This window comes from Winogradskyella poriferorum (genome assembly GCF_036553625.1).
Lineage (GTDB): Bacteria > Bacteroidota > Bacteroidia > Flavobacteriales > Flavobacteriaceae > Winogradskyella > Winogradskyella poriferorum.
Window position 1 is genome coordinate 634,385 of sequence record NZ_JAZHOU010000002.1, and the last position, 57,671, is coordinate 692,055.

Here is a 57,671-nt window from a genome sequence, read left to right on the forward strand (position 1 = left end):
CTGGGTTACCTGAGTGCATTTCAACAAATAAACAGAACTATACTTAATCCAACCTTCTTTATAGTATTCTTTGGTCCATTCTTCTTAAGCATCATCAATATATATGTCTTTAGGAATGCACCATCAGATATAAAGGGATTACTAATCGCAGCAGCAGTAATATATACAGTTGGAGTAGTGGTAGTCACCATTTTTGGAAATGTACCCTTAAACGAACTGGTAGATAAAACAAATTTAAATACAGCAAGCGCTGAAGATTTAAAAACCTTAAGAGCAACCTTTGAAACCAAATGGAATCAATTTCACACTATTAGAACAGTAACATCAATAATTGCGTTTGTATTGCTCATTATTAGTACCATGCAAATTGCAAAAAACAATTTATAAATCATCAATCAAAAGACGAACAGTAATTAAAACAAAAATTAAAACACAACAATCATGGAAAACAAACAAAACATCTTAGTCATTGGCGGAACTGGTAAAACAGGCCGCAAAATCGTAAACAAACTAAACGCCTTAGGACACAACGTAAGGATAGGATCAAGATCAGCAACTCCAGCTTTTGGTTGGGATAATTCAGATACTTGGGAAGACACTATGCAAAACATAGACAAGGTCTATATCACTTTTCAACCAGACTTAGCTGTACCTGGAGCATTAGAAGCTATTGAGACCTTAGTCAAAAAAGCGAAAAAATGTAACGTAAAAAAGCTCGTTCTTTTATCTGGTAAAGGCGAAAGAGAGGCGGAACTTTGTGAGCAGGTTGTTATACACTCAGGATTAGATTATACCATTGTAAGAGCCAGTTGGTTTAATCAGAATTTTAGCGAAAGCTTTTTAATAGATCCAATTCTCGAAGGTTTTGTAGCCTTACCACAAGCCGAAGCTAAAATCCCTTTTGTAGACACCAACGATATCGCAGACGTTGCAGTAGAAGCACTATTGCACGATAAGCACAACGGAACAATATATCAGCTTACTGGTGCAAGAACACTAACATTCAAAGAAGCAGTTGAAGAAATTGCTCAGGCAACCCAAAGAGACATTGCATTTACACCAATTGCCATATCAGCATACACGCACATGCTAAAACAGCATGGAGTACCAGCAGACTTTGTATGGTTAATAGAATATCTGTTTACTGAAGTTTTAGGTAATCCAAATAATTCCGAAATCACAAACGATATCGAATTGGTACTGGGTAGAAAACCAACAGATTTTTCAGATTTCGTAAAAGAAACCGCCAAAACAGGAGTATGGAATTCTAAAGTTGAAACCGTGAAATAACAAACAGAAAAACCAATCAATCATAATCAGCTTGTTGCTGCTGCTACTTGGATTTAATCTTGTGGCAGCTCAACAAGCTATATCTATTTTACATAATAAAAAGTTGCTTAAAACTGTTTAAATAAGACATAAGAAAATATACAAAGCAAGTCTCTGAGAATCGCGTAGAAAAAAATTCATCACACAAATATCCAAATACCTCAAAATTATAATAGCACTAAAAAGTTGTTTTTTTGTGTGCTGGAATGATTTATCGGATGATTAGTTTTAACACAAATCGTAACGATAATATAAATACTTACAAAGTTCGTTTGGTTATTTTAGTTTAAAAACCACAATTTGCTTGTACATAATCATTGACGTTATAGAACACTGCGTGTCTCTATAACTATGATTATGTCAAATATCGCTAACAAGCGCTATTACGCAAATTGTTATATATGTTCTATAATTTACATTATGTAAAATAGTATTTTTACAACGACACTCTATTCTTTGTAATACTTCTCGATACAATTGCTCATGCTTCGCAATCACTCGAAGTGACGAAATATTATTTTACTAAATTCTTTTTGTAATAACTTAACGTCAGTTCGAGTGTTCCGACTGTGTAAACGTCGGAATGTATCGAGAACAATTATGACATAAAATTACTTCTCGACCTGTCTGCCGACAAAGGCAGGTACAATTATTCATGCTTTACAATTGCTCGAAGTGACGAAAACAAGATGTTCCACATAAAAAAGCCTGTACATTACATACAGGCCATACTAACAAAATTTATGAACAATACTTATTGATGTTTCCTAACAAGAATTACTGCGCTACTATCAAAGCATGATCCAAAAAACGCACTACCACCAAAATTTGGGTTAAAACTCATTACATAAGGATGATAACCAACTTTAGTAGACGTCCAGTAAAATAAGTTTTCATCAAAATTACCAATACCTTGCATGTGTACATTGTTAAATATAGCTTCTACAGATGCTTTGCTTGGTACAAACCAATCGTCATGGTCTCTATACATTAAATCTGTAACAATCTTAAAGACATAGTCATCACTACCAAATTCTAATCCATTTGGTACAGTACTGTTATCGTTAAGATTACCATCTACTAAAAGCTGTGTATTGGTCTGGCCATCACCAATGAGCTCTCCGTTTGTTAAATCAAAATGGTCTCCCCAAGATTTTGCGCCAATTTCAGAATAATCTGCAGCTATCATTAAAGAACCATCTGTTTCATCTACATAATAGATATATCCACCTCCATATTCTAATCCGTGTAGAGCTTCTACTCCAACTTCAGCAGTTATATCCAGAACCGCTACTCCATTCTCTAAGTTTTGTAATGTGCTAAGTTCTGCGTTGTATTGGGTTGGATCTATACTGTTGTCATCGTCGTTAGAACAGTTAAACAAGAGTAATGCTAATGCGATAAGATAAACGTTTTTCATAGTAATTAATATTTTTTTGGTTTATATATAGATAACAACTCATGTCTAAAAACTCCTGAAAAAATGTTTAGAAAAATATTAAGAGGATATCATAATTATTCTTAACCTAAAACAAAAAACGCCTTACTATTGTAAGACGTTTTTATAAAGTTACTATACTATAACTTATAATATTTCTATAACCTCAAGATCGAAGGTTAAATCTTGTCCTGCTAACGGATGGTTAGCATCTACAATGATATTTTCATCCTCAATTTTGGCAATTCTAAATTGTTGCTGCCTTCCATCTGCACTAGAGCCTACTAAGCCCATGCCAACTTCAGGTTTTAAATCTGGTGGTAATTGTTCTTTTTTCACCATCTGGAATAAAGATTCATTAACTTCACCATAAGCATCTTGCTTATCTATAGTAATAGTTTTCTTTTCATTTACAGCCATATCGATAAGTCCTTTTTCAAAACCAGGAATTAACTGTCCTTTACCGAGCTCTACTTGTAATGGTTCGCGCTCAATAGAACTATCAAACACTTGGCCATTGCTAAGTTTTCCGGTATAATGAACTTTTACTGTATCATTTTCTTTTACTGTACTCATAATTAATTTGTTGTCTTATTATAATAACGATGCAAATGTATGGGCTTAAATATGGTTTAGTGCATTTTTTTGGAGAAATACCAAACTTTACCATATCCTTAACATTTAAACGACAATACCTTACTGATATATTAAAAAATCATAAAGTTTACTTCAATGGCTTGGCATACCCTTAAATAATGGTTTGCTTTGTAAAAAAAGAACGATGCTAACAATATTTGTAGATATGGATGATGTACTTGCCGACACCTATGGTAAGCACATAGAATTATATAACAAAGAACACAAACAAGATCTTTCACTAGCCCATATAGAGTCTGGAGAAGTATGGCAAAATGTTCCAGAAATTCATCAAGAAAGTATTTGGAAACACGCACATCAGGAAGGTTTTTTTAGAGACCTAAAACCTATTAAAGATAGTATTCAGGTTATGGAAGCTTTGTGCAACAAGCATAATGTATATATTGCTACAGCAGCAACACAGTTTCCTAACTCATTAAAAGAAAAGAGTGACTGGCTAGATGAGTACATGCCGTTTATAACATGGCAACATCGTATTATGTGTGGTCATAAGTTTATTCTTAATGGAGATTTATTAATTGACGATCGTAGCTATAACTTGGAACGTTTTGCAGGTGATACTTTATTATTTGATTCTCCACACAACCAACACGAAACAGATTATACCAGAGTTTATAATTGGTTGGAAGTGGCAGAGCGTTTACTATAAGCCATAAAAAAGCCATATAAACACAATAGGTATACGTATTTATATGGCTTTTGAACTAATCAACCATCTTTTTGGTTAGTACTTCATTGTTTTGAATTAATTTCAAAATCACCATTAGAACGAATATAAAGAATTGCTTCTTCATCATCTTTTACAGTAATTGTATGGGTTACATCTTTTTTAGCACCAAAATAACTTCCTGCTTCGAGTAGATTAATAAATTTACTGCTCTTCATTTGATGTGCCATGGTACCTTTTATAACAACTGCTCTAAAATTGGCACTTAAATTTGTAATATTACCTTCAAATCCGGCAGGTAATTTTATTAATGACGCTCGTAATTGATTGTCTTTGTGCTCTCCCCAAAGAAAAGCGGTTTCTACTTTACTGTCATTAGCCACCCAATTAATGTCATTGGAGTTAAGCCAAACAAGGTGGTTTTCATCTACATTAACAGGTCGTTCACCATTATCAAAAGCTTCTTCGGTTGGTTTCACCAAATAAGGTCCTTCTTCTATTTCAATGTATGCTAAATTTTCTTCAGCATCTGCAGCTGTAATATGAGCTTCACCAGCTGGTTGCACCCAAAAGGAACCAGCAGGCAACCATTGTTTTTCAGCATTTTCATCATCATTATGCAATAGTCCTTTAATAACGATACCTCTGTAGGTTACATTATGAATGTGTGGTGGTGAAGAAAACCCTTTTTTAAATTTCACCAAGAATCCAGACGCTAACGTATCTGTTCGGTCTCCCCAAAGTTGTCCTGCTGCCGGACTTTTATTACCTCGTAGCGGATTTAACCAACCCCAATTTATTTGGTCCGTTGTAACGACTTCATTTTTAGATTTTGTATGATCTGTTGTTGGTGTTTGAGCATTCACTCCAATTTCTAAGAATAACAAAACAACCATTATAATTTTTTTCATCATTAGGGTTTTAATATGATTTATATTTCAGTGAATATTTCACTTTCTGGTAATCTAGATTTTGGTGTTTTCTCTGTTGAGTTGAAGTCTGATTCTGCCCTATATCCAATAGAAACGGCAACTAAAGCAGTATAACCTTTTTCTCTTAGACCAAATTCTTCATCTAAAGCTTTTACATCTATACCTTCCATTGGTGTAGCATCAATACCTAAAGTTGCAACTCCTAAGAGAAAACTCCCTATATTAAGGTATACTTGTTTTTCCATCCAGTGTTGAAGATCTTTTAAATCGTACTTATGTATATCTGCAAATGTTTTAACAGCTCCTATAAAGCCGTCTTTTACTTCTTCGTTCGGAAAGCGTCCGTTTTTATCATCTATATCTGCAATGTGCTTGTAATACTCTTCATCTGCATCGGTTTTTACACAAAAAAGAACAACTGCAGAAGCATTAGTAACTTTAGGCTCATTAAAATGAAAGAAACCTTGTGTACCTTTTGCTATACGTGCTTTACCTTCTTTAGTTTCAGCAATAATAAAATGCCAAGGTTGAAGATTAACGCTTGAAGGACTTAAACGCAATAAGTGCTTTATTTGATCCATATCCTTGTCAGATATCGATTTTGAAGGGTCAAATTCTTTAGTGGTGTATCTCCAATTTAAAGTTTCTTGTAAATTCATTGTAAATGTTTTTTATATTTATAAATTTTAACTATCAAAAGTATAGTGACAAAAGTATTGGTAGTTTGTATTTTTTGCAATAACGGTCATAAATGATAGTATGTATTTACTTTTAGTGAATAGATGATAATCCTAATAATATCAGGGCCTTTTAGCTAATGTTAAAATAACTATAAAAAGTATAGTTGTATAATTAATGATAGTATAATAACTTTGCTTAAATTATTCTAATTGTTTATGGAAATTGAATACAAAAAAAGAATCATAAAATTTAATGACAAGCAGTTTTCGTGTTCTACAAGTATTGCTATGGAATTGATTGGTGGCAAATGGAAAAGTGTCATCCTTATTTATCTTTTAAATGGAAAGAAACGGTATAATGAATTATATAAATTGATTTCTACAATAACCGAAAGAACACTTAGTCTTCAACTTAAACAATTAGAAAAGGATGATCTTATAGTTAGAAAAGTATACACCAAAAAACCTCCTCTTAAAGTAGAATATGAATTGACACCTTTTGGAGAAACCCTAAGACCAGTATTAATAGCAATTGCAAATTGGGGAACAACGGTTGTTGAACAAAAAGGTGAGGTTATAGAATAACTTTATTTTAACTTATCCGTTAGCCAAGTTGGTGTTTTATTAAAGTTTTTCCAGTCCTTTTCTAGTGCTTGATAAAGCGTGTCTAATGCTAAAAAATCAGTTACACCACTACTCTCTTCCACTTTAAGTGAATGTATATAATCCATTAATTTATAGCATGTTGTGAATTGACCGCATGCTATTAAGGTATCCATTCTGTTTTTCTCTATATCGGTTTTGTCCCACCATAATGTTGTTGGTGTCTCTGAAGCTGTAAGACAAACACTTTTTAAATTTTTGGAGGGTTTAGGTTTAATGGCATCATTATACTTTCCTTTAGTGTATGGTGTCTCTTGTCCGTTTAACTCGTAAACTGTAGATGTTAATCGTTTATGATTTAAGCTAGATTTAGAATAGAATAAATCATAATTAAGCCTTCGCATCTGTTTTAAAAACACATCGTTTATCATCTTAACAGCAGATGTTGCTCTATCTGTAAGCATGCGTTGCACTAAGGTGATATCTAACTTTTGAAACGTAAGAATATCATCTAGTAAAGGTTCAGGTACATTTTTCTTAAAAAGATTTTTGAGTTTGCTTAAAGTGAATCCTTTAATTATAGATGCCAATAGACCTAATATCGTTAAGGTAAGTCCAATACCAACAATAATACTGCCAATAATATAAAGTGCAGTCCAAGATTTACCATTTATCTCAAAATAAGAATTGGCTATGACTATTATAAGCCCTATGACTAGAGTTATCCAGTGAATAGGTTTTATGGTAAAGTATTGTAATACTTTATTTACGGCTTTCTGTACTGTCGATGTTTTACCGATTTTAGCTGTATCTTGTTGCCAGGGCACCATTTTATAACTACCTACATCATTAACCATTATAAGGTCTAATTTGCCTTTTAAACGGTCATTGATTTTCATCATACTACCAATACCTTGATTGTCGGCAATTCCACCATCCATTATCCCTACTCCATTAATGTAACAATCTAATCCCTTAAGATTTTTGTAGTCTTGCGAACTTTGATCTTTAAAATAATCATCAGGAAATACCAATGGTTCAAAACCAAGGGGAAAACATGATGAAGATGCTATAACATCTCCAAGTTGAACTTTATTGCGTAAAGCTTCTACCTCTCTTCTGTTATCTTTATATAAAGGGCTGTTACCAAAAAAGCCCTGATTCTGAAAGCGGTATGTTAAACCAAATGAAAAGTCCGTAGCATTAAAACAAACTTGCTCTAAACCTTTAATAGTGTCTTTATTAAAATATTCAAAATCACCTGAAAACACGGGCATTTCAGCATACGTTAAGGCAAAAGCATTTATAAGGGAACGTTTTTTATGTGGATTAGCTTTCCAAACAGAGTCATCTTCAAGTTTGGCAATCGCTGCTTCTAACAGTTTATCATTTTCTGGTTTAAATGTGTTGTAAAATGACTTAAAGAATGTTTTAAAATTATAGTCCTCTTTTTGTAATGCTTTTGCAAGTGCCACACCAAGTAAGGTTCCTCCACTAACAGTACTAATTGCTTTTACTGATTTTAGCAAGGATTGGTCCTTATATTCTAGATGATCTAAATAGGACACAACACCAAGTGCAAAAAATGTTGCTCGATAACCTCCACCACTAAAGCATAACCCTATATTTTCTAACGGTTTAAACTGATGTTCTGCCATAGTGTATTATTTAGAATTTTACTTTGCTGTTGCCTGTATTCAAGCCCCAATGAATACCAAATATGGTTAATAGGTTGCCTTCTGTTACTGAAAAATCCTTTCCAAAGCCACCAGATATACTTATATCTTTATTAATGCTGTAAGTTATGTTTCCAACTGAACGCTCGCTATTGTAAGTGCCATTTCTAGAAATATATTCGTAACCAAAATTCAGTTTACCAAACTCAAAGTCTATTTTGCCACCAAAATCTCTGTAATACGTTGTAAAAAATTCAGTATTAGTATTTACATTAAATCCATCTTCAATATATCGAGCAGTGACAAATAGATTAAAATAGTTATTAGTCTTTGCATCACTGCCTTCATTTAAAATAAGGCTGGTTTCTGAAGTTAACCATGCTCCTATTCTATTAGCTGTACCTGAAGAAATTGAGTTTTCTTTAAACATTGTACTATAACCTGCAGCTACATCTAGCCTAAAAAGAGGTTTGATTGTTTTTTCAAAAGGTTTTAAGATTGCATTAATCTCATCTTGCTTTTCATTGTAATACGCTTGAATAGCTTCCTCACCTTGGATTAATACGCTTTGTGGTACAACTATATTAGACAAAGCTGTGGCCATAGCTTCAGTATTCTTATGCACCTTTTCTTTATTATAAAATCTTAGCAATGTAGTTCTGGCTCCTATGGAATAGGTTTTTCGATCTTCTGTTAGTCCATTAAATTCTTTATCAACATACGCTATTGAAATAGTAGTAGTTTTTAAGCCACTAAAAGCATTTTGCTTAAGTTCACCAGAATTATCCTTTGTTACACCAATGTACTTTTGATAAGTGCGATTTTGGCTTTTTTGATTAATCAAAAAATAGGGAGTAGCTTCTATAGAAAAACTTTCACCAAAATTATCTAATGCATGCAAAGCAAGCGCTTTAAAATTATCTGGTGTGTATATGGCTGTTGGTGTTTCTTCAACTAGAACAAACGCAGGACTAGATGGATTTGAGAGCGTAAACTGACTTAAGTCTACATTTTGAGCTTTACAAAATGAATGAACCATTATAACGGTAAGACACAATAACTTTTTCATCTTATATCTTTTTTAATTTTACAACAATGTAAGCCATAAACAATACGGAGCTAATTTTTACTTTTTCAGAATTAATTTCTATTGTGCTTGATTCTGAAGAGAATGTATTTACAACATGCGTAGTTTCAATAACAGCATCAATATTTCCACCAAGGACAAAAAAGTTAGAAACAACAGATAAAGTGTTGTCGTCTAATTGTTCTATTTTACCTAATTCTACATTAAAGTTATTAGTGATGCTCTTTTTTATAACCGAATCATTAAGGCTAACATTAGAACCTGCATTGGCATCAGAACTAATCTTTACATTGAGTTTAACCGACTCACCAGATTTAATTTCAATTGTATCCATAATTATATTTTTTGTTAAAGGTATCTATCTTAGATGTGCAAAAATATACCTGATTGCAGGTAAATTGTACAACATCAATACAAATAAACAAGGGAATTAATTAAGGGATAGTTAAAGATATAAATTTTTGAAGATATTAATTGTTTACAATGACTAAGAAACCATTATGAATAAAAAAAGGCCCTGAAGTTATAGCACTCAGGACCTTTGCGGTTATTTAATTGTATGTTGACTACTTTATTGGTTCAGTACCATCAGACAATACGATATCTTTATTGGCAACTAAAATGTTGTCCTCTTTTTTAGTAGTTAATATTCGTCCTGTATTTCCATGTTTAGCTAAACGTTTTCTGCAACGCTTAGTTAACAAAGGATCATCATCAAAAAGTAAAGACTCTAGTTGTACCTCTTCTTTAGAAGCTTCTTTAATTATTGGAAAAATCTGTTGCATTTGATTATAGCGTCTGTCGTTACCAGGTATAAAAGTGTAAAAGGTATATCTTCCATCTTCATCAGTTTTTACCCAACTTCTGTGAAACACATAGCGCTGGTCACCTGTACGTCTTAAATCAAAATCTCCATCCTCATCAGGTTGTTCTATAAAAAGAATTACATCCTTGGCTGGTGTAACACCATCGCTTTGGTATATAACACCAGTTAATTTTAATTTATTAGTCTTAGATCTAAAGTCTGGAATAGTGTCTGTGTTGGTTAAAAGGTCCTCTGCTCTATCATAGATAGGACTCTCTTGAGCATAGCTTAAAGTGAATGCACTATAAAAACAAACCAAACAAAATGCTGCGATAAGATTTTTCATGACGAATAATGATTTGGGTTTTGTCAAATTTGCTTCAAATAAATCGTAGCACCTTAAAAATCATGTGATTGCAGTAATTTTAGGATAAAGTGAAAAAAAATGCAGAAAATGACGACGAAATACACATAAAAAACCTATTTACTACTCATTCTGAAGATTTTCAAAAATTTGATTTCGACTCATTTTTATTCTAAAAATTGGGATGGATTTTGAATCATTTTACGGTAATAATTCAATTAAAATATGTTAAAATTAGCATGTGTATTTTATCGGTAAAATACGCACTTAATCCACTATTTATGCAGTTTATCCAAGAAATATGCATTTAAAGTGTTAAAATTTTTTGAAGAAAAATGACTAAAATTAGTTGGTTTTGTGATTATTTTATATAGATTTGTCACTAATAGTCCAAATCAAAACTATAAATATGAAAACAAAACTTACTTTATTTAGTGCTCTATTTTTCCTTATGATAGGTTTTGGCAATGCCCAAAAATCGGATGCTAAAAAGAAAGGTGATGATTCACAAAGTATTATTAGTGGAAAGGTTAATATATCTAAATACCACAGTAGAGAACAACTAGACGACATGTCTAAAGGTGAATTATTAACCTTATATATAGAGCGTATAGAAGTTATTGTAAATATTCTTCCAAATATAGCTTTTGCTACAAAACCTGGTGTAACTATGAAATCTTTGGGTATACCAGAAACAAAGGAAAATAAAAAAGCTTTAGAAGACAATAAAGAAGCTTCTGATGAATATTTTGAAAGTACTGTAGAATTTCAGACCAAAATCCTGCCATATTCAGACACTAACGATCTCATAGCAGCTATTTTGTTTTATGAATCTACTTTAAAAGCATTGCATACATACAACGATTTCAAAGAGGATTAGTCTATAATCAATTTCATGTTTTTTAACCTCGCAATTTTGCGAGGTTTTTTATTTTGAATACTCTTCAAATCAAATTATTGATATTCAATTAGTTAATTATTTGTATGCTAAACCTCTAAAAACCACCATTTTTGTAAGAAAAATAATAACTAAGTATTAAAATTATGTATTTCAACGATAATTTCTTGTATTTCATAGGATTAATCCCTATGTTTGAGGCAATTAATTGAAAAATTACTTTAAAACCCAAATTAACAAATTTAACTACTATGAAAAATTTTATTCAAACCGCTCTTATTTTTCTATTAGTGTTAAGCAACTGTTTTGCACAACAGGAAAAAGGAATAATTGGCTATGACAATTGGCTAAATTCATGGACGGAGTTTAAACCTAGCCAATCTGAGTATGGCGAACCAACACAAATATTAAGTGGCAAAATTTCAAAAGACACAAAACTTCTAAAAAGAGATGTATATCTTTTAGTGGGAGATGTTTTTGTAACCGATAGCGCAACTTTAACTATTGAGCCAGGAACTAAAATTCTTGGTGATTTTGACTCTAAGGCATCATTAACGATTAGTAAAGGATCTAAGTTAATTGCAAAAGGAACTCAAACAGATCCAATAGTATTTACGTCTAGTAGAGGTAGTAAAAAAGCTGGAGATTGGGGAGGAATATTTATTTTAGGTGATGCACCTTTAAATACATACGGACAATTAGCGTCTTTAAATTACGGTTTAAAACCTTCTTCAACAGAGCATATTGCTTATGGTGGCAATAATACCGAAAGTGATTCTGGTGAATTAAAATATGTAAGAATTGAGTTTGCCGGTAAAAGAACAAAAAGGTTTGGCTATTATAATGCATTAACGTTAGCAGGAATTGGTAATAAAACCGTTGTAGAAAATGTAATGGTTAGCTATTGTGCAGGTAATTCATTTAACATTCTAGGTGGATCAGTAATTTTAGAAAAATTAGTGTCTTACCGTTCTAAAAGCAATGATTATGAGTTTAATTTCGGAACGCAATGTCAACTCATTAATTCTTTAGCTATCAGATCTCCATATGTTTCTAGTGCAAATGGCTCTAGATGTATGGTTGTAAAATCTTATGACAATAAAGAAGAGTCTGATACTTCAAAAAGACAAACATTTGTAAATGCCGAAAACTTAACCTTAGTTAATGTTTCTGATAATATTAAGTCAGACATACAGGTTGGTTTGGTTCAAGAAGCTATTTTTATAGGTGCAGATACGTCATTTGCAATAAACAAAAGTGTTATTTCTGGCTTCTATCCTGCTGTTATTCTTGATGATGAAATAAAGTTGAATAACCAAAATTTAGAAAAGATTCAGTTTACTAAGACTTACTTTAATAATTGTAAAGGAAACATATACAGAAAAGGATATACCAATAATGATGATTTAGAAAGTTGGTATGGAAGCAGAGCGTTTAACAATCTTTATGCAAAGGGCTCTGATAAAGAAACTTTTATTGCTGCTTCAGACACTAGAAATCCAGATTTTAGATTACAAGTAAATAGAATTATTGCATCAAACGATTTTATAGACGACGATGATGACGATTAGTTTTCAATAATAGATTATTGATTAACCCATCCTAAAACCAAAAGCCTATAGATAAAGAATTACAATAAGCATTATGCCTCAAACAACTAAACTAAATAAACTGCTTATCTCCCTCTGCGTGTTTGTAACTTTTCTTTCTTTAGAACAAGTGCAGGCACAGCTGGTTATTGGTCAGCCTAATCTAGGTTTTAGTCAGGCATGCGCTAGTGATTCTTTCAACACCTATAGTGTTTCATTTGTATTTTCACCAGAAAGTGCGTTAAACGCTTCAAATCAATTTACTGTAGAATTATCAGATGCTGAAGGTGATTTTTCAGGTGCAGAAGTGATATATACGTCCTCACCAGGATCAATAACTACATCACCTGCAACTATAGATTTTTCAATACCACAAACTACAGCTGGTGAGAGTTATAGAATCAGAATTAAAAGTAGTGCTCCTGCCGCAACGAGCACACCTTCTACTCCATTTGCAGCATATTACAAGCTTCAGGATTCACCATTTACAATCAATAATTTAGTATCAACTGGTGCATATTGTACAGGTGGCAGTTATCTATTAACTATAGATAATCCAGGAAGTGGAAACAATGATTCTCCATTAAATTATCCTTCTTTAACTTTTAACTGGTATAAAGAAACAGGTCCTACTACATCTGTTTTTGTTGCTGAAGGATCTTCTCTGCTCGTTGATGAAGAAGGAACCTATTTTGTAGAAACAAACTATGGCACATGTACTTCAAACTCATTTTCAAATAGAGTAACGATTAGTGAAGTTACTACTTCTGGTGAAGGAAACGTTACGATATCATCTAGTCTTGGAAATCCTTATTGCCCAGAACAAGGTCTTACCACATTAAGTACTGTTGGTGGTAATAGTTATCAATGGTTTAAAGATGGAGTTGAAATACCAGATGCAACAAATCAAATGTACCAAACTGACGAGTCTGGTACGTTTTCAGTTCAGGTAGATTTAGGAGAATGCTCAGCAATAGGTACTATAGATCTAGTAAGTGAGCTTTTTTACAGTGAAATAAATGTAGATGAAGTTAATCAAATTCTGACGGACGAAACACTATATATTGAAATTACGACAGATGCTGTTAGTCCGGAATTCACATGGTATTTAAATGATGAAGTTATTACAGAAGCTACTGAAAATTCTTATGAAGCCACAGAATTAGGAAACTACAGTGTAGTAATTACTGAAACTGTAGGTTGTAATGGTTCTAGAACTTATGATTTTGTTATAGAGCGAGGTGTAGAACCTTTCCCAGATGTTCCGAATATTCCAAATGTTATAAGTCCAAATGGAGATTTTATTAATGATACTTGGGTAATTCCATTACAATACACAACAGGAACCAACACTGAGGTAATGATACTAAACGAGCAAGGTAAAGTCGTTTTTCAAACCTTAGATTATCAAAATAACTGGCCAGAAGATGATTTAAATCTTACAAGTGTCAATAAAGTATTCTACTACATCATTACACCAGTAGAAGGTAACGTAAAAAAAGGATCAATAACCATAGTCAAATAGCATGAAAACACATCTATTGATACTATTCATATTGACCCTAGCCTCTCAAATGGCATTTTCTCAGCAAGATGATGGAGTTGTTTCTTTTGATTTACCAATAAGAAACTCTTTGGTTTTTAACCGTTACAACATCAACCCTACCTTCACTTTTGTTAGAGAACAGAATAAATACATAAGTTTTAATAACAAAAGACAATGGATTCAGTTTGATAATGCTCCAGAAATGTTTTTAGGAAGTTACTCTGGTCGTTTTTCGGAAAATATAGGTGCTGGTGTTGCTGCTTTTCAGCAAAATTATGGTGTATTAACTACGTTTGGTGGCTTAATAAATTTTGCATATAACGTAAAATTAAGCACTGATAGTAACCTAACTTTTGGACTAAATGCTGCTGCTTACAAAAGTGGTGTAAACACATCTAATATTGTAACAAACTTTGATGACCCTTCTCTTCAAAATGTACCTGAAAACTTCTTGCTAACAGTAAATCCAGGTATCAACTACGGAACTGAGTTTTTAGACTTTGGTATTTCTATAAACAATTTGGTTTTATATAATATTGAGACTTCTTCTATGGTAGAAGATGACCCAAAACAAAGTATCAAAGCACATGTAATGCACACAGGCTTCTTTGATGGTCGTGGTTTTTTTAAGGACACTAAATTCTCAGGTATACTAATGTCAGAATTTAGACAAGATGAGACCATAATATCTGGTTTAGCAACGTTAAATGTTCCTAAGGGAATTTGGTTTCAGGTAGGTTATAACAATCTTTATGGCGTATCTGGTGGATTAGGTCTTAATGTTACCAAAAATATTGCTTTAGAATATAATATTGAAAAGTCTATTGGTGAGCTCGTAGAGTTTGGATCTTCTCATGAGGTTACATTGGCTTACAGATTCATCACAAAAAAGAAGTACGATTATAGTGGTGATGAAGACGTTAGTGGATTATTCACTAAAAAACGAATCAAACCAATTGTACAAGCATCAGAAGAAGAATTGGCAGGTATAAGAGAACGTGCAGCAGCACGTAGAGCTCAAGCCAAATTAGACAGAGAAGCTGCTGAAAAAGCTAAGAAAGAAACTGATGCCAATGCGTTAGCTGAAGCACAAGCAAAAGCAAAACAACTTGCAGAAGAAAAAGCTGAGCGAGAAGCTAAAGAAAAACTTGCTCGTGAGGAAGCCGCTAAAAAAGCAAAATTATTAGCTGAACAACAAGCCAAAGAAGAAACCGAAAGAAAGGCACAAGAAGAAGCTGAAGCTAGAGCTAAGGCATTGGCAGAAGAGAAAGCTAAAGAGGAAGCTGAAGCTAGAGCTAAAGCACAGCAATTAGCTGAACAGAAAGCTCGTGAGGAAGCAGCCGAAAAGGCAAGATTATTAGCCGAGCAACAAGCTAAAGAAGAAGCCGAAAGAAAAGCAAAAGAAGAGGCTGAAGCTAAAGCAATGTTACTGGCAGAACAAAAGGCTAAAGAAGAAGCAGAGGCTGAAGCTAAGGCACAACAATTAGCAGAACAGAAAGCTCGTGAAGAAGCAGCCGAAAAGGCAAGATTATTAGCTGAGCAACAAGCCAAAGCGGAAGCAGAAAGAAAAGCTCAAGAGGAAGCTGAAGCTAGAGCGAAGGCATTGGCAGAACAAAAGGCTAAAGAAGAAGCTGCTGAAAAAGCAAGATTATTAGATGAACAACAAGCTAAAGAAGAAACTGACAATAAAGCGAATGAGGAATTAATAGAAAATCCAAAAGATGAGATTGGTAAAACTATTGCTTCTCTTACAAAAGATGCAGAATCAACTAATGATCAACAGAATAAACTTCTTGAAGAATTTGAAAAAATTGTTGATATAAAGGATGAAGATTTAAAAGACTTAAAAGAAGAAAATGACTTAAGCGATCAAGGTATAACTGTACAACCAAAACCTTTTAAAAGTGTTACCGCCGAGAACAATAAACTTAATGCTATAAAGTCTGATTTAGATGCTGTAATTGAATCACAATCACAGAAAATAGACTCTTTAAATTCACTTTATGAAGAACGCTATAAAACAACAAAGTTAGATGAAGTCAATCTATTCTACAGAAAGAAAATAGAAAATTTAAAACTTAAACAAGCAGAAGCCAAAACTTTAAGATTACAACTTAATAATAGGTTAGAATTAATAAAAGAAGCTACTGAGTTTGAAAAGCGAAGAAGAATTAAACGAGCAGCATACGATAATGAGCAAGACAGGTATGCGCAAGATCGAGCGATGCTTCAAAATATAAAGCGAACTACAAAGTTGGCTGAGACACCATACACTTCTGATGATTTTGATTTCGGTCTAGAGCAGAGTGAAAATATTCAAATTTTAAAGAATGTTAGCAATACAGAAAGTGGTTACTATCTAATAATTGCTGTACATAGTAATATAAATAAGAGAAATGAATTTTTAACTAAGGTCATAGCTTCTGGTCGTACTAATGTAGATTTCTTCTACGATGTCAGTAGTAGTAAATATTATATTTATTATGACAAATTTGACAGCATAAGCGCTGCCAATAGAGCGATGGAAAATAAAGGAAACAGACCGTATAATGTGAAAATGTCCCTCGTGAAAATAGAAAATTAATAAGTTAAGCCATTCTTTACATATGCTTTGCCCCAAGGATATGTATGGAAGTAAAACCAAGTATCATGAAAAAACCTACTTTTTCAAGAGCATTAATAGTCGTACTGGCACTTTGCTTTGGCATTGTCAGTTATGCGCAAAATTACGTGCCATTTACACCAAGATTCAATGAAGATTTAAAAGGAGACATAGTATTAATTGGGAATAATATTCTGGGTCCAAATAATGAAGCATTCAACAATGGTAGTGTCTACAATCACAATGTTAATATGCAATATATAGACATTGACACAGATCCTACGACCTTTAGTTCATCTAGCGCAGATTTAGAAATTCCGAATCCTAATTGTTACCGAATTATATATGCAGGCTTATATTGGGGAGCCGTAAATCCTGGTAGCGAACCTATCACTGAAGTTAAAATAAAAGGACCAACAGGTGCATATAATGATGTTACTGGTACTGTTATTTTTGAAGCAAACGGCTCATCTATTGATGGTGGAGATAGTTTTTCTTACGCTTGTTTTGCAGATGTTACAGATTTTGTAACGAGTTTTGGGTCTGGTGCGGACTTAGGCACATATACAGTGGCAAATGTATCTTCTGGTGTTGGTGAGACCGCAAATTTCAACCCATACAACGGAACAGGTCAATCTGCAGGTTGGTCTTTATTTATTGTTTATGAAGACCCAACACTTCCTGGTAAATCCATCACTAGTTTTGATGGGTTCAGCGCCATTAGTGTTCCTGGTGGAAACCCTAACTTAGATATTCCTGTTAACGGATTTAGAACCGTTCCTGCTCCTGCTCCTGTAAGAGCTAATTTTGCGTTTGCCACATTAGAAGGAGACAGTCCAATATTAGGAGATAGATTGCGATTAAATGGTGTTAGTTTATCTACAGCAGATCGACCAGTAAGTAACTTTTTTAATAGTTCCGTAACACAATTAGATGCAACACCTGTTAACAACCGTGTACCTAATAGTACAAATACACTTGGTTTTGATACAGGTACAATTGCCATTCCCAATCCAGGAAACTCTGTAATAGCCAATGACGCAACGTCTGGTACAATTAGATTAGAAACAAGTGGCGATACTTATTTCCCATACTTCTTTGCTTTTGCTGTAGAAATCATTGAACCAGATATAGTACTTACTAAAATTGTTGAAGATGATGCTGGCAACGATATTGGTGGTCAATTGGTAGATCTTGGCGCTCAATTAAATTATGTCATAGGGTTTCAAAATGTAGGTAATGATAATGCGACTAATTTTCAGATTAGAGACATTTTACCAATTAATATTATTTACAACCATCCGACAGATTTAATTCTTCCGCCTGGTGTAACAGTTGCTAGTTACGATCCCGTAACTAGAGAACTGGTTTTTGATATAGATAACTCACTCGTAGAAGAAAATGATCCGAAATATGAAATTCGAATTGAAGTACAAGTAGTTAATAGTTGTGGTGATCTGGCTGATGCATGTTCAAATATTATTAACAACCAAGCTTATGCAACTTATAATGGATTTTATAACCCAACATTTCAAATTACAGATGATCCTAGTTTGAATAGCAATACAGGCTGTTTATTGACACCGCAGGCAACTAACTTCTTAGCAGATTTAGATTGTGAATTTGTTGAAGAAATCATTCTTTGTGGTGATACTGTAGAACTTACTGCTGCCAATGGTTATGATTCTTATGCTTGGTCTACAAGTCCAACAGGAACACCTGTTATTGGTAACACTCAAACCATTACAGTTGATGCAACCGGAACTTATTATTCATTCAATACTGCTGTTGCGCCTTGTCAATCTATTGAGCAAATTTATGAAGTTGAACTTTTTGGTGGTGATATTGAAAACCCAGTAATTCCTTATGCTGATGAAGTTGTAACTTGTCCTAACGATGGTAAATTACTACCAAACATTTTCTTATGTGGTGCGGATGATTCAAGATTTATAGAAACTAATATTTCAGATTCTATTTCAATTATTTGGGAACAATTAGACGAATCTAGTTGTGCTGCTGTTTCTGATCCAGATTGTGCTAACGAAGATGCTGCTTGTACTTGGAATGAAGTCGCGACAGGTGCAGATTTTCTAGCAAATGCTGCTGGTCAGTTTAGACTAACTATTAATTATCCTGGAGGTTGTTTCAACAGATTCTATTTTAATGTTTATCAGAACTTATTAGTACCAACTGTTGTTTCTACTGATATCATTTGTACAACTCAAGGTAGTATTACAGTTAACGATGTGCCTTCTGGATACGAATTTAGTATCGATGGTACCAACTATCAATCGAGTAATGTATTTACAGTAACAACACCTGGTACTTATCAAGTTTATGTAAGACAAATTGGTGTACCAACTAATCCTTGTATTTTTTCTGTTCCAGATGTTTTAATTAGAGAACGTGATTTTACAGTAACTTCTACAGTGTCTCAACCGCTTTGTTTTGGTGATAAAGGAAGCATACAACTCGCTGCTAATGATGTAGATCCACAATACACTTTTACATTAAGTGAAAACGGAACTGTGGTAAACTCTGTTGGCCCAATAATGGAAAACACATATGAGTTTGAAAATTTAAATCCAGGAACCTACACAGTAACAGTAGAAACTGAAAATGGATGTTTATACACGGAAGATGTAACTATTGTTGAGCCACCTTTATTAACAGTAACTGCTGCTGTAACAGTACCGTTAACCTGTACTGAAGGTGAAATAACCATTTATCCTGAAGGAGGAACACCTCCTTACTTCTACTTTATTAATGGTTCTACAGATTTTCAAACTGTACCAGAAATTGTAGTAACTTCTGCAGGAACTTTTGATATTCTTGTAGTTGATTCTAATAACTGTACAGCGACGACTACAATCTCGGTAGATGAAATTCCTGCACCAGAATTTAATGTAACATCAACAGATATTTTATGTGGTGGTACAGGAGATACTGGTACCATTACGATAAATGTTACCAATCCAAACGGAAATGCTATTGAGTATAGTATTGATGGCGGAACTACATTCTCTAACGCATCATTCTTTACAGGATTAGCAGCAGGAAACTACGATGTTGTTTTACAATACACATCAGGTCCTTCGGTTTGTACAACAGATCCTCAAACTGTAACTATTATTGAAAATGCAGCCATTTCTGGAACAGCAGAATTGTCAGCACCTTTTACCTGTAATGGCACTGGTGAAATAACTGTAACAAGTGTTTCTGGTGGAAATCCTCCTTATGAATACAGTATAGATGGTGTTAATTTTCAAACCAGTAATGTATTCACAGGCTTAACACAAGGTGCGTATACCATCACTATTAGCGATACTAATATTTGTACAGCTGTTACAAACACTATTACTATAGATGCGTTAAATCCTCCAACAGACATGGATTTCACTAGTACTCCTGTAACCTGTCCTGCATTAACTAGCGATGTTACAATATCTAATGTTGTGGGCGGTAATGGTACTTTAGAATATCAAATTATAGCTCCAGCTTCTGCAGCAACAGCTTATCAAACTTCAAATGTGTTTACTGGTCTTGCACCAGATATGTATACGTTTCAGGTAAGAGATGAAAATGATTGTACCTATAGCGAATCATATACTATAGATCCTATACCAAGTCCAACTCTAAATGTTGTACTTACTGAAACTTTAGACTGTACTGCAACTCCAGATGCTGAATTAACAGGAACCATCACAGGTACTGCTCCTTATACTTATGAAGTTTCTTTCAATGGTGCACCTTATAGTGCTTTAGGAAGTACTCCTTCAACATTTACTTATAATACTGCCACAGCAGGTACATATCAATTCCAAGTGACGGATGCGAATGGTTGTACTGCTGAATCTGGTGTTATAACAGTAAATCCTATTTCACCGCCTGCTTTTAGTGCAGTTGTTGAAAGTCAACCTATACTTTGTAATGGAGATGCAAATGGCTCTATAGACATTACTATAGATAACACTGTTGGTACTCCTCCATTTACTATTAATGTAAATAACGACACTACAGGAACTGATTATGGCACACAAACTTCTGGTTTAACTGCTGGTACATATACCATTACTATAACCGATGCCAACTCTTGTTCAACAACAGAAAACATAACACTTTCTGAGCCAGATGCCATCACTTTCGATTTAAGTAAAGTAGATATCACTTGTAATAATCCTGGAGGTTCTTCTTTAGGTTCTATTACAGTTGAAAATATTGCTGGAGGTACAGCACCATTTACCTATTTTATTTCCAACAATTTTGGTGATGTTATTCCTGGCAACCCATATAATGCGACTTCAAATGAAGATCATACATTCAATATTATTAACTATGGAAATTATACTGTTAATGTAGTAGATGCTAATGGTTGTAGTTTGTCTCAACAAATAACGATGGCTTCACCTCCATCAGATTTAATTATTAATGTTAATATTTCTGTTCCAGATTGTACAACAGGTGGTACTGCTGAAGTTACTGCTGTATCTGCTGTAGGTAGTGGTAGTTATGAGTTTGGAATTTTAGAGTTCAATACTATCCCATATACAACAAGTTATTTACCACCAGATACTCCAGGTGGAGATACAAGAACCTTTACCAACTTGATTCCTGGTGTGGTTTATACCTTTGTTGTTCATGATTTAGTGACAGATTGTTACTTCGTAAAGTCTGCAGATGCAGCCATAGATCCTGCTTCTACCCTAACTTCTACTGTAGCTCCAAACAATGTTACATGTCTTGGTGCAGCTGATGGAAGTGTGACCTTTACAATAGATAATTTTGATAGCACAACAACCTCTGTTGATTACACCATCTATTCAGCTTATGATAATCAATTGGTAGATGGACCAAACACTATTGCGGTAACATTTGGTACTCCTGAAACGGTTACAACCCCAAACCCAGGAACATTATCGCCTGGTCAATATTACTTAGTGTTTACAGAAAACGGTTCTGGTTCTTTTAATGGCTGTGAAACAGCTTCACAAATATTCGAAATTCTTGAATCTCCTGTAGCTTTGGATTTAACGGTTTCTGTTGATCAAAATGCTAATTGTAATCCAAACTCTGGTGTCATTAGTGCCATAGGACAAAACGGAACTGCACCATATCAATATCAAATCACGACAACTGCTACTGCTCCACTAGCTACTGATGCTGGTTGGGACGCTACAAGTGTATTTAATGTCGATGCAGGTACTTACTACATTCACGTTTTAGATGCTTATGGATGTATTGTAACAAGTCCTGCTACCATTGTTGATATGGATGACACACCTCAAATATCAGCTTCAGTAACTAATGCTTGTGAGCTACAAGATGGTAATTATGAAATTGTAGTCAATTTAGACACACCAAGTACCTCACCATATAGTTTTAGTATAGATGGAGGTGCTTTTCAAACACAGTCTGCACCTTTCACAATCTCTAATGTATTTGCAGGTACACATACTATAGAAATTCAAGATGCTAATGGTTGTTCTGATTTGGTAACTATTGATGTTGCTGAACCAATCGATGTTGTTGCAGATGTTACTGCAATGCCGTCTTGTAATAATGATGATGGTGAAATTACAGTAACAGGATCTGGTGGTTCTGGTACTTATGCTTATAGTATTTCTCCTAGTCCTGCTTCAGTAAGTTTATCTGGTAACACCTTTACTGGTGTACCTTCAGGTATTTATACAATTACAATTACGGATACGGTATTGTCTTGTACTTCTGAAACTACAATTTCAGTAAGCGAGCCAATTTCACCGCAATTTACATTAACATCTGATAGTGTAACATGTTTTGGTGACAATACAGGTGCCTTCGACATTAACATCACAAACTTTACAGGTGCTTATACTTATGAAGTATTTGATAGTGTTGGAACATCTGTTACAGGTATTATAAATGCTAACACAGCTACAAATCCATTGACGGTAACAGGTATGGAAGCTGGTAGTTTTAATGTTGTAATCACTCAAACAGATTTCCCATATTGTTCTAATTCAGCAGGTGTTGTTATAACATCACCACAAGAGGCTTTAACTTTAAACCTTATTGAATCTTCAAACGTAACGTGTACAGACAGTGAAGGTACAATAACAGCTATTGCAGATGGTGGTTGGAGCAATTATGAATATGAATTAACAGGTGATGCTACTGTTGCTTTTTCTTCAAATAGTGTATTCGAAAATTTATCAGCTGGAACATACACAGTAAATGTTAGAGATGCTGAAGGTTGTATTGCTTCAGAAACAATAACTCTTAGTTTACCAGATCCAATTACAGCAACATTTACGCCAAGTACTACTGTATTAGATTGTTTTGGTGATCAGAATGCTAGTATAACAGTAGATATGGTTTCTGGTGGGCAAGGCAGCAACTATGTATATACTTTAAATACAATTTCGCCAGTTGCAAGTTCTTCTGGTCCACAAACGTCTAACGTGTTTAACGATTTAGGAGCAGGAACGTATACAGTAACCATTACTGATGGTTTTGAATGTGAAATGACGTCTTTAGAGATTATAATTGAAAATCCTACTCCACTCGATGTTAATTTAGTAAGAACAACAACACAAACGTGTTTAACTGAATCTACATTAACACTCAGTGCTTCAGGAGGAACAGGACCATACGAGTATAGTAGTACTATTGATTTTACAACAGTTATAGGAAGTTTTGCTTCTTCTACAACATTCTCAGTTCCTGAAGGTACATATAACTACTACGTGAGAGATGCTAACGGTTGTATTTCTAACGTATCTAACGATATTACAGTTGATCCATTACCTGAGTTAGTAATAAATCTAGAATCTTCTAATCCTACTATTAATTGTGCTGGTGACAATACTGGATCAATTTTAGCCACAGCTCAAGGTGGATTAGGAGATTATAGTTACACACTTCAAGATACATCTGGTGCAACTATAAATGCGACTCAAAATACACCTGGATATTTTACAGAATTAGTAGCAGGTGATTATTTGGTCATGGTAGAAAGTGGAGATTGTGAAGTAACATCTGCACCAATATCAATTACTGAGCCTACTACGGCATTAGACGCAACAATTGAAGTTAATAACATTACATGTGCTGGTAGCAATAATGGCTCTGTAATCGTTTCTGCTACTGGTGGAACTGGTACAATTCAATATGCAATTTCACCACAATTAAATCAGTTTTTTGAAACTAATACTTTTGAAAACCTTTCGGCTGGAGACTATACTATAATTGTTCAAGATCAATTGGGTTGTTATTTAACGTTCGATTTTACAATTGTAGATCCAGAGCCTGTAATTATTACCATATTACCAGATGCTTTCTTCCCAGAATTGTGTGCTGGTGATGGTGATGGTGAATTCAGTATTGAAATAGATGGTGGAAATCTACCATACAGTGTAAGTCTTGATAGTTATGAAGGCCCTTATACAACAGGAAGTGCAACACAAACGGTATTCGATTTTACCAATCTTGAAGGAGGTGATCATATCGTTTATGTAAGAGATGCACAGGGTTGTGAATCTGAATGGAACATCACATTCCCTGAGCCTATAGTCTTTAATCCTGAAATTACTTTAGAATATACCTGCGATAATAATGCGCAAAGTAATATGTTAACTGTAATACTTGATGTATCTGATGAAGAATTATCAGAATTTGATTATTCTTTGGATGGTGGCGACTATCAATTAAGTAATGTGTTTGAAAATGTGCCTGTAGGAACAGAACATTACATAGACGTAAGACATACTAATGGTTGTATTCAAAGAACAGAGTTGTTTGATATTGAAGGTTATGAGCCTGTTGCCTTAACCTTAACTGAAGGTGAGCTTAATGAAATCATAGCAAGTGCTACTGGTGGAACTGGAGATTACACCTTTACCATGAATGATGAAAACTACGGTAGTACAAATACGTATAATATTACCGAGACTGGTGTCTATGTTGTAACAGTTACAGATAGTGCTGGTTGTATTGCTGAAGCAGAAATTGAAGTTGAATTTGTTGGACCATGTATACCTAACTGGTTTACACCAAATGGTGATTTGGAAAATGATACTTGGGCACCTGGCTGTGTGGACAACTATCCTAACCTAACCTTCGATATTTTTGACCGTTATGGTCGTAAAATAGCAACCTACAGAGTTGGTGAAGTTTGGGATGGCAGATACAATGGTCATGAACTACCAACGGGTGACTATTGGTTTGTAGTCAAAACAAATGATTCTAATTACAATAAAGAATTTGTTGGCCACTTTACGCTATACAGATAACCCCTTAATCTAATGAACTAAACCTACTAAGATGAAAAGAATTTTAATATACATACTATTCCTAACTGTAGCTCATGGCTTTAGCCAAGAGCTTAATTTACCTGTTTGGACACAATACTTGGCTGATAATGATTTTGTAATTTCACCAACCTATGCTGGTATTGGAGATAATTTAAAAATTAGAGCAAACGGATTAACGCAATGGGTTGGTATTAAAGATGCTCCAGATAACCAATCCATTTATGCAGATTTTAGAATATCTAATCGTTCTGGTATTGGTGTATCTGCATACAATGATAAAAATGGTAACACACGGCAAAAAGGTCTTAAGTTATCTTTTGCACATCACTTAATTTTAGATTGGAAATCTAAACAATACTTATCCCTTGGATTATCGTATAACATCAATAATTTTAGAATCGACATCGAAAACTTCAATGATGATTATGCTATTCCAATTTTAGATCCAGCTATTAATGGAGATAGAGCTGTTAGCAACAATAACTTTGATGCTGGTTTGCTTTACCGTTGGAAAGATTTCTATTTAAGTTTTAATGCGAACAATCTAGTATCTAAGGATACCGAAGATTTTACAGGTGGCATTGAGCCAAGATTGTTGTTGAACTATCAGGTTTATTCGGGTTATGTGTTTACACCAAAGCATAATAAATATGTAGAGTTTGAACCTTCAGTTTTCTTTCAGTTTTTTGATAGTGACAATCGTTCTGCTACAGACCTTAATTTTAAGTACAGAAAGTTTAACAGAAATGGAGATTACTATTGGATTGGTGCTTCTTACCGTTTCTTAAACGATCAGTTTTTAGATCCTTTAAACCTTGGTCCTATGGCAGGTATACTTCATAATAAACTTTACTTTGCATATTCTTATCAGTTAACATTCAACGATTTATCTGGTTTTAATTCAGGAACGCATGTTGTTACTATTGGTCTTAACTTAATGCAAAGTGCCAGTAATTGTCCTTGTACTAAAGGTAGTAGTCAGAGTTACTACAGATTATAAAAATCAGCACTATAAATTAAAGAAAAAGCCACGACTTATCATCGTGGCTTATTCAAAAAATTAAGCTATGAATAGAACTAAAGGACTTCTAAAAAGTAGTCCATCATTTCTTCCTTAAGATCATAATGTAGGTTAATATATGTGCGCATATCTTCTTTTAATGTGTGTTGTTCATTTTGAAGTCTACCATCAATATTTTCATTAAAATCTACATTATTAATATTTGCCATTTTATTACGGCATCTGTGTAAGAGTTTCGAAATAGCATCTTTCTCTATCATTATTCTATTTTGAAAAACTTCTAACTTTTTCAAAGCTATTGGGTCATCAATTCTCGCTACTGCTTCTTCTAACTTTTCTTGAAACGTATCCATCTCATTAAAATGAAATCTTAACTCTCTTTTCCACGTTTCTATATTAAACTTTAAATCGCTTAAATACATTACTTTACTGTGCATATCTCAATATTTTTAAGTGGTTATTAATTCCTGTTCTTTTACTAATTCTTTTTGTATATGATTTGGTACTGATGCATAACCTTCAAATTTTGTTGAATAGGTTGCTCTACCTTGTGTTAGTGAACGCAATTGGGTAGAAAAATCCGTCAATTCTGCTGATGGAATTGTACATTTTAGAATCTGGTAGTTAACTTCCGTATCTATACCTTGAATAATCGCTCTTCTACTTTGTAGTTCTGTCATTACATTACCCACCATTTGTTCTGGCACACATAATATCATTTGATCTACTGGTTCTAAAAGCTTAGGATTGGCATTTAAAAATGCTTCTCTAAAGGCATGAGATCCTGCAATTTTAAAGGATATGTCATTAGAATCTACAGCATGCATCTTACCATCATATACCATAACTCTTACATCTCTTATATACGATTTAGTTAATGGTCCTGAATCCATAACCTCTAAGATACCTTTCAATATTGAAGGTAAATAGCGTTGATCTATAACTCCACCTACAATGCAATTATAAAATACCAATTTACCATCCCAAGGTAAGTCTACTTCTTCTCTACCTCTAATTGAAAAACCTTCAGGTTCTGACATTCCTTCGTAATATGGTTCAATTTTTAAATGAACTTGTCCAAACTGTCCAGAACCACCACTTTGTTTTTTATGTCTGTAATTTGCTGTAGCACTTCTCTGAATAGTTTCACGATAGGAAATTTTTGGTGCTTCAAATCTAGCTTTTACATCATAGATGTTTTCAAGAATCCAAGTTAAAGTCGCCAAATGTAATTCTCCTTGTGTACCAACTAAGGTTTGATGCGTTTCGGTATTATAGCTTAAATCTACTGTTAGATCTTGGCTATGAATACGCTTAAGTGCTTCGCTTAACTTCTCTTCATCACTACTATTTTCAGCAAAAACAGCTTTTACTAAACGTGGCTGAGGAAACTTAATAGGTTTAATGGTTCCTGCTTCGGCCTTAGTAGCTAAAGTATCATTGGTTTCAGTATATTTTAGTTTTGTAGTTGCACCAATATCACCAGTAGTCAATTTTTGTACAGTATGTTTTTCTTTACCATCCATAATGTACAACTGGTTCAATGTTTCGCTTTCACCTGTTCTAGTATTAAACAACTTATCATTTACATTAACCTCACCAGATTTTACCTTAAAAAATGTAATCTGACCTAAATTTGGTTGGTAAATCGTTTTAAAAACAAACAGAGATGTGTCTGCATCTACTTCTGGTTTTACTAAATCTCCTTCTAACGTTTGTTCTGGTTTTAAATCTGCTGCAGCTGGCGCCACATTATCTATAAAGCCCATAAGTCTTCCGGTTCCCATATCCTTTAATGCAGAAACACAGAATACAGGGAAAAAGTCGTGGTTTAGCATACCTAACTTAATGCCTTTGCGAAGTTCTTCTTCGTTAAGAGTGCCTTTTTCAAAATACAACTCCATTAATTCTTCATCATTCTCAGCAGCTTTTTCTACGAGCTCGTTATGAAGTTGATTGGCATAGTCTAATTGATCTTCAGGAATTGGTAATTTTTCTGGCTTACCACCATCTGGACCAAACTTGTAGCATTTCATTTTTAAAACATCTATGATACATTGTGCACCATCAATTTTAATTGGATACTGCACTAAAACAGCATTATTACCAACAAGTTCTTTTAAACTATTATAGCTCATTTCAAAATTAGCCTTTTCACTATCAATTTTATTGATAACAAATAATGTAGGCTTATGGTATTTATCTACATAATTCCATATAATTTCTGTACCGATGTCTGCACCATGTTTTGCATTAATTACTGTAACTATAGTATCAGCAACTCTTATTGACGACATAATTTCACCTATAAAATCGTCTAAACCTGGAGTGTCAATGATGTTAATTTTGTAGTTGCGCCATTCAGTATGCAAAGGTGTTGCAAAAACAGAAGCACCTCTACGGTGCTCAAATTCATGATAATCGGAAACTGTGTTTTGTTGCTCTACTGTACCTCTTCTATTTATTAAACCTGCTTCAAAGAGCATGGTCTCAGATAATGTGGTTTTGCCAGAGCGATGCGCACCAACAAATGCCACATTTTTAATGTGTTTGTTATCGAATACTTTCATACGTCATAAGATTTTGAATATTAAAATTCCTTGAAAATTATACCCTTAAAGGTAGTTCTCATACAAAAGAAAAAACATGATATAAGTTAGGTTTTCGATATTTTTGTATCCTTTAATCGGAAAAGAAATTATTGAATTGCAAAAAGAATTTGGTTTTAAAGATAGGTTTAAGGGTTTTCAGAACACTCCATTACTTTGGGATTTTGATGCTGTAAAGTCTCTTGTGCAATTCAAAATCTCATCGAGCCGAAGTATGTACAATATTGAAAGGCATCAGAAAAAATTACGATTAGGAAAGTGGATTGAAATCTTTACGGCTTTTCAATTACAACAAATTGAAGGAATAGAATTTATTGCTGAAAACCTTCAAATTAAAAACAATAAGCAAACTATTGGTGAGCTCGATTTATTATTGCTCAAAGATGAAAAGCCAATACATTTAGAGATTGCATATAAATTCTATTTGTATGATGATACTCAAGAATATTCAAATTTTTTAGATTATTGGATTGGACCAAACCGAACCGATAGCTTAGTGCTGAAACTTGAAAAACTAACTCAAAAACAACTCCCTTTACTTTATAAACCTGAAACTAAAGAGACATTGAGAACATTGGGATTTGATAGTCCAAGTTTTGAGCAGTTTGTGAATTTTAAAGCACAGTTATTTGTGCCTTATAATAAAAGTCTTATTGAATTTAATACCTTGAATAAAGATTGTGTGCAAGGATTTTATTTTCATTTTAGTGAAATAGAATTGTTTGTAAATTATCTTTTTTATATACCCAAAAAATTAGATTGGTTGGTAGAACCAAAGTTAAATGTGGAATGGCTAAATTTTGATAATACTCTGGCTCTATTACAGATTTACATTGATAAAAAACAGTCTCCACTTTGTTGGCTTAAGAATGGAAATAATCAACTCTCAAAATGCTTTATAACTTGGTGGTAATGGAAGACAGTTATTATAAAATATATAAACCTTATGGTTACTTAAGCCAGTTTGTGAACAATCAAAATAAACGGAAAAATAAAAAGTTGTTATCTGAATTATTTGAACTTCCTGAAACTATTATGGCAGTTGGTAGATTAGATGAAAAATCTGAAGGATTGCTTTTACTTACAACAGACGGAAAATTTAGTAATTATATTACCAGTTCTAAAATTGAAAAGGAATATCACGTTATGGTTGATGGTATAATTACTGAAACACAAATAGGTACTTTAAAAAATGGTGTAGAGATTTCTGTAAACGGAAAACCTTATCTCACGAAACCTTGTGATGCAGAACTACTAGAAGATACATCTCATATTGTGGATCGCTTTGTAAGAGACGAAAAGCATGGACCAACATCTTGGCTAAAAATAGTTTTAGCGGAAGGTAAGTTTAGACAAGTTCGCAAAATGACAGCAAAAGTGGGTTTTCCTACACTACGTTTAGTAAGAGTTAGAATTGGAAATTATAAATTAGAAACAATGAAACCTGCTGAAATTAAAACGATTAGTTATTAGAAGCAGTTTCTTCTTTTTCAGCAGCTTTTTCTTCTTCAGTTTTTTCCTTAATCACTGTTTTTTCATTGTTGAATACAATGATAGCCTTAACACCTGTTAGCAAATTCCATTCTTTAGAAGAGATTTCCTTTCCTTGGTCATCATAAACAATAAACTCAGCGGTATTAGGGCCAGATTCACCTTGGTTTAATGCTGTAATTTCAACTGTATTTTTACCCTGAATTAAATCTGCCTCTACCCTTCTGTAGCTACTGGTTAGTAGTAAGCTATTTTTTATAAGAACTCCATTTATAGAAATACTAACCCGATCACCATCTGGATATTCGTGATCTCTGCATATAATATTTACAAATTTGGTGTCAACACGATGTTCGCCTAAAAACTGATCTGACATTGTCTTTATAACGCCTCCTTTCTCCAAATCTTTGCTCCAACGCTTCTCAAAGATTTCAGAAGGACTCTTTAGACCATCTTCTTCAATCATAGAAAATGGTTTATTAGATTTTTTAATGACAAACTTCTTCTTTTCGTCATCCTCACCACTTGATTTGTCTTCTTCTTTATCAAGCTTTGGTGCTACTTTTATTTTAGCAGGAAGTGTATCCTTCTTTGTCTTAGATGGTTCGGCAGGAATACGTATAGTTTTCTTCTCCTTATCTGTTACCTGAGAAAATGCAGCAGAAAAAGTAAAAAGGAAGAAAAAAAATAATATATGTCTACAACTTTTCACCAAAGTTAAAATAATTTACTTTTCATAAACTTATGGAACAAAAACCATACCTATTTCAAAATAAACGTATAAAAATGTATTTCCTTACAAAAAAACGTTAAAACTTACCATTGAAGCTAATACGTAATTTTCGGTTATACTCTTCAAACAACCAATCTTTATAGTTATCTGTACTATTCATTATGCAGTAACAATATTGTTTAATACGGTAGGCAATTTCGTCCTGTAATAACTTTACTAAGTTTCTGGCATCATACACATCTTTACTATTCTCTATGCAGATCTTAGAATGCTGTTCTATAGAACGCTCTATAACTGTAAACGATTTTTTACCAGAACCTATAACATCTTTATACTCAGCTTTAACATCAAACTCAAGATTGTCTGAGTTTTTAAATTTCTCTTTCAATGTATCTGGCATAACGTATACAAAATCACGCTCTAAAGACTCGTCATCAATAATGTTTTCGAGATATAAATCTGGATATTTGAAAATATGTTGCCAATCTACTGGTTGGCTCCAAGGCCCAAAACGCGATACATTATTACCCAAATCTATAACCTGAAATGTATTTCTATCCTTATAAATACGGCTACCACGTCCTATCATCTGAAAATATAAGGTCAATGATCGTGTTGCTCTATTTAAAATAATAGATTCTACTGAAGGTTCATCAAAACCAGTGGTAAGTATACTAACAGAAGTTAAAACAGCATCTGGTGTATGTTTAAACCATTTTAAAACCTCCTTACGTTCTTGTTTACTAGCTGTATTATCTAAATGTCTAACGTTGTAACCAGCTTTCTTAAAAGTGTAATAGACTTCTTTTGAGGTGTAAATACCATTATTAAAGATTAAGGTCTTTTTGCCTTTTGCCAACTCTTCATACGCAGCAAGTAGTTTGGTTTGCATTAATGAGTTGGTGTATAATGCCTCAGAGGATTTTACGGTATAATCTCCGTTAATACCAATTTTTAAAGAGGTTAAGCCAACGTCATAATGATACACTTCTGCGCTAGCTAAAAACCCATTATTTATTAAGGTAGAAATATCGTCACCAACAATGAGTCTATCATAATTATCCTTCATTGGTAACTTAATATTACTACTCAAAGGAGTTGCAGTAACACCAAGGATAAAGCAATGTTCAAAAAACTTAAAAAGCTTTCTGAAAGAATTATAATGTGCTTCGTCTATAATAACGAGACCAACATTTTTTAGTTGAAAATCATTATCAGACAAACGGTTATTTAAAGTTTCAACCATAGCCACAAAACACTGGTACTCGTCTTGGTCTGGTAATGTTTTTACCTTACTGTTAATCACCTTATTCTTAACGTTAAAGCCTGTGAGTACATTAGATGTTTGTTTGCATAACTCAATTCTGTGGGTAAGTATTACTACTTTTTTCTTATGCTTTTCTATGTAACGCCTTACGATTTCAGAAAAAATTACCGTTTTACCACCACCAGTTGGCAATTGATATAGCAAATTATAGTTGTCTGCTTCTTCTGCCATAACATCAAAAATGCGATACAAATCCTTAATTTGATAATCGTAAAGCTTTTTTTCTGATGTTGTATCTTTAATGGTGTCTGTAGACATAAAGTTGTATACTCTAACGTTAATTTTGCAAAAATAACATATTGTAAGTGTTTTTGTTATGCTTTGTTAATAACCTTTAACAAGATTGGTACTGTTATTGTGATTAAGAAAATATTAACATTTTAAATATTTACAATATGAAATCATTTCGAAGACATTCTGCGACGGTCAACGCAGGATCTATGGCAGACATTGCCTTTCTGTTACTTATCTTCTTTTTAGTAACAACGACCATTTCAGCTGATAAAGGCATACTAAGACAATTACCTAGTGATTGTCCCGATATTAAGGAGTGTATAAAAGACATAAATGAACGAAATCTTTTAAGAATTAGTCTAAATCATAAACAGGAAATTTTTATTGAAAACAAATTGGTAAAACTTGAAGAGGTTAAAGACATTGTTGGAGCTTTTGTAGATAATAATGGAGCATCTGAATGTGATTATTGTACTGGAGATAAGCTGTCAGAAGCATCTGACCATCCTAGAGAAGCGGTTATTTCTTTAAGTCATGATGCTTTAACCAAATATGAATTGTTTATTTCTATACAAGATGAAATTACAAAAGCATACTACGAATTAAGAGCTCGGTATATTGAAATGAAGTTTAATAAAACACCAAGTCAAATAACAGATGAAGAGTTAATAACTGTAAAGAAAGCATATCCTTTTATTGTTTCTGAGGTTATGGTGAAACGCAATTAGAGTAATGTTTCATTCCTTTTGATGCAATACTCAATGTTTACCTTTTTTGCCCCATTTTTTTGCTTTGTGTACGTAACTTGTTTCAATAAGAGCTTTAACTTTCATAGTATTATAGATACGTATAAAGTTAAAATTTGTTAAACTCTAACTCTCTAGTTCATAAGAGTGTAACATTTTTATCTTTTCGTCGTCTATTTAGTGTAATCAATTAAAAAACAAAAATCATGAGAACTTTAAACAACAATCAATTAACAAGTACAACTACAGAAACTAGAATCTATACTTGGAACAGCAAAAGACGTTATAGATAATAACGTAATTCATCAATCATTAAATCAAATCAATTATGAAAGCCTTATCAAAAATTGTCAATACATCTCACAGTTTAGATGATGACTTAGAAAACATTAAATTATGATTTGGATTCATCACCCAAAAACCTTAAAATAAAAAACCAACACAATAAAGGTGTTGGTTTTTTTTATTCTACTATAATATTTTGATTAGTCCTTCACAATCTTTTGCGTTAAGCTTCTGGATCCAGAAGTAAGCTTTATAAAGTAAATACCACTTTGATATTGTGACATATTTATATTATGAGATGTTGTGTTAGAACTAAAATTTCCTTTAGAAATTTGTTGACCTAAAGCATTGTACATTTCAAATTGTACATCTTCATTTATAGAATTAAATACAACATTAAGATTATTATTTACAGGATTAGGATAAAAATCCACGACATTTTCTAAACTATAATCATTTATACTTAAGGCATCTTTAGCGGTAAATGTAACTGATTCAGAATTACCAAAGTTTCCACCAGATATAATAACATTTCCATTTTCATCCTCTAAACTGTAAGACCCATTTCCCCAGCTACAGCATATTCCGTCTCCGTAGGAATCAAAAATTGAAAAACTATAGCATTCGTCTAGGACTGGTATCGTAATGATTTCCTGGTACGTCGAATTATCAGCGTAATCTACAGCTGGACCACTAATAACTAAATTATTAGAGCTATCTAACAATTCCCACGATGTTTCGTCACCAAAACTATCTGTTGTAACATTTAATACTACTTCTGTAGTAGTAAACGATGGTGCAACATCAAAATCTAAAGTAAATGTATCATTGATTGTGTTTTCATCCGGAACACCGTTTGGACTAGATACAGAAATATTAAATGTATGTGCACCAGTAGCTAAATCTGTGTAAGATGGTGTTGCAACAACTGTCTGAGCATTGTTAGCAAGAGAACCAGTCCAATTAACAACTGTATTTGCACCTCCGTCTAAAGAGTATGTAACAGTTGCAGAAGTTAAATTTAAACTTCCTCTATTGATTAATGCAATTTCAGGCATAAAATCTGCATAACAAGCGTTATCTCCACCAGAAGCTAAAGTTACAGAAGCATCATTGTCAAAAATTTGTACTTCAGGGTATTGACCTATACTAACATCTCCTGTGTTAGTTGGGTCTAGCCAGTCGCTAACTCTTGTTGCTGCAGTAGTACCAAAACTCCATGCTACACCAAATCTTCCATAAAAATCTGGTTGACCATTATTACTAGTACCAGTACAAGCCGCGCCACCACCAGATAGTACACCTATTAAATGCCCTTCTTCATTAAATAAACCAGATCCTGAAGAACCGGGTTCTGTAACACCTAATTCCCACTCTGTAATATACCACATTTGGGTATTGGCATTTCCGTTAAAAGGTATGGTTTGTCTTGTGGCTCCATCATCATCTCTACATACTTTTTGTATATCACCACTAGGATGGTGAATACCAAAGTTAAGAGCAGGAACTTGTGTTGTTGATCTATTCCATCCAACCCAAACTACATCTGGATTACCATTAAAGAAACTTGTATCTGTAATTTCTACTAATTCCATATCAGATTGAGAGCTGCTAGCTCTAACTACCGAACCACTAACCGTTTGATTAAATGAGCCATTAGTACTATTGGTTGTTGTAGAACAAGATGGATTTGGGCTTCTCCAATTAAACCTAAAAGCCCAACTACCTTCGCCACCACTACAGTGATTTGCTGTCATAAAATAAGGTGTACCATCATTACTTGTATTATTGATGAGCGTACCAGAACATATACCAGTACCACCACCAACGGTAATCATTGCTGATGCGTGTTTAATATTTTCTTTTATATTATCTATTCCGTAAGGATCTTCACCAGACGGAGTAATATCACAGTCTACATCTTGATTACAAGCACCAGAATCATTAAGTGCTTTTTGATACGTCTCCGCTGTTCTGTATCCATGAATAACTGAGCCAATTGTTAATTTAGCTTCTCCAACTGCATTAGCTGGCTCATAATATTCTATCCATGCCTTATCACCATTAACAAGCCAAGTACCAAGTACTTCTTCTGGGTTATTGTTGTTGTGCGTAAAAGGTCTTAAAAGATCATCTTTGGCATCGTTATACACATAAAGCTTTGCACCTTCAGGCAATTTAAATACATCGAACATAAAATTTAATGAAGTTGCGTTTTCAGAATAATAGGACATTCTCCAAATTCTGTCTCCATTATTTAGCGTTGTCCATTTACCAACTTCATTAAAATCATGATCTACATATATATCATGACCAAATCTCCAAGGCTTAGATTTATCTTTATCATTAATTATATCTTCCTCTTGTAATTTTTTTAAATTAAAAGAAGGAAGTTTATATGCTTTAACGTTTGGTATGTTTGACATAGACCAGCTTGGAGGCTTTACTTCATCGGGTATGACTTGAGCAAAAGAGAGCATCGAAGCCATAAAAAGGGTTAAGAGTAATTTAATTTTCATAAGTATTAATTATTAGGAATCTTTAAAATTAAAGCTATAAATCTATATGACTAATAAAAATGTTAAGAAATAATTAACAATCGATAAAAAATCAAATTATCCGACAAAAAGCATAATTATTTAAGATAAATATTCATAAAAAACAGGGGAAAATAAAAAGCCAGCTACTGCTGGCTTTAAAACTAAAAATCTTTTATTACATACCTTAAGAAATATTGATTTGCTTAATAGGCTTTTTCTTGGCTTCATCTCTTTTTGGTAAAATTACCTTTAAGATACCGTCTTCATATTTGGCATTAATTTTTTCTGTTTCTATTGTTTCTGGCAACGAGAATGAACGCTTAAAAGAAGAATAACCGAATTCACGTCTTGTATAATTTTCACTTGTTTCTTCATTCTCTGTATTTAGCTCGGCAGAAATTGATAACATTTGATTGTCTAAACTGACATCAAAATCTGATTTTTTTAAACCTGGCACTGCCATTTCAACAATATACTCCTCGTCATTATCTAAAACATTTACTGCTGGTAATGTAATGCCTGTATTGAAATTAGACATAAACTCATTACCAAAACTTTTGTTGATGATATCATCCATCCAAGATGATAAACTCGGTAGTGATTTAAAACCTAAACCTGAATTTGATTCACTACCATTTTTTACTGTTGGAATTAAATTACTCATAAGTTTTAAAATTTAAATTAAACAATTATTTTGAATATTATTTGCAAAATAAATGCCATTAGAAATTTTGTGCAAAAATTTCAGCAACACTGACATTTTTTCAGTAAAGTTTTAATTAGCAGATGTATACGCAAGTATAATTAATATGAAAGAAGATCTAATAAAGCCTCTTTGAATTTCCCTTTTGCCAAATACTGTTGTTCCAATTGTGGTGCAAAAGGTATTGGTGTTTCCAAGCTTGCAACACGTTTTACAGGAGCGTCTAAATACTCAAAACAGTCTTCCATTAGCATTGCAGAAATATCGCTAGCAATGCCACCAAACATACTATCTTCCTGAAGAATAATTGCTTTACCTGTCTGTTTAACAGAATTCAATATTGCTTTTTTGTCTAAAGGCTGAAGTGTCCTTAAATCAATTAAATCTGCGGAAATGTTGGGATTAGCATCTAAAGTTTCTAAAGCCCAATGTACACCAGCGCCATAAGTAATAATAGTAACTTCATCACCTTCTTTGATGAGAGAAGCTTTACCAAAAGGCAATGTGTAGTAATTAGTTGGTACATCTTGTCTAATGCTTCTATACAGTGCTTTGTGTTCAAAAAACATTACAGGATTAGGATCGTTAATTGCTGATGCTAATAAGCCCTTAGCATCATATGGAAATGCAGGATAAACTACTTTAAGACCAGGTGTTTTAGTAAACCAAGCTTCATTAGTTTGTGAATGAAAAGGACCTGCTGCAACACCAGCTCCACAAGGCATACGTACAACTACATCTGCATTTTGTTTCCAGCGGTAATGAGACTTTGCTAAATAATTAACAATAGGGTTAAAGCCAGAAGTAACAAAATCTGAGAATTGCATTTCTACAACAGCTTTCATACCTGCTATAGATAGACCCATACCTGTTTCGACAATAGCAGATTCGCATATAGGCGTATTACGAACTCTTTCCTTACCAAATTTATTAACAAAGCCTTCTGTAATTTTAAAAACACCACCATACTCGGCAATATCTTGTCCCATAATTACCAAGTCCTTATGCTTTTCCATAGATTGTTTTAAACCTTCAGAAATAGCGTCTATAAGACGAAGTTCTTTCGTTTCGCTGTTTGGACTATATTCTTCATAATCAAATGATTGATATATATCATTTAATTCTATACTTTCAGAAGGTGTAATTTCGGCCTCAGCATATGCAGATTCTAATGAAGCGTCAATTTCGGCTTTAATTTCCGACACATATTTATCGTCAATTTCGGCTGATAATATTTTTTTACTAAAAAGGTAACTTCTAAAGTTTTCGATAGGGTCTTTTGATTCCCACTCTTCCATTAACTCTTTAGGAACATATTTTGTGCCACTAGCCTCTTCATGACCTCTCCGTCTAAATGTTTTAAACTCAATTAAAATTGGTCTTGGACGCTTTCTTATACTTTCAGCTAGCTTTTTAACCTTAGTGTAAGTTTCAATAATATTGTTACCATCTAGAATAAAAGATTCTATACCATACCCTTTACCTCTATCTGCCAAATGCTTACAATAATATTGCTCATTGGTTGGAGTAGACAAACCGTAACCGTTATTCTCAATACAAAAAATGACAGGCAATTGCCAAACTGAAGCTACATTGAGAGCTTCATGAAAATCACCTTCGCTTGTACCTCCTTCACCTGTGAAGACTGCTGTAACCTGTCCGTTATTTTTTAAAATATTAGCTAAAGCAATTCCATCTGCAACACCAAGCTGAGGCCCTAAATGAGATATCATTCCTACAATTTTATATTCTTGTGTACCAAAATGAAAAGATCTATCTCTTCCTTTAGTAAAGCCGCTAGCCTTACCTTGCCACTGACAGAATAAACGATGAAGCGGAATCTCTCTTGTTGTGAAAACACCTAAGTTTCTATGCATTGGTAAGATGTATTCGCTTGGCTTTAGAGCCATTGTTACACCGACCGAAATAGCTTCTTGTCCAATACCAGAAAACCACTTAGATACTTTTCCTTGCCGTAGCAGTATTAGCATTTTTTCCTCTATGAGTCGAGGTTTTAGCATATTATAATAAAGCTTAAGCAATACTTTATCATTTAAATTACGCTTATCGTATTCTATATTGCTTTTGGTAATGGTAGGCATATATATTGAAAATTATATTGCATCAAATGTAAATAAAATGCTCTAATATTATATAATTGAAGTTTCAAATGTCTTTTCTTCGTGTTTATATTTTACTACTATTTCGTTACTTTTGTATATTGACTTAATTTTTAAATAAAATTCCAATGGATAGAATACCTAGTGTAGATTTAAAGGATTTCCTTTCAGAAGACCCAAATAGAAAACAAAAATTTATTGATGAAATTGGTAAAGCATATCAAGACATAGGGTTTGTAGCTTTAAAAGGACATTTTTTAGATGATGAATTAGTGGACAGACTTTATAAAGAGGTTAAAAACTTTTTTGATTTACCTCTAGAGGTTAAGGAAAGTTATGAAATACCAGGTATTGGAGGTCAAAGAGGCTATGTATCTTTTGGAAAAGAAAGTGCTAAAGGCAAGAAAGAAGGTGACTTAAAAGAATTTTGGCATTTTGGGCAATACGTTGAAGATGATGAGGAACGCAAAAAGGAATACCCAGAAAATGTTGAAGTGAAAGAACTTCCGGAATTCAACAAGGTAGGTAAAGAAACCTATCAGATGTTAGAGAAAACAGCAAAATATGTTTTACGAGCCTTAGCATTGCACCTAGGTTTAGAAGAAACTTATTTTGATAATTATATTCATAATGGAAATTCTATCTTAAGACCAATTCACTATCCACCTATTACCGAAGAGCCTAAAAATGCAGTTAGAGCCGCAGCTCATGGAGATATTAACCTTATTACTCTTTTAATGGGTGCTCAAGGAAGAGGTTTACAAGTACAAAGACATGATGGCGAATGGCTAGATGCCATTGCAGAGCCAGATGAATTAATGATAAACGTTGGTGATATGTTATCAAGACACTCAAACAACAAATTAAAATCTACGATTCATCGCGTTGTTAATCCACCAAGAGAATTATGGGGAACGTCACGCTACTCAATACCTTTCTTTATGCATCCTATTAGTGAAATGAAATTGGATGTTTTAGAAAGTTGTATTGATGAAGACAATCCTAAATTATATGATGATATCACAGCTGGCGAGTTTTTGAATGAGCGTTTAGTTGAACTTGGATTGATTAAAAAATAATGGACTTAAAAGATCAATTAAAAAATTTATTTCCAGATCACGTACCAGAGCCTTCCGAAGAAGATAATAGTGATAAACAAAGTGACATTTGGTTGCAAGATGATCCTATAATATGCAAATATGAGAAACGGAAAGGAAAGCCAATAACCATTCTAGAAGGTTATACTGGAGCAACAGAAGACTTTAAAAAACTTGCTAAAGAACTAAAAACCAAGCTGAGTGTTGGTGGTAGTTTTAAAGATGATAAAATTATCATCCAAGGAGATTATAGAGATAAAATAATGACTCTTCTCAAAGAAAAAGGATTTAATGTAAAACGTGTTGGAGGTTAATTTTATGACGAAACAGATTCTTCATATTACAAATGGTAGTGCACTTACCGAATATTTAAGAGATCTCGATTTTAAGGACGATATATTAACATGGCAAGAAATGCTGTGTGAAGGACCAACCATTCCAAAAATAGATTCTGATGAGTTTTTTGAAATAAGAAGTCATTTTCTAAAAGAATACTATGATATAGAAGTTGATGAATATGAACTTAAAAAAGAGTTGTCTAAACTAGACAACACTGATAAATACGACGAAATTCATCTTTGGTTTGAGTATGATTTGTTCTGCCATATTAATCTTTTAGGGGTATTAAACTTACTACACCAACGAGAGATAAAAAAACCTTTATATTTAATTTGTAGTGGTCGTGTAGCAGGAGAAAAAAATCTTAAAGGGCTTGGTGAACTTACAAGATCTCAACTGCTAGATCATTACAATAAAAGAGTAAAATTAACCGACCATGATAAAGAGCTAGCAATTACATTATGGAGAACATATTGTGGTAAAGACCATAATATTTTAAAACCTTATATCGTAAAGGAATCCAGCTTTAAATATATGAGTAATTGCTTAAAGGCTCACCTAAAACGTTTTCCGCATCAAAAAAGCGGACTTAGTGTATTAGAAGACAATATACTTCGTATTGTTAGAGATAATGACATAAAATCTAAGCATCATTTATTGGGATACAGTCTTAATTATCAAGGCTATTATGGTTATGGAGACTCACAACATAGTCGATTAATAGAAAAGCTTAGTATATTTTTTGAAGAAGACGAAACCAGTCTTAAATTAAACAGAAAGGGACATGAAGCCCTATTAAGGCAACACAATTTCGCTAATGAAGTTAATAATGATTTAACTTACGGAGGTGTTAATCGATTAGAGTTTCAGTTTAGTGTAGACCAAAATAAACTTGTAAAGACTATATTACATGTCAATTAAAGATTCAGAGCTTATATTAAATCCAGATGGTAGTGTTTACCATTTAAATTTAAAACCAGAAAATATCTCAGACACCATCATATTTGTTGGTGACCAAGATCGTGTAGAGAAAATTACCAAACATTTTGATAGCATTGAGTTTAGCACTCAAAAAAGAGAGTTTAAAACTCAAACAGGTTATTACAAAGATCGAAGAATTACTGTATTATCTACAGGAATAGGACCAGATAACATAGATATAGTTCTTAATGAGCTTGATGCTTTAGTGAATATAGACTTAAATACACGTAAGCCAAAAACACAATTAACCAGTCTTAATATCATTAGAATTGGTACATCTGGCTCATTACAAGCAGATATACCTGTTGATGCTTTTGTGTTAAGCACACACGGTTTAGATATTAATGGTATGCTTCATTTTTATCAAATTAATGGTATTAGTAATCCAGAAATTGAAGATGCATTTATAGCACATACAAATTGGGACAAAAACAAAGCAAGACCAATAATTATAAATAATAGTAAGTACTTAGAGAAGTATTTTGAAAGTGATATAGTATTTAAAGGCATGACAGGTACTGCAGGTGGATTTTACGGTCCACAAGGCCGTGTTTTGCGTCTGCCATTGCATGATCCGACTTTGAATTCAAAATTAGATAACTTTAATTACAAAGAATTTAGAATCACAAATTTTGAGATGGAGACTTCTGTAATTTATGGATTATCAAAACTATTAGGACATGAGGCTTTATCTCTAAATGCTATTATAGCCAATAGAGCAACAGGAGATTTTAGTAAAGATCCAAAAGGTACAGTAGAAAAATTAATTATCTATGCCCTTGAAAGAATTGTGAACATATAAAACACATACTTACTAATTAAAATTAATTTAATACAAACACATATAGCATAGATGAAGCAAGTAAACATTGGTGGAGTTCCGGAGCACTTTAATTTAGCTTGGTATTTAACCCTAAAAAACGGTGAATATAAAGCAGAAGGTATTAATCTTCGTTGGCACGATTATTTTGGCGGAACTGGTGCTATGTGTAAAAGCTTACGTTCTGGAGAAATTGATATTGCGGTTATTTTAACAGAAGGAATTATAAAAGACATTATTGATGGTAACCCATCAAGTATAGTACAAACCTTTGTAGAAACGCCATTAATTTGGGGAATTCATGTCGCTGACAAATCTGAATTTAAAACAATAAAAGACATAAAAGGTACAAGAGCTGCAATAAGTAGATATGGTTCAGGTTCGCATTTAATGGCATATATTAACGCTAAAAATAACAACTGGAATTTAGACACAGATCTTAATTTTGAAGTTATAAAAAATTTAACAGGAGCGGTAGAAGGGCTAACTAATGGTGATGCAGACTATTTCATGTGGGAAAAGTTTACAACAAAACCCTTGGTAGATGATGGCACCTTTCGACGTATTGGAGAGTGTCCTTCACCATGGCCTTGTTTTGTTATAGCTGTAAGAGATGAGTTTATTGAAAACAATAAAGAAGAGCTTAAAATAATTTTAGACATAATCAACACCACCACATTAGATTTTAAGTCCATACCTAGTATTGATAGAACAATTTCTAATCGTTACGACCAAGAGATTGAAGATGTACAAGAATGGTTATCCATAACCGAATGGTCTCAAGATGTCATTGATGAAAAAACAATAGAAAAGGTTCAGGATGAACTCCTTAAATTAGATATTATCTCAAAAAAAGTGAATTATTCAAATTTGGTTACCAAAATTTAACAATCTCTTATTAATAAGATGTTAAATTGCTAAATCCTTAAAAAACACCGATAAAACGTATGTTTTTTTCGATTAAAAACACAATTTATCAACTGTTTAATGCAATTTTTCCTACTTAAAACGCTTATAAATATCAGATTTTCAATTTTTTAGTTATATTTGTCACGCCCTTATAATTCTTTTAATATAAAAAACAGATTAATATGCTATTAACAATTACTCTGATTCTTTCTTTTTTAGTTGCTATTAACTTTTTGTTATTAATGTTTAGTTGTAACAAATCGTCTAAAAAAGTTGAAAACAAAAAACCTCATATAATCCGTACAGAAAGACCTACTCCTACTCTAGTTTCCAATCAATTACCGACTGGTCAACTTGCTGCAACAGGTAGTTAGTTTTACTAAAGTGCTTATTTCCAAACCAATAACCTCTATTAGCACTTAATGGAGAAGGGTGTCCTGTTTCTAAAATTGAGTGGGAAGATATATCTATAAGTTTCTTTTTCTTTTTCGCAAAACCTCCCCAAAGTAAGAAAATTACATTTTGTTTTTTCTCACTTATAAGTTTTATAACAGCATCGGTAAATTGTTCCCAACCTTTATTTTGGTGACTTCCTGCTTGGTGTGCTCTAACTGTAAGAGTAGCATTTAATAATAGTATGCCTTGTTTTGCCCAAGGCATTAGGTTACCACTTTTAGGGTATGCAAAACCCAAGTCAGTTTCTATTTCTTTAAAAATATTAACTAATGAAGGTGGATGAGGAATACCTTCATTAACAGAAAAGCACAGGCCATTCGCTTGACCTACACCATGATATGGATCTTGTCCAATTATAACAACTTTGGTATTATCAAAGGAACAATGATTAAAAGCATTAAATATCTCAGAACCTTTAGGAAAACATTCATGGTTTTTATATTCAGCTTTTACAAAATATGTAAGATTCTTAAAGTAAGGTTTATTAAATTCAGCTTGTAAATGCGGTTCCCAACTTGGATGAATATCAACTTTCATAATTAATCTTGTTTGCTCTTAATAATACTTATTATATAATTTTAGCTTTTAAAAAAATCAATTTAGTGCAATTTAAATTGATTTACTCATAGGTTTCAAAAATAACGATTAGCAATCTTTATAGCTGTTAGGCTTATCACAACATTTACCCTAAATTTGCAATTCTAAAAATTTAAAATTATCATGATACGTATTCATGAAAAAACCTTAAAAGATGTCGAGTTCTTTACGGTTTTGCAACAAATTTCAGATCATACAATAACAGCTTTAGGTAAAGAAGCTGTTCTAAATGTGCGTCCTATTGAAATTGAAACACAATTAGTACGTGAGTTAGATTACGTAAATGAATACTTATCTTCGTTTGACAACGATAACCGAATTCCTAATCATAGTTTTGAACCAATTTCTAAAGAAATTAAACTTTTAAGTATTGAAAATACTTATTTAGAAGTTGCAAGTTTGCAAAAGCTGGTTAGTATATCACTCACATCTAACGCCATAGTTAAATTTTTAGAAAAGTTTAAAGAATACTACCCAAAATTAAATCAGTATAGTAGTCATATTGAAATTACTACGGCTATTATTGAACAGGTTGATGCGGTTGTAGATCGCTTTGGTGATATTAAAGATGAAGCTTCACCACAACTTTCCTCGTTACGTCAAGAAATAGGGAAGTTAAAAGGTAAAATTAACAGCAGTTTTTCTTCAGCATTAACAAGATATCATGGTCTAGATTATCTAGATGATATTAGAGAATCTGTTGTAGACAACAGACGTGTACTGGCGGTAAAAGCCATGTACAGACGTAAGGTAAAAGGTGCTATAATGGGTGGAAGCAAAACTGGTAGTATTGTTTACATAGAGCCAGAAACTACACTACAACATACCAGAGAACTTAACAATCTAGAATATGAAGAAAAAGAGGAAGTCATTAAAATTCTTAAAGAATTAACCAATTATATAAGGCTTTTTCTCCCGCTTCTTAATGATTACCAAACGTTTTTAACCAAGATAGATGTTATTGCTGCAAAGGCTAAATATGCCAGAAGCATGAATGCCATATTGCCAGAACTCACCAATGAGCGTAATCTATTTTTGAAAGATGCATACCATCCACTACTCTATTTAACAAACATAGAAAAAGGTGAAAAAACATTTCCGCAGACTGTAGCGTTAAGTAGTGCTAATAGAATTATTGTTATTTCAGGTCCAAATGCTGGTGGAAAAAGTATCACGTTAAAAACCGTTGGCTTGTTACAAATTATGCTACAAAGTGGTATGCTAATTCCTGTTCATGAGCGCAGTGTGGCATGTCTTTTTGATCGCGTAGTAAGTGATATTGGCGATAATCAATCTATAGAAAACCACTTAAGCACATACAGCTACCGACTGAAACAAATGAATTATTTCTTAAAGAAGGTTAATAATAAAACACTTTTTCTAATTGATGAATTTGGTACAGGTAGTGACCCTGAACTTGGTGGAGCTTTGGCAGAAACTTTTTTAGAAGTGTTTTATGAGCGTAAAGCTTTCGGCATAATTACTACCCACTACTCTAACTTAAAACTTTTGGCTAATGAATTGCCACACATGCAAAATGCCAATATGCTTTTTAATGAAAAAAGCTTAGAACCTATGTATAAGTTAGTGACTGGACAAGCAGGAAGTTCTTTTACGTTTGAAGTTGCTCAGAAGAACGGCATACCATACAGTTTAATCAACAAATCAAAAAAGAAGATTGAACGTGGTAAAGTGAGGTTTGATGCCACAATTGCGAAATTACAGAAACAGCGCAGCCGTTTAGAAAAAACCGAACAATCGCTAAAAGCTAATGAAAAGAAAAAGCTTTCTGAAGCAGAAAAGTTAGAAGAAACTAATGAAAAAATCCAGAAAAAGTTAGAAAGCTTTCAAGAGTTATATGATAGCAACCAACGCTTAATTTATCTTGGTCAGAAAGTAAATGATCTGGCTAAAAAATTTCAGAATAACAAGAAAAAGCGTGAGTTAATGGCAGAGTTATTTCGTTTAGTTCAGATAGAAAATTCTAAACGAAAAAAAATATCAGCAAAACAAAAACGTGCCGAAAAAGCTAAAGAAAAGCAGATAAAACAAGAAGCTGAGAAAAAGGTTGAAGCTATCCGAAAAAAGAAAAAGGAAGCTAAAAAGAAAGAGGTTGTTGTAGAAAAACCTAAACCTATCCTTAAGGTTGGTGATCGTGTACGCATGCATGATGGTAAAGCGGTTGGTAGTATAGATGCTATTGAAAAAGGTAAAGCAACAGTAAACTATGGTTTGTTTACAACCAATGTAAGTGTAGATCTTTTAGAGCTGGTAGAAGCTAAAAAATAATAAGCCAAGATTTTGAAACCAAACCTTGGCTTTTGCTAATTTTTTAATCAGGATAATTACTGCATGCACTCTCTGGGTTTGACGAACAACTTGTACAGAGTGCTATATCTCCATTTCCCCATCCAGTAGGATTATACCCTCTGAGACATATATTTGAACTCACATAACCAGGTGTACCAGCGGCAAACGGTTCCCATCCACCAATACCTAATGTGCCAAAGTATTCTAAATCATATTCTACATTCCATGCACCATCTGGTATATTAAAAGTTTGTTGACTTTCATCTGTGATGGTTGTCCATCCAGAATCAAACTCTAACTCTTCTTCCGTATCAGTATAACTGTAATAGTATCTAAATCGCATATTTCGAACTTCAAAATCATTGTAAACTTTAATTTGTGCATGCTCATAAGGATTACTTCCACATTCCTCTACCGTATAATCTGTTGTATAACCCATTTTTGCAATAGAATTATCATCCAAATAACGTATTGTATATGCAATTGGTACACCAGGATTTGTAGCACTATAAACCGCATTTTCACCAGTAATTATATAATTTAAAGCACCAGGACCTTCAGACATATTAGCAGCATCTACTGCGCTAGAACTTACTTCAGCATTACCTCCTATCGTAATAATATTAATTGATGACTCTTCAAGAACCTCTTCATAAGTTGAATTAATATCTATTTCACCTTCATTAACACCTGTGGTATATTGCAAAACTGATTCTAAGCTGATATCTGTATTCATGTTAGTAGTTTCCATGCGAAGCATAATGATTCTACCATAATTAACAGAACTTACATAAGCAGCTGGATTGTCCTCATCTATTATTGTTTGTACATTTTCTAAACTCACATTTGGTCCAAAAACACCTGCAGGATTAATACTCTCTGGAGTATTCATAGTTACTGTATAAAAAACTTGCTTAAATACCATTGAAGCTACACGTCTCTCAGAGTTAGTTTCTAGTTCCATTTGAGAGGCTATTGCTCCTGTAGCCCAAGCGGAATTTAAACCAATATCCAAGCTCAACTGTGTAGATGAATACGATGTTGCTGCTTGGTAAGATGAGTTAGATGCATTGACATAACCATTTTGATAGGCATTATTGTTCCACCAATCTAATGCCTCATCAATAGCAACTTGTACATTAGCATTGTTTGGATCATCTATTTCAATGACACCATTAGATCCTATACCAGGTAAATCTATTGTTAAAGTCATAGGAGCTCTATCAACAGATAGTGGATTGGGTGCACCATCTAACATATCTTGATTGCCTACTACCAAAGCACCTGGATAAATAACTCCTGCAACAGGTCTAAGAATAGCCACATCGTCAAAGTTAGATTCTAAAGTATAATCTTTGGTTACACAATTGGTAACATTACCTTCATAAATATTGTTTGCTGTGGTTTCGCCATTTAAGGTTCGTTGTGATGCATTTCCTCCAGTATCTTGAACATTGAGCATTGTGTCTGGATCATAGTTTAATCCAAAAATATAATCGTTAATACTCTCTGCATCAGGATTTACTGGGTTATTAAAATCTTCGTCCTTATTGCAGCTGTAAGTCACTATAAAAAGTAATACAATTAACACATAATTTGATTTCATAATAATTAGAATTTTGTGGTTAATAATTGTAGTGACCTTAAATTGGTAAGTCTGCAGCCTTATCCAAAATAAGACACCACAAAATTGGTTTGTCGTTTATCGACAGTTCAAAGCTATCTATGATTATTGCTGAAATCTAATTTTTAGCATGGACAAAGTATGGACAATAGTCTTAAATATTTATATATCGAGTATAAAATCTAAAAAAGCAATCCAATTTTACATATCTGAAAATCAATGATTTAAAAACAAAGGTGTTATCTATATCTATGGACAAGACATAGACAAAACTTTATAAATACTCTTTAAGTAGATTAGAGGGTTGTCCAAGGTGTTTTAATTTTAACTAACTTCGTTACAGCTAATTACTAAATATTTGCGATATGATTTTTCGGGTTATTATTCTTTTCATTTTATGTTTTTCCTCAACAATATTTGCGCAACAACTGGAAACTCAAATTGAAACATTAGAACAAGAACTTAATCAAGAATCAAAACCAAAAGAACAAATTACTATTCTCGAAAAACTATGGCAGCTAACCCAATATAAAGATGATAATGCCGCTGTTAAGTATGCCAAACAAGCAATACAGATCTCAGAAGAAGCAGATTTAAAAAATGAATTAGCAAAAAGCTATGAAAGACTAGGTATTGCCTACTCTAATTTATCTAAAAATAAATTGTCTAATAACGCTTACTTAAAAGCTATAAAACTGCATAAAAGTTTAGACAATAAACGTAGAATATCTGGCATATATATGAATCAAGCTATTAATTTTAAAGATGAAGCCAAATATGACAGCGCATTAGTCTACATAGAAAATTCAAAACCATTCATTGATGAGTATTGTTGTAAAGACGATTCTATTCTAATGATAAATTACAACAGTATTAAATCTAACATATATTTAGAACAAGGCAAGTATTTATTGTCATTAGAAAATGCTATAAAGGCAGCTGAACTTTCAATAATAGTTAAAGACACTATCTTATATGCAGATAATATTGCTACGGTAGGCGATGCTAATGAAGCACTTGGTAATTATGGTATTGCCATAAAAAATTTAAAGGAAAGTCTATCTATTTACAAAAGTTATGACGACACCTATTTTGCAAGTTCTACATCTCGAAAAATTGGAGAATTATATACCAACAAGCAGCCTATTGATGTTGATAGTGCAAAGTTCTATTTTAATAAAGCCTTAGTACTAGCAAAAAGTATAGATGCAGATTTTTTGGAAATGCAAACATTAAACTCAACTGCTGAATTTCTTTTACAGATTAAAGAATTCGATGAAGCCAAATTAAAATTAGAACAAAGCGAAGAGCTTACTTTACTAATAAATGATGATTTTAGTAAATCTCGAATAGATTTGGCGTTAGGAAAAATATATTATGAAGAAAAGAATTATGATAAAGCTTTAGCAAAAACAAAAAAGGCTCTAGATCAAAAACAAAGAATCGGACTACTTGCAGGCACAGTAGATGCTTACCAACACATGGCAAAGATATATAAAGCCAAAGGTGATTATAAAAATGCTTTATTAAACCATGAAGCATATAAAAAACACTCCGATAGTCTATATAATAAAGAAAAAGCGACAAGATTCGATGAATTACAAACTAAATTTGAAACCGAAAAAAAAGTAGCTGAGATTGCATTAAAAAACGAAGAAATAAAAACACTCAATGCAAAAGCAGAAAACGACAAGCTTACTAAAACCCTATATGGTATAGGTATGTTCTCCTTCTTATCTATTGCAGCATTACTATATTTAGGATTTAAACAGCGCATCAAAAAGAACAAAATTGAGCGTGAAAAACAAGAGGAAATTTTTAAGCAAGAAATAGATTTTAAAAAGAAAGAATTAGCATCTCAGACGCTTCATCTTGTTCAGAAAAACACATTTATACAAGAATTAAAAGAAAATTTAGAAAAAATAAAAAAATCACCAGAACTATTTAAAGTAGAGTTCAGAAGACTAGTAATGCTTCTTAAAAAGGAAAGTGCTGAAGATAAAGATTGGGAAGTTTTTAAATCTTATTTTTCTGAGGTGCACAATAATTTTGACAATAAGATTAAGGCAATTTCAAAAGATATTACGGAAAAAGAAATCCGCTTAGCTTCGTTTTTAAGAATGAACTTATCCACCAAAGAAATTGCTTCTATGCTAAATGTATTACCAGATAGTGTTTTAAAATCTAAATACCGATTAAAGAAAAAACTAGAGTTAAGCAAAGAAGAGGATTTAACTCAATTTTTAAACACTTTATAGCCTTTAGAATTATCTTTGTATTGTGGTAAAGTTAATTCCAGAAAACAAACAAATCATTCTTTTTGATGGTGTCTGCAACCTCTGCAACAGTAGTGTATTGTATGTTATAAAGCGAGATTATGACAATAAGTTTTTATTTGCACCACTACAAAGCGACATTGCAAAATCAATAACTTCGGACTATAAAATAGACACTAACAAGGTAGATTCTATTCTTCTTTATAATCCGATTAAACAAAAAGTGTATTCTAAATCTACTGCTGCGTTACAAGTTGCTAAACAACTAAATTTTCCTACCAAATTAATGGCTGTATTTCTTGCTGTACCTGCTTTTATTAGAAATTGGGTATATGATTATGTTGCAAAAAACCGTTATAAATGGTATGGTAAAAAAGAAGCTTGTATGATACCAACACCAGAATTGAAAGCTAAATTCTTGATGTAAAAAAGCCTTCTAAAAATTGATTCTAAAAGGCCTTCTTTAAATTAACAACTTACTTAAAACTAATTTAACTCAAACAAAATTCAATTCGGTTTGAGGGAAATTCGAATTGGTTAATAGCACAATTTTGTTTCTTCAAATGTATAATAATCGTCTTTTTAAGATTAAAAAACTCGACATAAACCCATTATTATTGTTAAACTATGTTAATATGTCAATATTATCCATTAGTAACAATTTAACTAATTAATAAACCAACTTCCCTATTCTAAATAGCCATATCACTCATTTTTGGTTTAGGAATAGCTCATTACCAAATAGTTTTGAATTAAACTAAAAATTTAGAGATGTCATGAAAAACCAACTTTTTCTCGTTTTATTCTTAATCATATCAAAAATATTAACAGCACAGCAAAAAAGTGATATAACAGATGTTACTGTTTATTTAGATGGAGCAGAAATTAATAGAACTGCAACTATAAATATTAAATCTGGTACTACAGAATTCATTTTTAACGGACTTTCACCTCATATTCATGAAAGTAGCATACAGATTTCTGGTTTAAAAAATGCTTCAGTTTTATCTATCAATTATGGAATCAATTATCTATCTAAGCTAAAACAATCAGATTCAATAACAGTTCTGCAAGACAAGATAAAAGCCCTTGATGCTATGATTGAAAGTGAGTATGAGTTAATCGCTGGTTACAATGAAGAGGTAAACCTAATTCAAAGCAACAAAAAATTGAGTAATGAAACCGAAGTGGTTAGCTTAGAACAATTAAAAAACTTTGCAACCTATTACAGAACCAGGATTACAGAACTTAAAAAAGCTATTAATACATCTAACTCAACGATTAATAGGTATAAAAAAGAGCAAATCGATATCCAAAATCAGCTCATAGAATTTAATGTAGAAGAAAAACAACAAACTGGTGAAATTAAAATTAAACTAAGTAGCGATGTTAGTACTACTTTAGATTTAAACATAAGTTACAATATAACACATGCTGGTTGGTTTCCTATTTATGATTTAAAGGCAGATAAGATTAATAGTCCACTAAGTCTTGAATACAAAGCCCATGTTTATCAGAATTCTGGTTGTGATTGGGATGACGTGAATTTAGTATTATCTACCAGCGATCCCAACACAAATAATGTAAAACCTGTAATAAATCCTAAATATCTTAACTTCATCAACCGCTATAGTAATTACAATTCTCAGCGTGCAACTAAAAGTTATAATTATAAATATAATCCACTTGTAAAGACAGTTTCTGGTGTTGTTACCTCAACAACTGATGGGTTACCTTTACCAGGCGTAAATATTCTTGAAAAAGGGACCTCTAATGGAACACAAACCGACTATGACGGAAAATACAGTTTGCAAACTACTTCAGGTAATACATTAGTCTATTCTTACGTTGGTATGCAAACCGAAGAGTTGCCAATTCATTCGAGTATAATGAATGTGACTTTAAATGAAGATAACCAAGCCTTAGATGAAGTTACAATTGTTGGTTATGGAATTAAAAACAAAGAATATAACAGAGCAAAAAAAGCATTAGAAGGAGAAGTTCCAGGTGTTAATATTCAGTCTAGTAACGGTTTTTCTAATAGAAATTCAGAAATTAGGATTAGAGGTTATGGCTCTGTAAATAAAAACAATCCTCCACTTTTTATTGTTGATGGCGCTCCTTATACTGGCAACATTAACAATTTGAAACAAGAAGATATTAAAAGCATTGAAGTACTGAAAGATGCAAGCGCTACTTCGTTATACGGAAGTAGAGCAGCAAATGGTGTGGTGTTAATATCTTTAAAAAATGACTCAGAAAGCAATATTAACAGTGTAGGTAATTCAATATCAACAGGAATAACCAATACACGTTTTAAAATTAATAAAAAATATTCCATTGCATCAGATGGAGACGTGTCTGTTATAGAAATAGATAAATTTAATGTACCTGCCAACTACAACTATTTTGCAGCGCCACTTCTTAATGAAAATGTATTTCTAACAGCTAAAATTGGAAATTGGGAACAATACAATTTGCTTCCTGCTGAAGCTAATATCTATTTTGAAGGAAGTTATTCTGGTAAAACAAATATTAACCCAAGTGCTACAACAGACAGTCTAACGATTTCTCTAGGTGTAGATCCTAATATTATAGTGAAACGCACTCAGCTTAATAATTTTAAGAAAACTACATTCATTGGTAATAACAAAGTTATTTATAAAGGCTTTGAGATTGAAATCAAGAATAATAAACAATTTGATATTGAATTATCGCTTTATGACCGAATTCCTATCAGTCAAAACAAAGACATAAAATTAGATGATATTGAAACAGGAAGTTCAGAATATAATGATGAAAAAGGCATTCTAAAATGGATGCTAAACCTTAAAACAGGTGAAACAGAAATCGTTAAGCATTCTTATTCTGTAAAATTCCCAAAATATAAACGAGTTAATCTATAAAAACTACCAAACCTCAAAGCAATAAAGTTTTCAGTTTAACCCTAACTTCTGTTAGTTAGGAACGAGTTAAATTCCTAAAAGAAACATGTCTAACTTCTTTTAGGTATCTTAAAATAAGGATAGAAAGTATTTGGCTTTGAGGTTTTTACTTCAAACTCTTCAAAATAAAATCTAAGTTCGGATTGGTATTATCATTAACCACATAAGCATCTGTAAAATACTTTGGTCGTATTGCTAAACCTAAATCTATCAATTTGTTCATAGTAGGTATATATTCCTGACTAACTTTACCTGTTAAAAGGACACCTAAATCATTTCCGGCTTTAGCATATTTGTAAATATTTCTAATGCCTTTAAGGTATAGATGATCTTTTGTAAATCCACCTCCTCTATGTACTCTTAAAGTAATTGCAAAAGCTTTATCTCTATTTAGTTTATACTGATTATGCAGCAAATGAAAAGTGTCAGAAAAATTATAGCCTTTATTGAGACTATCTACAGCAATTACTCTAAAAGCCAACTCTTTTAAACGCTCAATTGTTAAGCAACCACTCATAAATTCTGAAAACACAGCTAATCCTTCCTGAGTTTCTACATTATTAGGTAAACCATTTGAGAACACCTTTAAAGGTTGTATTAAACCATTAAATGTAGTGACCATGTGTACTCCTATCTCATGGTTAGACAGAACTTTAAGTTGATTTAGACTATACTTATGGCTTTTTCGCAACACTAAGGTTTGTGTATTGTTCAGCACCATTGCTGCTGCAGAAAGATTATTAGAAATCTTTATGTTGTATTTAAAATCATAGCGCTTAGAAAACTCAACAAAATAATCTCTTGCTTCACTCGCGCTATACATTGGAAGCATTTCTTCATCAAACTCAGAATCATCAAACCTGAGAATAAATTTTGCGTTTTCTATGTCTTTTTCAGTAGGAGTACCAAAACTTTTAAGACTGTTAAAATAAAACTTACGACCTTGACCTATAGTTTCTATACATTCTATTAAACCTGAATATTCGTAAATAATATCTTCATACAATTGTCTAATATCCTCATCTTCTATACGCTCTAAACGTTGCGAAAAAAATAAGCGATGTAATTTATAGCCATTAAATCGCATTCTGGGATAATTAAATTCTGGCTCGTAATTAAATTTTGCTGAGTAGAACTTTTTCTTTTCAGCGGCAATATTCTGAGGGTTTATATAATTGAGTAATTCGATATTCTTTACCAATCGATTAAGATTGGCATCAATATCAAATAAATCTTGAAACTCTTCTGTTGTCTTAATTTGAGACATTAGGCCTTAAACTTTTTGTAAAATTCTTTTGCGTGCTTGGGTATTAAAACTTTTAATTGTTGCTCAACTGCTGCAACAACTTCAGGATAAATAACCTGTTTATACTCATCGCAATACACTTTAGCTATTTCGGTTGCCAAAACTAAAGTATTTTCAAAAGTATTGGTAATGAATTTTAAGAAATATCCATTTCCTTGAAAGGTATCATTAATCTTAGCTGTTTGTTTTATGCTATGAGGTAACTCAATACTTGCAAGCATTTGTCTCCAAGATTCTACCTCTTCACCAAACCTATTATTATCAATATTCGACGTTCCTAAATTCCATGTCGGCACTTCCCTATCCCAACGTTGCCAATTATAACTATGCATATCGTAAACTACGCATACACCAAATTTTTCTTCAATTTTAGAAATTAAAGCTTTTACTACTTTATAAAAATTAGCATGTTTCTGTAGACTTTTGGTTTTTTCGGTTTTAGATAAAGGATGCTTCCAAAGTTGTTTCCCCCAAGCAGTATCAAAAACTGCATTTTCAGGATCGCGATTAAGATCATACTCAAATCGAGAATCACAACCAGAAATTAAGATTGGGTGAGAGATAACCATGTTTTTGGTTTCAGGATCTTCCTCGTACCAACGCTCGTATTCTGTATGTAAGCGGTTATCCCAAAGGTCCTTTCTAAATTGATGTCCATCGTGAATAGCACCACAAACATAAGGCACGTATTCATCTACTTTTAAAGTGAAGGAATAATCATCAGAAACAGCATGAAAGATTTCTTCAGCTTCTATTTTTTCTATTATTGTATGTATTGAAAGTCGCTTCATTATAAAGTCTTAAACAGTCGTTCTAAAGCTCTCAGCATATTTCGTTCATTTATGTTAAAATCTCCATCTGAAAAGAATAAAGTCTTGATATCTGCCATTAGCACTTCAACATCATCCTTGTCATAATTATGTTGTCTAAGACTTGTCATAATTTTTTGAATGCCTTGATAATCATTGTCATTATCAAACTCATCATGAATTTCTTGAAAGGTGTCCATGTCTACCTTTGAAATAATAACATTTCTTTCATGATTGTCTTCTTTAAAGTCTGAATGTGCTGCAAATAATAAGATGTAAGCTACAAGTTCGTCTCTTGTCCAGTCGATTGTTTTCATTTATTTTAGGTTAAAGTTCCATATTCTGTCCATGAACCATCATAGACCGTTAAATTTTTATAACTACAAACTGAAGCAGCTAAGGCCAGAATACAAGCTGTAATTCCCGAGCCACAGCTAAAAACTAAATGTGTTTCTTCTTTTACTAAGTTATCAAAGATTTTTAAAAGTTGGTCTTTAGATTTTAAAATATTACCATCAAATAATTCGGTATAAGGCAGATTTTTTGAATTTGGGATTGTAACCACGCCTTAAGCCTTGTCTGGGCTCATCTACTAAACATTGAAACCTAAGTGCTGATCTGGCATCTAAAATTAGAGTATGAGAATCTGTTGAAAACTGAATAATTCCATTAAAATCAGTCATTAATTCTGGTTGAAATCTAGCGGTAAAGTTACCTTTTTCAATAGATTCTTTTTTATATGCTTCAATAGGAAAATTTTGCTCTTTCCATTCTGGTAAACCTCCATCTAAGACTGCTACATTATTAAAACCAAAGGTCTTAAATAACCACCAAGCCCTTGCACTTGAGTAAATACCTTTATCATCATAAACGACAATGAACGAATCATTACTTATACCCAAAGCTCTTGCCTCAGTTTCAAATTGCTCTATGCTAGGTAAAGTACTTGGAAATCTAGCATTGGTATCACTAAACTTTTGCTTTATGTCAAAAAAACGAGCGCTTGGAACCCTTTCAGAATCGTTATCTATCTTTTTGTTTATTGTAGCATCTAATAGTATTAGACCAGATAATTGAAGATTAGAATGTAACCATTCTACTGAAACCAAATCGGATTTCAAAATTCTACGCTTCATCCACAGTTTTACGAAGTCTAGTTCGTCTATCAAAAGCTTGTAATTGATCTAAAACTTTACTTTCTAAGAAGTCAATTACTTTTTCTTCAACCTTCACTTTATTCTTGTAAACTTTATTGATGTATGTGATACCACCAGGTGACATTACATTGACTTCAACTAACTTGCCGCCTATAACGTCTATACCCACAAAGTATAAGCCATCCTTTACTAGTTTTGGCCCAATTTGTTTACACAACGCTTTTTCTTCTTTGGTTAAGGTGTGTTTTGCAATACTTCCGCCAGCAGAAACGTTAGAACGATGATCATCTGAACCAGGAATACGTTTCATAGCACCAACAGGTTCACCATTAAGCATCAAGATCCTCACATCACCTTGGTCAGCACCTTCTATATAGTCTTGTAGAATGACATAGTTAGAAGTACCATCAGAATTAGAGATATAGAAATCTAAAAGTGAATTGATATTACTCATTGCAGATTTTTCAATTAGAATAACTCCTGAACCTCCAAATCCATTAAGAGGCTTTATAATCATCTTATCCGCTTTTGATTCTTTAATCTGGCGGACTAAATATTTTTTATTTTTCGAAACATGCGTATTTGGAATGATATTACTGTGTGCATCTCCAAAAGCAGCTGTATATAGCTTGTTATTGGCCTCACGCATTCCTTCCAAAGAATTTATTATGAATACATCATCTTTTACGGAATCCAAAAAATTAAGCATTATTGGATCTAAAGGTGGATTTGCTCTAAAGAAAATAGCATCAAACCCAGCAAGTGGTAGCATTTCCTCTCTTAATTTTACCTTGTTATAAAATGACTTTAGCGTTGAAGGTACCTTATCCATTCTACCAACAACATTACAAAAAGCATTGGTGACACTATCTCTAATAGTTAGGTTTGCAGGAGTGCACATGGCCACACCATGACCTCTTTTAGAACATTCTTTTATTAAGGCAAGACTAGTGTCATTTTCAGGATCTATTTTATCCCAAGGATACATTATAAAGCAAATATTCATCTATGCTGTGGTTTTTGGTGGTTAATGAAGTTTCTAATTTAATAAAATTCTAATAACAAAAACTAT

General features: G+C 32.9%; 46 protein-coding genes (2 of these 46 running past the window's edge). 22 read left to right on the plus strand and 24 right to left on the minus strand.

Features of this window, described 5'->3' with window-relative positions; translation table 11 throughout:
• Nucleotides 1-387: the 3' portion of an anthrone oxygenase family protein gene (locus tag V1468_RS09080; RefSeq protein WP_331809921.1), read on the plus strand. 120 nt of this gene lie to the left of the window's left edge; 387 of the gene's 507 nt are visible here — the last part of the coding sequence; its start codon lies beyond the left edge, outside the window; the stop codon is at nt 385-387.
• A gap of 54 nt (nt 388-441) precedes the next feature.
• Entirely contained in the window at nt 442-1,290 is an 849-nt protein-coding gene (locus V1468_RS09085; RefSeq protein WP_331809922.1) for an NmrA family NAD(P)-binding protein, read from the plus strand.
• A 793-nt stretch (nt 1,291-2,083) separates the two neighbouring features.
• Here V1468_RS09085 and V1468_RS09090 read toward each other — a convergent pair.
• Complete coding sequence (locus V1468_RS09090) at nt 2,084-2,749, minus strand: hypothetical protein (protein WP_331809923.1); 666 nt, start codon at nt 2,747-2,749, stop codon at nt 2,084-2,086.
• Between the two features lie 165 nt (nt 2,750-2,914).
• Complete coding sequence (locus V1468_RS09095; protein ID WP_331809924.1) at nt 2,915-3,343, minus strand: FKBP-type peptidyl-prolyl cis-trans isomerase; 429 nt, start codon at nt 3,341-3,343, stop codon at nt 2,915-2,917.
• A gap of 205 nt (nt 3,344-3,548) precedes the next feature.
• Here V1468_RS09095 and V1468_RS09100 point away from each other — a divergent pair, with 205 nt between their 5' ends.
• A complete protein-coding gene (locus tag V1468_RS09100) occupies nt 3,549-4,073 on the plus strand; it encodes a 5' nucleotidase, NT5C type (RefSeq protein ID WP_331809925.1) in 525 nt (174 codons plus the stop codon).
• A gap of 83 nt (nt 4,074-4,156) precedes the next feature.
• Here V1468_RS09100 and V1468_RS09105 read toward each other — a convergent pair whose 3' ends face one another.
• A complete protein-coding gene (locus tag V1468_RS09105) occupies nt 4,157-5,002 on the minus strand; it encodes a DUF4437 domain-containing protein (protein WP_331809926.1) in 846 nt (281 codons plus the stop codon).
• Nucleotides 5,003-5,022: 20 nt separating this feature from the next.
• Complete coding sequence (nfsB, locus tag V1468_RS09110; RefSeq protein ID WP_331809927.1) at nt 5,023-5,682, minus strand: oxygen-insensitive NAD(P)H nitroreductase; 660 nt, start codon at nt 5,680-5,682, stop codon at nt 5,023-5,025.
• A 237-nt stretch (nt 5,683-5,919) separates the two neighbouring features.
• Between nfsB and V1468_RS09115 the strand changes: the two genes are divergently transcribed.
• Nucleotides 5,920-6,288, plus strand: coding sequence for a winged helix-turn-helix transcriptional regulator (locus V1468_RS09115; protein ID WP_331809928.1), 369 nt, complete (start codon nt 5,920-5,922; stop codon nt 6,286-6,288).
• Nucleotides 6,289-6,290: 2 nt separating this feature from the next.
• Here the strand turns inward: V1468_RS09115 and V1468_RS09120 are convergent, their stop codons facing one another.
• The 4 genes from V1468_RS09120 to V1468_RS09135 form a co-directional block, all read right to left on the minus strand.
• Nucleotides 6,291-7,964 carry a patatin-like phospholipase family protein gene (locus V1468_RS09120; protein ID WP_331809929.1) on the minus strand — a complete coding sequence of 558 codons (1,674 nt, stop codon included), beginning with the start codon at nt 7,962-7,964 and terminating at the stop codon, nt 6,291-6,293.
• Between the two features lie 10 nt (nt 7,965-7,974).
• Nucleotides 7,975-9,051: a hypothetical protein gene (locus V1468_RS09125; protein WP_331809930.1), complete on the minus strand. Its 1,077-nt coding sequence runs from the start codon at nt 9,049-9,051 to the stop codon at nt 7,975-7,977.
• 1 nt (nt 9,052) lies between these two features.
• Nucleotides 9,053-9,403 carry a hypothetical protein gene (locus V1468_RS09130; RefSeq protein WP_331809931.1) on the minus strand — a complete coding sequence of 117 codons (351 nt, stop codon included), beginning with the start codon at nt 9,401-9,403 and terminating at the stop codon, nt 9,053-9,055.
• A gap of 232 nt (nt 9,404-9,635) precedes the next feature.
• Complete coding sequence (locus tag V1468_RS09135; RefSeq protein WP_331809932.1) at nt 9,636-10,220, minus strand: hypothetical protein; 585 nt, start codon at nt 10,218-10,220, stop codon at nt 9,636-9,638.
• A 427-nt stretch (nt 10,221-10,647) separates the two neighbouring features.
• Between V1468_RS09135 and V1468_RS09140 the strand changes: the two genes are divergently transcribed.
• From V1468_RS09140 to V1468_RS09165, 6 genes are all read left to right on the plus strand, one after another.
• Nucleotides 10,648-11,118 (plus strand): hypothetical protein, encoded by a 471-nt coding sequence (locus V1468_RS09140; RefSeq protein WP_331809933.1) that lies wholly within the window; start codon nt 10,648-10,650, stop codon nt 11,116-11,118.
• A 269-nt stretch (nt 11,119-11,387) separates the two neighbouring features.
• The gene (locus V1468_RS09145; RefSeq protein WP_331809934.1) at nt 11,388-12,707 is read left to right on the plus strand and encodes a hypothetical protein; all 1,320 of its coding nucleotides are present in this window, start codon (nt 11,388-11,390) and stop codon (nt 12,705-12,707) included.
• A gap of 73 nt (nt 12,708-12,780) precedes the next feature.
• The gene (locus V1468_RS09150; protein WP_331809935.1) at nt 12,781-14,250 is read left to right on the plus strand and encodes a T9SS type B sorting domain-containing protein; all 1,470 of its coding nucleotides are present in this window, start codon (nt 12,781-12,783) and stop codon (nt 14,248-14,250) included.
• A gap of 1 nt (nt 14,251) precedes the next feature.
• On the plus strand, nt 14,252-16,855 hold the full coding sequence (locus V1468_RS09155) for a PorP/SprF family type IX secretion system membrane protein (RefSeq protein ID WP_331809936.1): 2,604 nt from the start codon (nt 14,252-14,254) through the stop codon (nt 16,853-16,855).
• Between the two features lie 65 nt (nt 16,856-16,920).
• Complete coding sequence (locus V1468_RS09160) at nt 16,921-25,143, plus strand: T9SS type B sorting domain-containing protein (RefSeq protein ID WP_331809937.1); 8,223 nt, start codon at nt 16,921-16,923, stop codon at nt 25,141-25,143.
• A gap of 31 nt (nt 25,144-25,174) precedes the next feature.
• Nucleotides 25,175-26,164, plus strand: a complete 990-nt coding sequence (locus V1468_RS09165) for a PorP/SprF family type IX secretion system membrane protein (RefSeq protein WP_331809938.1) — start codon at nt 25,175-25,177, stop codon at nt 26,162-26,164.
• Nucleotides 26,165-26,241: 77 nt separating this feature from the next.
• Here the strand turns inward: V1468_RS09165 and V1468_RS09170 are convergent, their stop codons facing one another.
• Complete coding sequence (locus tag V1468_RS09170; protein WP_331809939.1) at nt 26,242-26,622, minus strand: hypothetical protein; 381 nt, start codon at nt 26,620-26,622, stop codon at nt 26,242-26,244.
• A 12-nt stretch (nt 26,623-26,634) separates the two neighbouring features.
• Nucleotides 26,635-28,755: an elongation factor G gene (locus V1468_RS09175; protein ID WP_331809940.1), complete on the minus strand. Its 2,121-nt coding sequence runs from the start codon at nt 28,753-28,755 to the stop codon at nt 26,635-26,637.
• A gap of 136 nt (nt 28,756-28,891) precedes the next feature.
• Between V1468_RS09175 and V1468_RS09180 the strand changes: the two genes are divergently transcribed.
• Both V1468_RS09180 and V1468_RS09185 read left to right on the plus strand, forming a co-directional pair.
• Nucleotides 28,892-29,707, plus strand: a complete 816-nt coding sequence (locus tag V1468_RS09180; RefSeq protein WP_331809941.1) for a DUF1853 family protein — start codon at nt 28,892-28,894, stop codon at nt 29,705-29,707.
• Nucleotides 29,707-30,267 (plus strand): pseudouridine synthase, encoded by a 561-nt coding sequence (locus tag V1468_RS09185; RefSeq protein ID WP_331809942.1) that lies wholly within the window; start codon nt 29,707-29,709, stop codon nt 30,265-30,267. The genes V1468_RS09180 and V1468_RS09185 overlap by 1 nt, the downstream gene beginning before the upstream one ends.
• On the opposite strand, the gene V1468_RS09190 is transcribed toward V1468_RS09185, so the two are convergent.
• Nucleotides 30,257-31,000, minus strand: coding sequence for a hypothetical protein (locus tag V1468_RS09190; RefSeq protein ID WP_331809943.1), 744 nt, complete (start codon nt 30,998-31,000; stop codon nt 30,257-30,259). The genes V1468_RS09185 and V1468_RS09190 overlap by 11 nt on opposite strands.
• 94 nt (nt 31,001-31,094) lie before the next feature.
• Nucleotides 31,095-32,603 (minus strand): DEAD/DEAH box helicase, encoded by a 1,509-nt coding sequence (locus V1468_RS09195; protein WP_331809944.1) that lies wholly within the window; start codon nt 32,601-32,603, stop codon nt 31,095-31,097.
• A gap of 137 nt (nt 32,604-32,740) precedes the next feature.
• Here V1468_RS09195 and V1468_RS09200 point away from each other — a divergent pair, with 137 nt between their 5' ends.
• A complete protein-coding gene (locus V1468_RS09200; protein WP_331809945.1) occupies nt 32,741-33,307 on the plus strand; it encodes an ExbD/TolR family protein in 567 nt (188 codons plus the stop codon).
• 503 nt (nt 33,308-33,810) lie between these two features.
• On the opposite strand, the gene V1468_RS09205 is transcribed toward V1468_RS09200, so the two are convergent.
• From V1468_RS09205 to V1468_RS09215, 3 genes are all read right to left on the minus strand, one after another.
• Nucleotides 33,811-36,129, minus strand: coding sequence for a T9SS type A sorting domain-containing protein (locus tag V1468_RS09205; protein ID WP_331809946.1), 2,319 nt, complete (start codon nt 36,127-36,129; stop codon nt 33,811-33,813).
• Nucleotides 36,130-36,334: 205 nt separating this feature from the next.
• Nucleotides 36,335-36,814 carry an Hsp20/alpha crystallin family protein gene (locus tag V1468_RS09210; RefSeq protein WP_331809947.1) on the minus strand — a complete coding sequence of 160 codons (480 nt, stop codon included), beginning with the start codon at nt 36,812-36,814 and terminating at the stop codon, nt 36,335-36,337.
• A gap of 140 nt (nt 36,815-36,954) precedes the next feature.
• Complete coding sequence (locus V1468_RS09215; protein WP_331809948.1) at nt 36,955-38,955, minus strand: alpha-ketoacid dehydrogenase subunit alpha/beta; 2,001 nt, start codon at nt 38,953-38,955, stop codon at nt 36,955-36,957.
• A gap of 146 nt (nt 38,956-39,101) precedes the next feature.
• On the opposite strand from V1468_RS09215, the gene V1468_RS09220 reads away from it, so the two are divergent.
• The 5 genes from V1468_RS09220 to V1468_RS09240 are packed head-to-tail and all read left to right on the plus strand — an operon-like array spanning nt 39,102 to nt 43,098.
• Nucleotides 39,102-40,052, plus strand: coding sequence for an isopenicillin N synthase family dioxygenase (locus tag V1468_RS09220; RefSeq protein ID WP_331809949.1), 951 nt, complete (start codon nt 39,102-39,104; stop codon nt 40,050-40,052).
• On the plus strand, nt 40,052-40,384 hold the full coding sequence (locus V1468_RS09225; protein WP_331809950.1) for a translation initiation factor: 333 nt from the start codon (nt 40,052-40,054) through the stop codon (nt 40,382-40,384). Before V1468_RS09220 ends, V1468_RS09225 begins: the two co-directional genes overlap by 1 nt.
• 4 nt (nt 40,385-40,388) lie before the next feature.
• On the plus strand, nt 40,389-41,330 hold the full coding sequence (locus V1468_RS09230) for a DUF1835 domain-containing protein (protein ID WP_331809951.1): 942 nt from the start codon (nt 40,389-40,391) through the stop codon (nt 41,328-41,330).
• Nucleotides 41,320-42,192: a nucleoside phosphorylase gene (locus V1468_RS09235; RefSeq protein WP_331809952.1), complete on the plus strand. Its 873-nt coding sequence runs from the start codon at nt 41,320-41,322 to the stop codon at nt 42,190-42,192. Before V1468_RS09230 ends, V1468_RS09235 begins: the two co-directional genes overlap by 11 nt.
• A gap of 51 nt (nt 42,193-42,243) precedes the next feature.
• The gene (locus V1468_RS09240; protein ID WP_331809953.1) at nt 42,244-43,098 is read left to right on the plus strand and encodes a substrate-binding domain-containing protein; all 855 of its coding nucleotides are present in this window, start codon (nt 42,244-42,246) and stop codon (nt 43,096-43,098) included.
• Nucleotides 43,099-43,437: 339 nt separating this feature from the next.
• Here the strand turns inward: V1468_RS09240 and V1468_RS09245 are convergent, their stop codons facing one another.
• Entirely contained in the window at nt 43,438-44,112 is a 675-nt protein-coding gene (locus tag V1468_RS09245; protein ID WP_331809954.1) for a uracil-DNA glycosylase, read from the minus strand.
• A gap of 183 nt (nt 44,113-44,295) precedes the next feature.
• Between V1468_RS09245 and V1468_RS09250 the strand changes: the two genes are divergently transcribed.
• Nucleotides 44,296-46,461: an endonuclease MutS2 gene (locus V1468_RS09250; RefSeq protein ID WP_331809955.1), complete on the plus strand. Its 2,166-nt coding sequence runs from the start codon at nt 44,296-44,298 to the stop codon at nt 46,459-46,461.
• Between the two features lie 43 nt (nt 46,462-46,504).
• On the opposite strand, the gene V1468_RS09255 is transcribed toward V1468_RS09250, so the two are convergent.
• Complete coding sequence (locus tag V1468_RS09255; protein ID WP_331809956.1) at nt 46,505-48,088, minus strand: thiol-activated cytolysin family protein; 1,584 nt, start codon at nt 48,086-48,088, stop codon at nt 46,505-46,507.
• A gap of 383 nt (nt 48,089-48,471) precedes the next feature.
• On the opposite strand from V1468_RS09255, the gene V1468_RS09260 reads away from it, so the two are divergent.
• From V1468_RS09260 to V1468_RS09270, 3 genes are all read left to right on the plus strand, one after another.
• Nucleotides 48,472-50,364 (plus strand): tetratricopeptide repeat protein, encoded by a 1,893-nt coding sequence (locus V1468_RS09260; protein ID WP_331809957.1) that lies wholly within the window; start codon nt 48,472-48,474, stop codon nt 50,362-50,364.
• Between the two features lie 22 nt (nt 50,365-50,386).
• Nucleotides 50,387-50,809 (plus strand): thiol-disulfide oxidoreductase DCC family protein, encoded by a 423-nt coding sequence (locus V1468_RS09265; protein WP_331809958.1) that lies wholly within the window; start codon nt 50,387-50,389, stop codon nt 50,807-50,809.
• Nucleotides 50,810-51,158: 349 nt separating this feature from the next.
• Complete coding sequence (locus V1468_RS09270; RefSeq protein ID WP_331809959.1) at nt 51,159-53,288, plus strand: mucoidy inhibitor MuiA family protein; 2,130 nt, start codon at nt 51,159-51,161, stop codon at nt 53,286-53,288.
• Nucleotides 53,289-53,433: 145 nt separating this feature from the next.
• Here V1468_RS09270 and V1468_RS09275 read toward each other — a convergent pair whose 3' ends face one another.
• The 7 genes from V1468_RS09275 to V1468_RS09305 all read right to left on the minus strand — a co-directional run.
• Complete coding sequence (locus V1468_RS09275) at nt 53,434-54,594, minus strand: flavohemoglobin expression-modulating QEGLA motif protein (RefSeq protein WP_331809960.1); 1,161 nt, start codon at nt 54,592-54,594, stop codon at nt 53,434-53,436.
• Nucleotides 54,594-55,424 (minus strand): N-formylglutamate amidohydrolase, encoded by an 831-nt coding sequence (locus V1468_RS09280; RefSeq protein WP_331809961.1) that lies wholly within the window; start codon nt 55,422-55,424, stop codon nt 54,594-54,596. The genes V1468_RS09275 and V1468_RS09280 overlap by 1 nt, the downstream gene beginning before the upstream one ends.
• Nucleotides 55,424-55,759, minus strand: coding sequence for a tellurite resistance TerB family protein (locus V1468_RS09285; RefSeq protein ID WP_331809962.1), 336 nt, complete (start codon nt 55,757-55,759; stop codon nt 55,424-55,426). The genes V1468_RS09280 and V1468_RS09285 overlap by 1 nt, the downstream gene beginning before the upstream one ends.
• A gap of 5 nt (nt 55,760-55,764) precedes the next feature.
• On the minus strand, nt 55,765-56,007 hold the full coding sequence (locus V1468_RS09290; RefSeq protein WP_331809963.1) for a rhodanese-like domain-containing protein: 243 nt from the start codon (nt 56,005-56,007) through the stop codon (nt 55,765-55,767).
• Complete coding sequence (locus V1468_RS09295) at nt 55,958-56,578, minus strand: sulfurtransferase (RefSeq protein ID WP_331809964.1); 621 nt, start codon at nt 56,576-56,578, stop codon at nt 55,958-55,960. The genes V1468_RS09290 and V1468_RS09295 overlap by 50 nt, the downstream gene beginning before the upstream one ends.
• Nucleotides 56,568-57,605, minus strand: a complete 1,038-nt coding sequence (gene gshB, locus V1468_RS09300; protein WP_331809965.1) for a glutathione synthase — start codon at nt 57,603-57,605, stop codon at nt 56,568-56,570. Before gshB ends, V1468_RS09295 begins: the two co-directional genes overlap by 11 nt.
• Before the next feature lie 62 nt (nt 57,606-57,667).
• On the minus strand, nt 57,668-57,671 hold the 3' portion of the coding sequence (locus V1468_RS09305; RefSeq protein ID WP_331809966.1) for a dicarboxylate/amino acid:cation symporter. Its footprint extends 1,304 nt past the window's final position; the window shows 4 of its 1,308 coding nt (coding positions 1,305-1,308); the start codon falls outside the window, past its right edge — the gene reads right to left on this strand; it ends in the stop codon at nt 57,668-57,670.

Bases quoted from the DNA above. Each gene is read 5' to 3' on its own strand.
- V1468_RS09085 (WP_331809922.1), top strand. From the start codon at position 442: ATGGAAAACAAACAAAACATCTTAGTCATTGGCGGAACTGGTAAAACA.
- V1468_RS09090 (WP_331809923.1), bottom strand. From the start codon at position 2,749: ATGAAAAACGTTTATCTTATCGCATTAGCATTACTCTTGTTTAACTGT.
- V1468_RS09095 (WP_331809924.1), bottom strand. From the start codon at position 3,343: ATGAGTACAGTAAAAGAAAATGATACAGTAAAAGTTCATTATACCGGA.
- V1468_RS09100 (WP_331809925.1), top strand. From the start codon at position 3,549: ATGCTAACAATATTTGTAGATATGGATGATGTACTTGCCGACACCTAT.
- V1468_RS09105 (WP_331809926.1), bottom strand. From the start codon at position 5,002: ATGAAAAAAATTATAATGGTTGTTTTGTTATTCTTAGAAATTGGAGTG.
- nfsB (WP_331809927.1), bottom strand. From the start codon at position 5,682: ATGAATTTACAAGAAACTTTAAATTGGAGATACACCACTAAAGAATTT.
- V1468_RS09115 (WP_331809928.1), top strand. From the start codon at position 5,920: ATGGAAATTGAATACAAAAAAAGAATCATAAAATTTAATGACAAGCAG.
- V1468_RS09120 (WP_331809929.1), bottom strand. From the start codon at position 7,964: ATGGCAGAACATCAGTTTAAACCGTTAGAAAATATAGGGTTATGCTTT.
- V1468_RS09125 (WP_331809930.1), bottom strand. From the start codon at position 9,051: ATGAAAAAGTTATTGTGTCTTACCGTTATAATGGTTCATTCATTTTGT.
- V1468_RS09130 (WP_331809931.1), bottom strand. From the start codon at position 9,403: ATGGATACAATTGAAATTAAATCTGGTGAGTCGGTTAAACTCAATGTA.
- V1468_RS09135 (WP_331809932.1), bottom strand. From the start codon at position 10,220: ATGAAAAATCTTATCGCAGCATTTTGTTTGGTTTGTTTTTATAGTGCA.
- V1468_RS09140 (WP_331809933.1), top strand. From the start codon at position 10,648: ATGAAAACAAAACTTACTTTATTTAGTGCTCTATTTTTCCTTATGATA.
- V1468_RS09145 (WP_331809934.1), top strand. From the start codon at position 11,388: ATGAAAAATTTTATTCAAACCGCTCTTATTTTTCTATTAGTGTTAAGC.
- V1468_RS09150 (WP_331809935.1), top strand. From the start codon at position 12,781: ATGCCTCAAACAACTAAACTAAATAAACTGCTTATCTCCCTCTGCGTG.
- V1468_RS09155 (WP_331809936.1), top strand. From the start codon at position 14,252: ATGAAAACACATCTATTGATACTATTCATATTGACCCTAGCCTCTCAA.
- V1468_RS09160 (WP_331809937.1), top strand. From the start codon at position 16,921: ATGAAAAAACCTACTTTTTCAAGAGCATTAATAGTCGTACTGGCACTT.
- V1468_RS09165 (WP_331809938.1), top strand. From the start codon at position 25,175: ATGAAAAGAATTTTAATATACATACTATTCCTAACTGTAGCTCATGGC.
- V1468_RS09170 (WP_331809939.1), bottom strand. From the start codon at position 26,622: ATGCACAGTAAAGTAATGTATTTAAGCGATTTAAAGTTTAATATAGAA.
- V1468_RS09175 (WP_331809940.1), bottom strand. From the start codon at position 28,755: ATGAAAGTATTCGATAACAAACACATTAAAAATGTGGCATTTGTTGGT.
- V1468_RS09185 (WP_331809942.1), top strand. From the start codon at position 29,707: ATGGAAGACAGTTATTATAAAATATATAAACCTTATGGTTACTTAAGC.
- V1468_RS09195 (WP_331809944.1), bottom strand. From the start codon at position 32,603: ATGTCTACAGACACCATTAAAGATACAACATCAGAAAAAAAGCTTTAC.
- V1468_RS09200 (WP_331809945.1), top strand. From the start codon at position 32,741: ATGAAATCATTTCGAAGACATTCTGCGACGGTCAACGCAGGATCTATG.
- V1468_RS09205 (WP_331809946.1), bottom strand. From the start codon at position 36,129: ATGAAAATTAAATTACTCTTAACCCTTTTTATGGCTTCGATGCTCTCT.
- V1468_RS09210 (WP_331809947.1), bottom strand. From the start codon at position 36,814: ATGAGTAATTTAATTCCAACAGTAAAAAATGGTAGTGAATCAAATTCA.
- V1468_RS09215 (WP_331809948.1), bottom strand. From the start codon at position 38,955: ATGCCTACCATTACCAAAAGCAATATAGAATACGATAAGCGTAATTTA.
- V1468_RS09220 (WP_331809949.1), top strand. From the start codon at position 39,102: ATGGATAGAATACCTAGTGTAGATTTAAAGGATTTCCTTTCAGAAGAC.
- V1468_RS09225 (WP_331809950.1), top strand. From the start codon at position 40,052: ATGGACTTAAAAGATCAATTAAAAAATTTATTTCCAGATCACGTACCA.
- V1468_RS09230 (WP_331809951.1), top strand. From the start codon at position 40,389: ATGACGAAACAGATTCTTCATATTACAAATGGTAGTGCACTTACCGAA.
- V1468_RS09235 (WP_331809952.1), top strand. From the start codon at position 41,320: ATGTCAATTAAAGATTCAGAGCTTATATTAAATCCAGATGGTAGTGTT.
- V1468_RS09240 (WP_331809953.1), top strand. From the start codon at position 42,244: ATGAAGCAAGTAAACATTGGTGGAGTTCCGGAGCACTTTAATTTAGCT.
- V1468_RS09245 (WP_331809954.1), bottom strand. From the start codon at position 44,112: ATGAAAGTTGATATTCATCCAAGTTGGGAACCGCATTTACAAGCTGAA.
- V1468_RS09250 (WP_331809955.1), top strand. From the start codon at position 44,296: ATGATACGTATTCATGAAAAAACCTTAAAAGATGTCGAGTTCTTTACG.
- V1468_RS09255 (WP_331809956.1), bottom strand. From the start codon at position 48,088: ATGAAATCAAATTATGTGTTAATTGTATTACTTTTTATAGTGACTTAC.
- V1468_RS09260 (WP_331809957.1), top strand. From the start codon at position 48,472: ATGATTTTTCGGGTTATTATTCTTTTCATTTTATGTTTTTCCTCAACA.
- V1468_RS09270 (WP_331809959.1), top strand. From the start codon at position 51,159: ATGAAAAACCAACTTTTTCTCGTTTTATTCTTAATCATATCAAAAATA.
- V1468_RS09275 (WP_331809960.1), bottom strand. From the start codon at position 54,594: ATGTCTCAAATTAAGACAACAGAAGAGTTTCAAGATTTATTTGATATT.
- V1468_RS09280 (WP_331809961.1), bottom strand. From the start codon at position 55,424: ATGAAGCGACTTTCAATACATACAATAATAGAAAAAATAGAAGCTGAA.
- V1468_RS09285 (WP_331809962.1), bottom strand. From the start codon at position 55,759: ATGAAAACAATCGACTGGACAAGAGACGAACTTGTAGCTTACATCTTA.
- V1468_RS09295 (WP_331809964.1), bottom strand. From the start codon at position 56,578: ATGAAGCGTAGAATTTTGAAATCCGATTTGGTTTCAGTAGAATGGTTA.
- gshB (WP_331809965.1), bottom strand. From the start codon at position 57,605: ATGAATATTTGCTTTATAATGTATCCTTGGGATAAAATAGATCCTGAA.